The 57,671-nt window shown below is 54.2% G+C and carries 46 protein-coding genes and 1 riboswitch (1 of these 47 running past the window's edge); of the genes, 25 read left to right on the top strand and 21 right to left on the bottom strand.

Annotated features, from left to right (window positions below; translation table 11 throughout):
* The first annotated feature begins 54 nt into the window (after positions 1–54).
* Both clpS and clpA read left to right on the top strand, forming a co-directional pair.
* Complete coding sequence (gene clpS, locus WKJ04_RS01125; protein ID WP_337840252.1) at positions 55–375, top strand: ATP-dependent Clp protease adapter ClpS; 321 nt, start codon at positions 55–57, stop codon at positions 373–375.
* Between the two features lie 43 nt (positions 376–418).
* The gene (gene clpA, locus WKJ04_RS01130; RefSeq protein WP_337878736.1) at positions 419–2,686 is read left to right on the top strand and encodes an ATP-dependent Clp protease ATP-binding subunit ClpA; all 2,268 of its coding nucleotides are present in this window, start codon (positions 419–421) and stop codon (positions 2,684–2,686) included.
* A gap of 60 nt (positions 2,687–2,746) precedes the next feature.
* Here the strand turns inward: clpA and infA are convergent, their stop codons facing one another.
* The 4 genes from infA to trxB form a co-directional block, all read right to left on the bottom strand.
* Entirely contained in the window at positions 2,747–2,965 is a 219-nt protein-coding gene (gene infA, locus WKJ04_RS01135; RefSeq protein WP_008610216.1) for a translation initiation factor IF-1, read from the bottom strand.
* A gap of 97 nt (positions 2,966–3,062) precedes the next feature.
* Positions 3,063–3,764 (bottom strand): arginyltransferase, encoded by a 702-nt coding sequence (locus tag WKJ04_RS01140; protein WP_337878737.1) that lies wholly within the window; start codon positions 3,762–3,764, stop codon positions 3,063–3,065.
* Positions 3,757–4,479 (bottom strand): leucyl/phenylalanyl-tRNA--protein transferase, encoded by a 723-nt coding sequence (gene aat, locus WKJ04_RS01145; RefSeq protein ID WP_337878738.1) that lies wholly within the window; start codon positions 4,477–4,479, stop codon positions 3,757–3,759. The genes WKJ04_RS01140 and aat overlap by 8 nt, the downstream gene beginning before the upstream one ends.
* A 19-nt stretch (positions 4,480–4,498) precedes the next feature.
* On the bottom strand, positions 4,499–5,455 hold the full coding sequence (gene trxB, locus WKJ04_RS01150) for a thioredoxin-disulfide reductase (RefSeq protein WP_337878739.1): 957 nt from the start codon (positions 5,453–5,455) through the stop codon (positions 4,499–4,501).
* 173 nt (positions 5,456–5,628) lie between these two features.
* On the opposite strand from trxB, the gene WKJ04_RS01155 reads away from it, so the two are divergent.
* Entirely contained in the window at positions 5,629–8,883 is a 3,255-nt protein-coding gene (locus tag WKJ04_RS01155; RefSeq protein ID WP_337878740.1) for an ATP-binding protein, read from the top strand.
* Positions 8,884–8,890: 7 nt separating this feature from the next.
* Here the strand turns inward: WKJ04_RS01155 and WKJ04_RS01160 are convergent, their stop codons facing one another.
* Positions 8,891–9,520 carry a hemolysin III family protein gene (locus WKJ04_RS01160; RefSeq protein ID WP_337878741.1) on the bottom strand — a complete coding sequence of 210 codons (630 nt, stop codon included), beginning with the start codon at positions 9,518–9,520 and terminating at the stop codon, positions 8,891–8,893.
* Positions 9,521–9,654: 134 nt separating this feature from the next.
* Here WKJ04_RS01160 and WKJ04_RS01165 point away from each other — a divergent pair, with 134 nt between their 5' ends.
* From WKJ04_RS01165 to WKJ04_RS01175, 3 genes are read left to right on the top strand one after another with little or no spacing between them, the layout of a single operon-like run.
* On the top strand, positions 9,655–10,896 hold the full coding sequence (locus WKJ04_RS01165) for a glycosyltransferase (protein ID WP_337878742.1): 1,242 nt from the start codon (positions 9,655–9,657) through the stop codon (positions 10,894–10,896).
* A gap of 5 nt (positions 10,897–10,901) precedes the next feature.
* Positions 10,902–11,657: a Nif3-like dinuclear metal center hexameric protein gene (locus WKJ04_RS01170; RefSeq protein ID WP_337878866.1), complete on the top strand. Its 756-nt coding sequence runs from the start codon at positions 10,902–10,904 to the stop codon at positions 11,655–11,657.
* Complete coding sequence (locus tag WKJ04_RS01175; RefSeq protein ID WP_337878743.1) at positions 11,632–12,432, top strand: methyltransferase; 801 nt, start codon at positions 11,632–11,634, stop codon at positions 12,430–12,432. Before WKJ04_RS01170 ends, WKJ04_RS01175 begins: the two co-directional genes overlap by 26 nt.
* Before the next feature lie 327 nt (positions 12,433–12,759).
* On the opposite strand, the gene WKJ04_RS01180 is transcribed toward WKJ04_RS01175, so the two are convergent.
* The 3 genes from WKJ04_RS01180 to WKJ04_RS01190 all read right to left on the bottom strand — a co-directional run bounded on the left by WKJ04_RS01180 (position 12,760) and on the right by WKJ04_RS01190 (position 18,876).
* Complete coding sequence (locus tag WKJ04_RS01180) at positions 12,760–13,392, bottom strand: hypothetical protein (RefSeq protein WP_337878744.1); 633 nt, start codon at positions 13,390–13,392, stop codon at positions 12,760–12,762.
* Between the two features lie 94 nt (positions 13,393–13,486).
* Positions 13,487–17,170 carry a translocation/assembly module TamB domain-containing protein gene (locus tag WKJ04_RS01185; protein ID WP_337878745.1) on the bottom strand — a complete coding sequence of 1,228 codons (3,684 nt, stop codon included), beginning with the start codon at positions 17,168–17,170 and terminating at the stop codon, positions 13,487–13,489.
* A complete protein-coding gene (locus WKJ04_RS01190) occupies positions 17,167–18,876 on the bottom strand; it encodes an autotransporter assembly complex family protein (protein ID WP_337878746.1) in 1,710 nt (569 codons plus the stop codon). Before WKJ04_RS01190 ends, WKJ04_RS01185 begins: the two co-directional genes overlap by 4 nt.
* A 156-nt stretch (positions 18,877–19,032) precedes the next feature.
* Here WKJ04_RS01190 and WKJ04_RS01195 point away from each other — a divergent pair, with 156 nt between their 5' ends.
* The 3 genes from WKJ04_RS01195 (at position 19,033) to WKJ04_RS01205 (ending at position 22,356) form a co-directional block, all read left to right on the top strand.
* Positions 19,033–19,812, top strand: coding sequence for an alpha/beta hydrolase (locus WKJ04_RS01195; RefSeq protein ID WP_337878747.1), 780 nt, complete (start codon positions 19,033–19,035; stop codon positions 19,810–19,812).
* A 348-nt stretch (positions 19,813–20,160) separates the two neighbouring features.
* Complete coding sequence (locus tag WKJ04_RS01200; protein WP_337840238.1) at positions 20,161–20,592, top strand: hypothetical protein; 432 nt, start codon at positions 20,161–20,163, stop codon at positions 20,590–20,592.
* A gap of 72 nt (positions 20,593–20,664) precedes the next feature.
* A complete protein-coding gene (locus WKJ04_RS01205) occupies positions 20,665–22,356 on the top strand; it encodes a Zn-dependent hydrolase (RefSeq protein WP_337878748.1) in 1,692 nt (563 codons plus the stop codon).
* A 57-nt stretch (positions 22,357–22,413) separates the two neighbouring features.
* Here WKJ04_RS01205 and WKJ04_RS01210 read toward each other — a convergent pair whose 3' ends face one another.
* From WKJ04_RS01210 to WKJ04_RS01220, 3 genes are read right to left on the bottom strand one after another with little or no spacing between them, the layout of a single operon-like run.
* A complete protein-coding gene (locus tag WKJ04_RS01210; protein ID WP_337878749.1) occupies positions 22,414–25,260 on the bottom strand; it encodes an ATPase in 2,847 nt (948 codons plus the stop codon).
* The gene (locus WKJ04_RS01215; protein ID WP_337878750.1) at positions 25,253–25,804 is read right to left on the bottom strand and encodes a hypothetical protein; all 552 of its coding nucleotides are present in this window, start codon (positions 25,802–25,804) and stop codon (positions 25,253–25,255) included. The genes WKJ04_RS01210 and WKJ04_RS01215 overlap by 8 nt, the downstream gene beginning before the upstream one ends.
* A gap of 2 nt (positions 25,805–25,806) precedes the next feature.
* A complete protein-coding gene (locus tag WKJ04_RS01220) occupies positions 25,807–27,048 on the bottom strand; it encodes a hypothetical protein (protein WP_337878751.1) in 1,242 nt (413 codons plus the stop codon).
* A gap of 119 nt (positions 27,049–27,167) precedes the next feature.
* Between WKJ04_RS01220 and nhaD the strand changes: the two genes are divergently transcribed.
* Both nhaD and lysC read left to right on the top strand, forming a co-directional pair.
* Positions 27,168–28,415 (top strand): sodium:proton antiporter NhaD, encoded by a 1,248-nt coding sequence (gene nhaD / locus WKJ04_RS01225; protein WP_337878752.1) that lies wholly within the window; start codon positions 27,168–27,170, stop codon positions 28,413–28,415.
* 71 nt (positions 28,416–28,486) lie between these two features.
* A riboswitch (Lysine riboswitch) is annotated at positions 28,487–28,659 on the top strand.
* A 104-nt stretch (positions 28,660–28,763) separates the two neighbouring features.
* Complete coding sequence (lysC, locus tag WKJ04_RS01230; RefSeq protein WP_337878753.1) at positions 28,764–30,110, top strand: lysine-sensitive aspartokinase 3; 1,347 nt, start codon at positions 28,764–28,766, stop codon at positions 30,108–30,110.
* A 38-nt stretch (positions 30,111–30,148) separates the two neighbouring features.
* On the opposite strand, the gene WKJ04_RS01235 is transcribed toward lysC, so the two are convergent.
* From WKJ04_RS01235 to WKJ04_RS01260, 6 genes are all read right to left on the bottom strand, one after another.
* On the bottom strand, positions 30,149–30,988 hold the full coding sequence (locus WKJ04_RS01235; RefSeq protein ID WP_337878754.1) for an HDOD domain-containing protein: 840 nt from the start codon (positions 30,986–30,988) through the stop codon (positions 30,149–30,151).
* 126 nt (positions 30,989–31,114) lie between these two features.
* Entirely contained in the window at positions 31,115–32,872 is a 1,758-nt protein-coding gene (locus WKJ04_RS01240) for a DEAD/DEAH box helicase (protein WP_337878755.1), read from the bottom strand.
* Between the two features lie 46 nt (positions 32,873–32,918).
* Entirely contained in the window at positions 32,919–33,170 is a 252-nt protein-coding gene (locus WKJ04_RS01245) for a DUF3862 domain-containing protein (protein WP_337878756.1), read from the bottom strand.
* A gap of 23 nt (positions 33,171–33,193) precedes the next feature.
* Complete coding sequence (locus tag WKJ04_RS01250) at positions 33,194–34,258, bottom strand: CsiV family protein (protein WP_337878757.1); 1,065 nt, start codon at positions 34,256–34,258, stop codon at positions 33,194–33,196.
* A complete protein-coding gene (gene mfd, locus WKJ04_RS01255) occupies positions 34,255–37,752 on the bottom strand; it encodes a transcription-repair coupling factor (RefSeq protein ID WP_337878758.1) in 3,498 nt (1,165 codons plus the stop codon). The genes WKJ04_RS01250 and mfd overlap by 4 nt, the downstream gene beginning before the upstream one ends.
* Before the next feature lie 30 nt (positions 37,753–37,782).
* Complete coding sequence (locus WKJ04_RS01260) at positions 37,783–38,391, bottom strand: PilZ domain-containing protein (RefSeq protein WP_337878759.1); 609 nt, start codon at positions 38,389–38,391, stop codon at positions 37,783–37,785.
* A gap of 103 nt (positions 38,392–38,494) precedes the next feature.
* Between WKJ04_RS01260 and WKJ04_RS01265 the strand changes: the two genes are divergently transcribed.
* From WKJ04_RS01265 to tcdA, 10 genes are read left to right on the top strand one after another with little or no spacing between them, the layout of a single operon-like run.
* Positions 38,495–39,718 carry a lipoprotein-releasing ABC transporter permease subunit gene (locus WKJ04_RS01265; RefSeq protein WP_337878760.1) on the top strand — a complete coding sequence of 408 codons (1,224 nt, stop codon included), beginning with the start codon at positions 38,495–38,497 and terminating at the stop codon, positions 39,716–39,718.
* Complete coding sequence (lolD, locus tag WKJ04_RS01270) at positions 39,711–40,394, top strand: lipoprotein-releasing ABC transporter ATP-binding protein LolD (RefSeq protein WP_337878761.1); 684 nt, start codon at positions 39,711–39,713, stop codon at positions 40,392–40,394. The genes WKJ04_RS01265 and lolD overlap by 8 nt, the downstream gene beginning before the upstream one ends.
* Positions 40,387–41,625, top strand: a complete 1,239-nt coding sequence (locus tag WKJ04_RS01275; protein WP_337878762.1) for a lipoprotein-releasing ABC transporter permease subunit — start codon at positions 40,387–40,389, stop codon at positions 41,623–41,625. The genes lolD and WKJ04_RS01275 overlap by 8 nt, the downstream gene beginning before the upstream one ends.
* A gap of 38 nt (positions 41,626–41,663) precedes the next feature.
* Complete coding sequence (locus tag WKJ04_RS01280; protein WP_337878763.1) at positions 41,664–43,967, top strand: DNA internalization-related competence protein ComEC/Rec2; 2,304 nt, start codon at positions 41,664–41,666, stop codon at positions 43,965–43,967.
* A 42-nt stretch (positions 43,968–44,009) separates the two neighbouring features.
* Complete coding sequence (gene msbA, locus WKJ04_RS01285) at positions 44,010–45,761, top strand: lipid A export permease/ATP-binding protein MsbA (protein ID WP_337878764.1); 1,752 nt, start codon at positions 44,010–44,012, stop codon at positions 45,759–45,761.
* A complete protein-coding gene (gene lpxK / locus WKJ04_RS01290) occupies positions 45,758–46,756 on the top strand; it encodes a tetraacyldisaccharide 4'-kinase (protein ID WP_337878765.1) in 999 nt (332 codons plus the stop codon). Before msbA ends, lpxK begins: the two co-directional genes overlap by 4 nt.
* Before the next feature lies 1 nt (position 46,757).
* Complete coding sequence (locus tag WKJ04_RS01295) at positions 46,758–46,955, top strand: Trm112 family protein (RefSeq protein WP_337840219.1); 198 nt, start codon at positions 46,758–46,760, stop codon at positions 46,953–46,955.
* Entirely contained in the window at positions 46,943–47,701 is a 759-nt protein-coding gene (kdsB, locus tag WKJ04_RS01300; protein WP_337878766.1) for a 3-deoxy-manno-octulosonate cytidylyltransferase, read from the top strand. The genes WKJ04_RS01295 and kdsB overlap by 13 nt, the downstream gene beginning before the upstream one ends.
* Positions 47,698–48,411, top strand: coding sequence for a TIGR01621 family pseudouridine synthase (locus WKJ04_RS01305; protein ID WP_337878767.1), 714 nt, complete (start codon positions 47,698–47,700; stop codon positions 48,409–48,411). The genes kdsB and WKJ04_RS01305 overlap by 4 nt, the downstream gene beginning before the upstream one ends.
* On the top strand, positions 48,408–49,208 hold the full coding sequence (gene tcdA, locus WKJ04_RS01310) for a tRNA cyclic N6-threonylcarbamoyladenosine(37) synthase TcdA (RefSeq protein ID WP_337878867.1): 801 nt from the start codon (positions 48,408–48,410) through the stop codon (positions 49,206–49,208). The genes WKJ04_RS01305 and tcdA overlap by 4 nt, the downstream gene beginning before the upstream one ends.
* 31 nt (positions 49,209–49,239) lie before the next feature.
* Here tcdA and WKJ04_RS01315 read toward each other — a convergent pair whose 3' ends face one another.
* From WKJ04_RS01315 to metG, 3 genes are all read right to left on the bottom strand, one after another.
* Positions 49,240–49,875 carry an NAD(P)H-dependent oxidoreductase gene (locus tag WKJ04_RS01315; protein ID WP_337878768.1) on the bottom strand — a complete coding sequence of 212 codons (636 nt, stop codon included), beginning with the start codon at positions 49,873–49,875 and terminating at the stop codon, positions 49,240–49,242.
* Positions 49,876–49,928: 53 nt separating this feature from the next.
* Positions 49,929–51,374 (bottom strand): MFS transporter, encoded by a 1,446-nt coding sequence (locus WKJ04_RS01320; protein ID WP_337878769.1) that lies wholly within the window; start codon positions 51,372–51,374, stop codon positions 49,929–49,931.
* A 63-nt stretch (positions 51,375–51,437) separates the two neighbouring features.
* The gene (gene metG, locus WKJ04_RS01325) at positions 51,438–53,495 is read right to left on the bottom strand and encodes a methionine--tRNA ligase (protein ID WP_337878770.1); all 2,058 of its coding nucleotides are present in this window, start codon (positions 53,493–53,495) and stop codon (positions 51,438–51,440) included.
* 164 nt (positions 53,496–53,659) lie between these two features.
* Between metG and apbC the strand changes: the two genes are divergently transcribed.
* The 3 genes from apbC to WKJ04_RS01340 all read left to right on the top strand — a co-directional run bounded on the left by apbC (position 53,660) and on the right by WKJ04_RS01340 (position 56,420).
* Positions 53,660–54,727, top strand: a complete 1,068-nt coding sequence (apbC, locus tag WKJ04_RS01330) for an iron-sulfur cluster carrier protein ApbC (RefSeq protein ID WP_337878771.1) — start codon at positions 53,660–53,662, stop codon at positions 54,725–54,727.
* Between the two features lie 3 nt (positions 54,728–54,730).
* A complete protein-coding gene (gene dcd, locus WKJ04_RS01335) occupies positions 54,731–55,321 on the top strand; it encodes a dCTP deaminase (protein WP_337840212.1) in 591 nt (196 codons plus the stop codon).
* Positions 55,322–55,532: 211 nt separating this feature from the next.
* A complete protein-coding gene (locus tag WKJ04_RS01340) occupies positions 55,533–56,420 on the top strand; it encodes a DMT family transporter (protein ID WP_337878772.1) in 888 nt (295 codons plus the stop codon).
* A gap of 31 nt (positions 56,421–56,451) precedes the next feature.
* On the opposite strand, the gene WKJ04_RS01345 is transcribed toward WKJ04_RS01340, so the two are convergent.
* Positions 56,452–56,574 carry a hypothetical protein gene (locus WKJ04_RS01345; RefSeq protein WP_337878773.1) on the bottom strand — a complete coding sequence of 41 codons (123 nt, stop codon included), beginning with the start codon at positions 56,572–56,574 and terminating at the stop codon, positions 56,452–56,454.
* Between WKJ04_RS01345 and WKJ04_RS01350 the strand changes: the two genes are divergently transcribed.
* On the top strand, positions 56,573–57,671 hold the 5' portion of the coding sequence (locus tag WKJ04_RS01350; RefSeq protein ID WP_337878774.1) for a DUF3300 domain-containing protein. Its footprint extends 425 nt past the window's final position; the window shows 1,099 of its 1,524 coding nt (coding positions 1–1,099); it begins with the start codon at positions 56,573–56,575; its stop codon lies beyond the right edge, outside the window. The genes WKJ04_RS01345 and WKJ04_RS01350 overlap by 2 nt on opposite strands.

Here is a 57,671-nt window from a genome sequence, read left to right on the forward strand (position 1 = left end):
GCAGTATTTCTGCATCTTCCCTTGGAAGCTTGATACAGGCATAGCTATAGTTTTATGAGTGGTTCTAAAGAAAACAACGTTACAGACTACGGAGTGGTGGAAAAAACGCGGCAGCAGCTGCAACCACCCTCGATGTACAAAGTCATACTGCATAATGATGACTACACGCCGATGGACTTTGTCATCGACGTACTGACACGTTTTTTTAATATGCAGTATGAAAAAGCCAGTGAAATTATGCTGAAAGTGCATTACGAAGGGCTGGCGGTATGTGGTGTTTTTACTGCGGAGGTTGCAGAAACCAAAGTGCAGCAAGTGTCAGATTATGCAAAAGAGCATGAGCATCCATTGTTATGCACAATGGAGCGGGCCTGACGCCTTAAAGCAGTCGTAACTCAGGTGGATTTGGGGGTGATGTATGTTAAATAAAGATCTTGAGTTAACTTTAAATCTGGCGTTTCGGTTTGCCCGCGAGCGTCGTCATGAATTTATGACGGTAGAGCACTTGCTGTTGGCTCTGCTGGATAATCCTGCGGCCGGTGAAGCGTTGCGCTCCTGTGGTGCCAATATCGACAGGCTGCGCCAGGATTTGGCGCATTTTATCGATTCCACCACTCCTGTGTTACCTGAAGGTGATCTGGACAGGGACACTCAACCCACTCTTGGCTTTCAACGCGTGTTGCAACGCGCGGTTTTCCATGTGCAATCCTCTGGCAAGTCGGAAGTGAATGGTGCCAATGTGCTGGTGGCCATTTTCAGTGAGCAGGAATCACAGGCGGTTTACCTGCTGAAGAAAACGGACATTAGCCGGCTGGATATCGTGAATTACATCTCGCACGGTGTGATTAAAGCCGAGAAAATTGAACAGCAGGATGAGCAGCAGGAGGACAGCAGTGATGCCGGGATGGATGAACGCAGTTACCTGGAAAACTTCACGGCCAACTTAAATATTCAGGCGAAAAATGGTCAGATTGACCCGCTGGTGGGGCGTGATATGGAACTGGAGCGTGCAATCCAGGTGTTGTGCCGTCGCAAAAAGAATAACCCCTTACTGGTGGGCGAAGCCGGAGTTGGTAAAACGGCTATTGCCGAAGGCCTGGCATACCGTATTGTGAATCAGCAAGTGCCAGAGGTGATAGCCAATGCCACCATTTATTCGCTGGATATGGGCGCTTTGCTGGCAGGTACGAAATACCGGGGGGATTTTGAAAAACGGCTGAAGTCCTTGCTGAAAGAAATTGAGCGGGAAAAAGATGCAGTGCTGTTTATTGATGAAATTCATACAGTAATTGGTGCCGGAGCAGCCTCAGGAGGGGTGATGGATGCGTCGAACCTGATTAAACCTTTGCTTTCCAGCGGCCGCTTACGTTGCATTGGCTCAACCACTTACCAGGAATTCAAAAACATTTTTGAAAAAGACACTGCTTTGGTGCGGCGTTTTCAGAAAATTGATGTGGCGGAACCCAGCGTCGAAGACACCACCAAAATTTTACTGGGTTTAAAAGAGCGTTACGAAGCCCACCATAACGTGCGTTACACCCAAAAAGCGCTGCGGGCGGCGGCTGAGTTGTCGGCTAAATACATCAATGAACGGCATTTACCCGATAAAGCCATTGATGTGATTGATGAAGCTGGCGCCAGTCAACGTTTGTTACCGGAGTCCAAACGCAAAAAAGTGATTAATGTGCCTGAAATTGAGCACATTATTGCCAAAATGGCACGTATTCCTGAAAAGTCGGTGTCAGCCTCTGACCGGGATGTGCTGGCGAATCTGGACCGGAACCTGAAACTGGTGGTGTTTGGACAGGATGCACCCATTGATGTGCTGACGGCGGCGATTCGTCTGTCCCGCTCAGGCCTTGGTAGCGAAGAGAAACCTATAGGCAACTTCCTGTTCGCCGGGCCTACCGGTGTTGGCAAAACGGAAGTGACCAAGCAACTGGCGAAAATCATGGGGGTGGAACTACTGCGGTTTGATATGTCCGAGTATATGGAGCGCCACGCGGTCAGTCGCCTGATTGGCGCGCCGCCTGGCTATGTAGGTTTTGACCAGGGCGGTTTGCTGACCGATGCGGTATCCAAACACCCATACTCCGTGGTGCTGCTGGATGAAATTGAAAAAGCCCATAGCGATATTTATAACATTCTGCTGCAGGTGATGGACCACGGCACTCTGACCGACAACAGCGGGCGTAAAGTGGATTTTCGCAACGTAGTGTTGGTGATGACCACTAATGCCGGTGTGCAGGAAACTGTGCGCAAAACCATAGGTTTTAAACAGCAGGATCACAGCCATGATGCTTTAGCTGAAATTAACCGCACCTTTAGCCCGGAGTTCCGTAACCGCTTGGACGGCATTATCTGGTTCCAGCATTTATCCAAAGACATTATTCTGCAAATTGTCGATAAATTTATCTGCGAGTTGCAGGTGCAACTGGATAAAAAGCAGGTGTCGCTGGAGCTTAGCGGGGCCGCCCGCCAATGGTTGGCTGACAAAGGCTATGATCAGGCGATGGGTGCCAGGCCAATGGCCCGGGTGATTCAGGAGCAACTGAAAAAGCCGCTGGCCAATGAAATACTGTTTGGCCGTTTGTCGCAGGGGGGCGATGTCCGGGTTGACCTGAAAGGTGACAACCTGGAGTTTGACTACCTGGTCGAGAGTCATTTGCTGGAGGCAAAAGCCTGACAGCCAGGAAATGGCACGAAAAAAACCGGCTTAAAAGCCGGTTTTTTTCGTTAAACGCTGTTAGCGCTGACGGAAAACGATACGGCCTTTGGTCAGATCGTAAGGCGTCAGTTCCACAGTGACTTTGTCACCGGTCAGAATACGAATGTAGTTCTTGCGCATTTTGCCGGAAATATGGGCGATCACCACGTGACCGTTTTCCAGCTCTACTTTGAACATAGTGTTTGGCAGGGTATCCAGAATGGTCCCTTGCATTTCAATTACGTCTTCTTTCGCCATCTAAGCGCGCCAGCCTCTTATTTAAAATTCGTCAGGTCAAAAAACTGCCGCAGATTTTGCCGAAAACCACCGCATAAGTAAAGCAACAGAGACAGATTTAGCCAAAGTGGTGCCATTTTCCGGCAATAAAACGTTGTTGCGGGCGAAACTTGTCTTTGTAATTCATTTTTGCGCAGTCGGCGACGTAATAGCCCAAATAGAGATAACGGATGCCATGCGACAGACTGTGATCGGCCAGCGCCAGAATGGCCAGTTGACCCAGGCTGAGTTTATGTGGCCAACAGTAAAAGCTATAGACCGCAGAACACTGCTCACTCAACATATCCACCACGGTCACTCCCACCAGAGTCTGATGCTGGTATTGCTCCAGAAACATGACCTGCTGCCACTGGCTTTGCCACAGGTAGCGCATTTGCTCCGGGCTGGGTGGATACATACTGCCGTCGCGGTGTTTCAACTCAATATACCGCTGATACAACGGGTAATAGCGTTCTTCATCGGCAACAGAACTTACACGGTAACTCCAGCCTGCTGCTTTGGCTCGTTGCCATAAACGGCGCTGCGAGCGGCTGGGATTGAACTCCTGCAGATCCAGCCGCACGGACTGACAGGCCCGGCAGTTGTCGCAATAGGTGGTGTACAGCTGATCGCCGCTACGGCGGAAGTTGTAGCCGATCAGTTGCTGATACAGTGCCATGCTGATCGGCTGGTCGGGCAGGGTAAACAGCAAACGCTCTTCTTGCCCTTCAAGGTAGTGGCAGCGCTGCGGATAGCTGACACCCAGCTTTAAATCACTCATGCCACCACAGCTCCGGCAATTCTGTGCTTGCCCAGCAGCCCGGTTGCAATTGCAGCTGACCGAGTTCAGACAAACGCTGCAAATACGCCGTCCTGCTGATCGACGTGGCGCCCAGCTGCTGTAAAAACGGATTCATTAACTGGCAGTCTATCCAGCCACCACCATAACGCTGCAGTTGGTACTGCAGCGCGCAGACAGCAATTTTGGCGGCATTGGCTTCACGGTTAAACATGGATTCACCACAAAACAGCAACCCTGTCTGTACACCATAGCAGCCCCCCACCAGCTCGTCATCACGCCAGACTTCGACACAATGTGCCAGACCGGCCTGGTGCATAGCCAGATAGGCGTGTTGCATTTCAGGTAAAATCCAGGTGCCCTGCTGGGTTGGTCTGGGGTCGCTGCAGCCTTGGATCACTTTGGTAAAATGTTGGTTGAGCAGAATACGGTAACGATGTTTACCCAACTGCTTACGTAAGGTCCGGTTGGGGCTCAGGCTGCCGGGTTCAAAGGTGGCACGGCACGAAGGGCTCCACCATAACAAGGGGTCGCCTTCACTGAACCAGGGAAATATACCTTGTCGATAAGCCTGTTGTAAGCGGGGAACAGATAAATCGCCACCCATGGCAAGCAGGCCGTCTGGTTCAGTCATGGCCTGCTCAGGCGATGGAAATTGACTGGGGTCGGCGGACAATTCAGGAAGATAAATCACCATACAAGGTCCGCCGGAGTCTTTATTTACTTAATGCGTCCAGGTAACGTTCTGCATCCAGTGCGGCCATACAGCCACTGCCAGCCGACGTAATAGCCTGCCGGTAAATATGGTCAGCGACATCACCTGCAGCAAATACACCTGCGATGCTGGTTTGGGTGGCATTGCCTTCAGTGCCGCTTTGCACTTTCAGGTAACCATTGTTCATCTCCAGCTGGCCCGCAAAAATGTCGGTATTGGGCTTGTGACCAATGGCAATAAATACGCCTGCGACAGCCACATCGTCAGTTGGCTGACCATTGGTGGATTTTAACCGCATACCGGTCACGCCCATCTCATCACCTAACACTTCTTCCAGTTCACGGTGCAGGTGCAACTTGATATTGCCGGATTCCACTTTGGCCATCAGACGGTCAATCAGAATTTTCTCTGCTTTAAAGCTGTCACGGCGGTGCACCAGATGCACTTCGGCGGCAATATTGGACAGATACAAGGCTTCTTCGACGGCGGTATTACCACCACCAATGACGGCCACTTTTTGATTCCGGTAGAAAAAACCATCGCAGGTGGCACAGGCAGACACCCCGCGACCACTATAGGCCTGCTCAGAAGGCAGCCCCAGGTATTTGGCTGAAGCGCCTGTGGCGATGATCAGCGCATCACAGCTGTACTGACCATTGTCACCGGTCAACAGGAAAGGGCGTTGCAGCAGATTGACCGTATGAATGTGGTCGAAAACAATTTCGGTGTTAAAGGTTTCTGCGTGAGCTTTCATCCGCTCCATCAGGGCGGGACCCGTTAAACCATGTGGATCACCTGGCCAGTTTTCCACTTCGGTGGTGGTGGTCAGTTGTCCACCCGCCTGCATACCGGTCAGCAGCACAGGTTGCAGATTGGCGCGGGCGGCGTACACGGCCGCTGTGTAGCCCGCTGGGCCAGAACCCAAAATTAATAAACGGCTGTGTTTAATCTCTGACATGCTTTACTCCGCAATTCATTTGTCTGCCTGTTCTATGGGGCCGATTCTAGGGGATTGCAACAGGCAGATAAAGCCACAGTTTGCAATTTATCCCCCAAGACTGGGAAATCTGTGTTGCTATGGTATTGTTTCTTTACGAGTTCCACTTGTCACTTATAGGAACTGAGGTGCGGATGATAACCTCTTTAAGCAGTAAGGTACTGCGGGTTCTATGTTGGGTCATTGCACTGATGCTGGGCCCGGCGTTTAACGTCAGTGCAATGACTCGTCTGCGGGTGGATGACGGTTTGCCCAATGCCAGCATTTACCAAATTTTGCAGGATGATGCAGGGTACATTTGGCTGGGTTCGACCAATACAGGTCTGTTACGTTACGACGGCTACAGTTTTGAAACTTTTGAGTTGCATGCGACACAAGAGGGGAAAACCAGCACTGTGCCTGATATTGACGCTATGTTGCTTGCTGATGGCCAGCTTTGGCTTGGCACCTGGGGCATGGGGCTCAGTCGGCTGGATGTTTCCACTGGCGTGTTGTCGCATTATTCTACGGCGGCAGACTCCGCTTTGGCGCTTCACAGTAACTTTATTCAATCGTTGTTTCTGGATTCATCCAAACGTTTGTGGATTGGCTGCAGAGACGGTTTGCAGCGGCTGGATCCAGACGGCAGCCTGCATTCGATAGGACGCCCGGACCAGCCGCAAAGTCTGGTGTCGCAGCGGGTATGGGCTGTCCGTCAGAGCCTGGATGGCCGTATCTGGATTGCAACCAGTCAGGGCTTGCATTGGTACAGTGACACGGCCGGGCTGAGCGCTGCTGTGATGGTACCATACCTCAATCAGGCTGAAGTGCGGGCTCTGCATCTGCAGGATGGCATTCTTTGGGTGGTCGCAAGAAACCGTCTGGTGGCACTGAACACCCTGTCGATGCATGCTGCTGACATGGCGCTGCCAGATCAATTCCCATTGATCAATGCATTGTTAGCTGAGCCGGACGGTCAATTGCTGTTGGCCACCTTTGATGGCATTTACCGTTTCGATCCAAAAAGCGCCCGTCTGATCGGCTTTGACCAGTCGGACGTGTTGTTGCCCGGCGTCAATGTCCGCAGTCTGATGATTGACAAGACGGGGCTGTTATGGGCGGGCAGCCGGGAAAAAGGGCTGTTTTACGGCCGTTACAGCGGTTCTGCTTTTCGCAGTTTGGACAGTTGGGGTCCACAACTGTCCAAGGTCGCCCAACTGACGCCAACCTCTGTGTTGGCGGAGGACAAGGTGTTATGGCTGGGGACTTCGGATGCTGTGTATCGTATCAGCCGGCAACCGACGCAGGTGCAGGCTTTTTCGGTGCAAAGCCGGGTAAATGCGATCCGTCGCGATCCGTCGGGTCAGCTCTGGATTGGCACCGATGTTGGCCTCTTGCGTTATGACGAATCCAGTGCCCGGCTGCAGCAGTGGCAGGGGAATGAAGCACAGCGGGGTTCTGGGTTGTTGAATGTCCGGGATGTGCTGAGTTCGCAGGACGGTAGTCTGTGGCTGGGGTTGTGGCAGCGGGGGGTGTTACAACTAAAGCCTGACGGGCAGTGGCAGTATTATCTGGAGAAAGAGCTGCAACAACGACTGGGGGATGCGGTGCAGAGTATGGCACTGATAGAGCAACAGCTCTGGATTGGCACCCGCTACTCAGGCACCTTTGTGCTGGATCTGAAAACCGGTCAGGTGCATAACCTGGCCACTCTGTTGCAGAGTACTGAGCAGCAAAGAGCCGATATTCAGTGTATCGCCAGGGGCCCTGATCAGACCGTCCTGCTCTGTAGTTCAGAGCGGCTGCTGCAGGTGGACCTGAAACAGCGGCAGATCACTGAACTGACCATACAGAGAGACGGGCCCAGGCTGCCTTTATTGGGGGCTTATACCGACGCGCAGCAAAATATCTGGTTGATGACGGCCAAAGGCCTGAAATTCAAACCTTATCAGCAACCCCTTTGGGTGGGATTGGGTCAGTCGGACGGCCTGTTCAATGATGAGATGTTGTTTAACGTCTGGTCAGCCTCTGCAGAAGGAGAATTGTATCTGGGTACGGCTGCGGGCCTGGTTCTGGTGAGGCCGGCAACACTCTGGCTGAACCGGCAGCCGCCTCAGGTGCGGGTCAGTGCAGTGCGTATTGGTTCTACTCCGTTAAAACCAGCTATTTTGCAGCACGACTGGCCTGAACTTCAGGTGGAGCCAGGTCAGGAGGTGGAGCTGAGTCTGGCCAGTCTTGATTTTCATGAACCACAACGCAATCAGTTCAGGTATCGGCTGGAAGGTATTGACTCGGAATGGCAATACAGTCAGGGGCGAACCCAGGTGCTGTATCACCAGTTGCCCGCCGGTCACTACCAGTTTGTTTTTAACGGGTCAAATCAGCACGGCTTCTTCCATCCGGACAGCCGGCAACTGAAGATCCGGGTGTTGCCGCATTGGTGGCAACGCACCGAAGTGATGGCCATGGCGGCGCTGCTGTTGCTGGTGCTGATGGTCGCTGCACATGGCTACCGGCTGCGACATATCCGTCAAATCAACAAATTATTACAGCAGTCTGTACAGGATCGCGCTCATACGCAGATGGCACTGGAAACTATGGTGACGCAGCGCACCAAAGAGTTAGAGGATAGTTCCGTGACTTTATCATTGCGGTCGCGTCAACTGGAGCAGAGCCTGGCCAGACTGGCGGAAAATAACCATGAACTGACCCGACTGAACCGACTCAAGGATGAGTTTATCTCTACCGTCAGCCATGAACTGCGCACGCCACTGACGTCCATTCGGGGGGCGGTAGGCCTGGTGGCGTCTGGCGCTGTTGCTCCCACGTCAGAGCATTATCAGCAACTGCTGCAGACCGCCCTCGGGAATGCGGAGCGGTTGTCTACCCTGATCAATGATTTGCTTGATGTACAGAAGTTTGAATCAGGCCACTTTCAGTTGCATCCGATCCAGCTGGATTTGGCACAGCTGGTGACGGAGGCGGTGCATGCCTTCAATCCTTATGCGCAAGAGTATCAGGTGGCAGTGCAGATGAAGCTGCAACCCTGTGTGGTGCTTGCGGATGCAGGCCGGTTACGCCAGGTGCTGGATAACCTGTTGTCCAATGCCATTAAGTTTTCAGAATCAGGCCAGTCGGTTCAGTTGACGCTTTATACCAAAGATCAAAAAGCCCGTTTGGAGGTGCAGGATCAGGGCTGTGGCATCAGCGATGAATTTCGCAGCCGGGTCTTTGAAAAGTTCTCGCAGGCGGACAGTTCCAGCAGCCGCAAAACGGAAGGGACAGGGCTTGGCCTGACCATTTGCAAAAGTATTATTGAAGCTCACCAGGGGCAAATTGGCTTTTACAGCCAGACCGGCCAGGGCAGTACCTTTTGGTTTGAACTGCAGCTTGCCGACAGGCCGCACTGAGCCAGCTTCAAATCACATAGAGGTAAATGGCCAAAAAGTGACAGGCGCTGCCTGCCAGCACAAACAAATGCCAGATCAGATGGTGCATAAACATCGATTTGCGAACATAAAAAGCCACGCCCAGCGAATAACACAACCCCCCCGCCAGCAGCCACCATAAACCCTCACTGCTGACCTGGGCCAGCATGGTGTCCAGTTTGACCAGGATCAGCCAGCCCATCAGTAAATACATGGCCACAGACAACTTTTGCAGTTTGCCTGTGGTAAACAGCTTCAGGACCACACCAAGCAGCGCTAAAGTCCAGACCACCCCAAACAGCCACCAGCCACCGTATTCGCGCAGGCTGATCAGGGTAAAAGGGGTGTAGGTACCGGCAATCAGAATAAAAATGGCGCAGTGGTCCAGCTTACGCAGCCGGCGTTTCCATGCGGCCGCCTGACAGGCATGGTAACAGGTCGAGCTGGCATACAGCAGGCACAAACTCAAACCAAAGACCAGGGCGCTGGCCAGGCGCCAGCCGTCGCTGCCGCTCGCCTGCAGTAACAAGACCAAACCCGCCACACTGGCGGCAAAGCCCAGGCCATGACTGACACTGTGGCTGATTTCTTCCACTTTGCTGTAACTGGAGAGTTGCATCGGACGTCCTTAAAAAAAGCGTACCGGATCCTAACACCGGACTGGTCATGCCAGCCAGAGCTTTTCATCGCAGACGGCTGTCGTGCTTTTAGCCAGGACAAGGTAAACTGTCGGCTTTTTTACAGTGGTGACAGATGGATACTCTTCTGGTGTTGGGTTATGTCTGGCCTGAGCCAAATTCATCGGCGGCAGGCTGGCGTATGCTGGCTTTGCTGAAGCTGTTCCGGCAAAAAGGCTGGCGGGTAATTTTTGCCAGCCCGGCAGAGCAGGGGCTGCATCGGGTCAACTTGCCTGAACTGGGGATTGAAGAGCAACAGGTTCAGCTCAATGACAGCAGTTTTGATCAGCAACTGCAGCGCTGGCAGCCCCAGGTGGTAATGTTTGACCGTTTTATGCTGGAAGAACAGTTTGGCTGGCGGGTGGCCAAAGTATGCCCGGACGCACTGCGGCTGCTTGATACCGAAGACCTGCATTTTTTACGGCAGGCCAGGCAGCAGGCCTATAAAGCGCAGCGGCCTGTTACTCAAGCGGATTTGTCCGGTGAAACCGCCCAGCGTGAAGTGGCGGCTATCTACCGTTCGGATCTGAGCCTGATTATTTCAGAGGCCGAACTGCAGCTGCTACAGCAGCAGTTTGCGGTGCCACAGAGCCTGCTGCACTATTGCCCATTTTGGTTTGACCAGCCGCCAGCCGCTGCGCCGGCTTTTGACGAGCGGCGCAATCTGGTGTTTATCGGTAATTTCCGTCATGAACCCAATTGGCAGGCTGTGTTGTGGCTGAAAAAACTCTGGCCTGCGCTGCGTCAGCGTTTACCCGGGGTAGAGCTGCATATTTATGGGGCTTACCCACCACCCAAAGCCACGCAGTTGCATGCACCAAAACAAGGCTTCTTTATCAAAGGCTGGGCACAGGATGCGCAGCTGGTGTTGCAACAAGCCCGGCTGTTGCTGGCACCATTGCCCTTTGGTGCCGGGCTCAAAGGCAAATTGGTGGAAGCCATGCGCACCGGAACCCCCAGTGTCACCACCAGGGTGGGCGCTGAAGGTATTGCTGACAGCGCTGACTGGCCTGGTGCTGTGGCTGAAGACGAGGACAGCCTGATCAGCGCTGTGGTGGCTTTGTACCAGCAGAAGGCGTTGTGGCAGCACAAACAGCAACAAGGGTATGCGCTGGTGCAACACCGTTTTGGGGCAGGGCAGGCGGAGCTGTTCTGGCAGCGTCTGACGCAGCTGCTGCAGCACTTACCGGCACACAGGCTGAACAACTTTACTGGCGCTATGCTGAATTTGCATCATCAGCGCAGTACCCAATACATGGCGCAGTGGATTGAGGCCAAAACCGCTCTGGCTGCGCTTAAACAGGAGATTTCATCATGAGTCCTATTGAGCGCTCAGCACTGCTGGCCCTGATAGAACAGCAGCTGCAAAGCAGTCAAATCCGTGACTATTGCCCGAATGGGTTGCAGGTGGAAGGCAAGGCAGAGATCCGCTGCATTGTCGCGGGCGTTACAGCCTCTCAGGCCTTGCTGGACAAAGCGGTGGAACTGGGCGCCGATGCCGTGCTGGTGCACCATGGCTACTTCTGGAAAAACGAAGAGCCACAAATTACCGGTATGAAAAAACGCCGTCTGCAAACGCTGCTGCGTCATGACATCAACCTGCTGGCATACCATTTGCCGCTGGATGTGCATCCTGTTTTGGGCAATAACGCGCAACTGGCGCAAAAGCTCGGGCTAAGCCAGTTTTCGGCGGTGCCCGGCGTCAGCCCTCTGGGGGTGTTGATGCAGGGGCAGTTGGAGCAAGCCGTGCCGGCCGAGGTCATTGCCCGCCGGCTGGAACAGGAGTTAGGCCGCGCTGTGTTGCATAATTCGGTGCTGAACAAGCCTGTACGGACGCTGGCCTGGTGCACTGGAGGAGGTCAGTCCTATATTGATGCGGCTTATCAGGCAGGGGCTGAGCTCTTTATCAGCGGCGAAGTGTCAGAGCAGACGATCCACAGCTCCCGTGAGCTTGGCATTGATTTTATGGCGGCCGGCCATCATGCCACTGAACGTTATGGTATTGCCGCTTTGGCCGCTTTTATCGAAGCTCAGACCGGGGTGCGTTGTCATTTTGTCGATATTGATAATCCGGCCTGAGGTGTCTGTGGCGAAAAAAATGCAGGATCAGAGTTTTGATGGTATTGCCGGCAAATTTGCCAAAAATATCTACGACACCAGCAAAGGTAAATTACGTCAGGCCGTGTTGTTGCGGGATTTACTGGAACGGCCTGAGTTATCCCGGCCCTGCCGCATTCTGGATGTGGGAGCCGGGCAGGGCCAGCTGGCGCTGGAGCTGGCCAGCCGTGGTCATCAGCTGACCCTGACGGATTTGTCTGCTGAGATGTTGCAGCTGGCACAGCAACGTGCCGATGCACAGCAACTGCAGATCGAATGCCACCAGTTACCGCTGCAACAGCTGACGGCTCAGGGCTGGCCGGCTTTTCCTGTGGTGTTGTGCCATGCAGTGCTGGAATGGCTGGAGCAACCGGCCGAAGCCATAGCGCAATTGCGTCAGTTGGTGGCTCCGGGCGGTTTGGTTTCTTTGATGTTCTATAACAAGGATGCCAAACGGCTGAGCAATATCATTTACGGCAATTTTAACTATGTGCTGCGGGACCTGACCTTTAAAAAGAAAGTCAGGCTCAGCCCACAAAACCCGCTGCAGCCGGAGTTGGTCGCTTTGTGGTGTCAGCAGGCTGGTTTTGTCATTGAACAAAAAACAGGCGTGCGTTGTTTTCACGACTATTTGCGTGACCGCTCCGAACAAGAGACCGAGTATGAGCAGTTACTGCAAGTGGAACTGATGTTTAACCGTCAGGAGCCTTATGCTTCCTTGGGTCGTTATCAGCATTTAGTGCTGAAAGCGGTTTGAAGACGCTGCTGCAGGGATACTAAGCTTGCTATTAAAAAATAAATGAGAAAAATTCTCATTTGAGTGTTGCGCCAGTGCAAAAAACTGATATGATGATTCTCGTAATGCGAACGGTTATCATTTGCTGAGTTGGTGGGAGGTCTGCACTACTTCTCCAAACGGATTTGACCCATCCGGTTGGCTAACTCAACAGCTGATGCAGTCCCTCCGCGTATTACATGTTGTGACCCTGGGCAGCTGCAAGGTTCTGGTGCCGCTGCCAACAAAGTCTTTGCCCATCCAAAGACCACGTTCCTCGCCCGGCTGAACAGCCGGGCATTTTTTTATCTATTGATCCAGAGTTTCGGTGCTGCGATACAGCTCCTGGTAGTACTGGCGATGGTTCTGAAACAGGTATTGCCTTAAGCGTTCCCTGTTGGTTTTGTTGGCATGGATCCGGGTGGCCAGCAGGTGGTGTTCCTGCCGCACAAACTCAATGTTGAGATGTATGTCTTGCCCGTCAGGTAAACTCAGATGCAATTGTTTTTGTTGCATCAGCAGACTGGCGGTACTTTGCCTGTCGCACTCTAATGCCAGTCCTGTACTTGAAACGGACTGAATGCGGACCTTACCGGCCAGACTGCCATTATTAAGTTGTAAATCTTTCGGGTGCATCAACCGCCAGCTGCGCTGTTGTCCTGAATGGTCTTCCACTTCCGGAATACCGAGAACAGGCAAGGGGTCGCCTGCGTCATTCAGGCTGATATCCAGCGGAAACCAGAGCTTATAGGGGCCCACTTCTGCCAGCAAGGTAAAGCTGGCTTTGCCCAGCAGGGTGCTGATCAGTTGCGGCACTTCCGACGTGACAGACAGCATGTGACTGATATCCCGCGGCCCCGACACCTCTATTTTTTCGTCGTGACTGAAAATTTCGGCGAAATAATCGGACTCGTCACTGCTGAGCCCTCTTTCTTTGCTCATGCCCTTACCAGCTTTTGATTAAAAGTCAACCAGATTTCAATGTAACATGGGGTTAAAATTTAAACAATTGCTGGTATTGCCAGAAGCTCAGCCCCTAATCAAATTCAAATTTATACAGCAGGTCGACGGCATTGTCCAAACCTCGCACCGCTTCGAGGTAAAGGCTTTTCATCAGCTCGTAGCGCAAAGTAAATTCGCCCAGAGAGTTAAAAATACCGACCCCGTACTTTAGTTGCAGTTTGGGCGACAAATAACCGCTGACCGTGACCTGGGAATTGTCTCCTGCGCCTTTGGTATCGAGCGTCACTTGCTCAAAACCCAGCGCTTCACCGACTGAACTGACCAAGCCGTCGCTGTTGGCAATGCCTATGCCAATCAGACTGGTGGTTAAGGGGTTGCCACCGGCCGAGTCAGTATTTAAATCGCGGCCGGTCAGCAGATAAGCCAACGCATTGGCTTGAGGTTTACCTGGCTGTGAAAAGATAGTGGCACTGGCGGCATCCGCCGGGCCCGTGACCCGAATGCCGGCTATCACGCTGTCTTCGGTATTGTCCGGATTGCGGATGGCTTCAATGGTCAGGTAGGGCTGATCAACGGGGCCATTAAACATCAGTTTGCCTTTGCGGATCTGCAAATCCTGGCCATAAGAGCGGAAAGTGCCGTCCAGCAGATTCACTTCTCCTTTCAGCGCTTGGTTGGCGCCACGTTGAGAAAACAGCAACTGACCTTTGAGCCTGCTCTTTAAGCCAAAAGCCTGCAACTTGACATGCTCCCCTAATACCAGCCGGATCTCGCTGCTCAGTTTCAGACTGGACTGTTCAGCCGCACGGCGGATTTCCAAATCCTTATTCAGGATCAGCTCATCGTCTGAGACCTGCACTGCAGACGCAGGTAAATCGTCAATCGCCAGGTGGGCTTGCGGTACCTGCACTGTACCTTGCAGCGCCAGGCTGCTGTTTTGTGCCAGCACTGTCAACTCCGGACTGACCGTGACCTGGCCTTGTGGCAGGTTGATCGGTAACTGCTGGCCTGTCAGTGCCAGCCGGGCCTGGTAGTTGGTGAAATCAAACCAATCAGCGTAACCGGACAGTTGTGCCTGGCCCGACCCACTGAGCAACTGGCCGGATAACTGAGCGTTATGTTGACGCAGGTCTAACTGCAGCTGTGCCTGATCGATATCCATTGGGGCATGCACCCCATGCATGCGAATATCCGTCAGGCGGATCTGGCCGGCGAGTCTGGGGTGGCTGGCCACACCAGAAAGCTGGACTTCACCATTGAGCAAAGCCGCAAACTCAGTCTGATCCGGCAGCAGGCTTTTGAGCGTACTTAAATCCACTTGATGCAGGCTGAACCCGGCATCCAGCCTTTTGTCCTGTTCTGTGATATCGGGCAGTTGCAGCCGGGCTGTCACATAAGCCTGGTCAGTAAAACGAATGTCTGCGGTGCCGCTGAGCTGGTTGTGTCGGAGGCTGGCCTGAAGCTTCCAGCCTTGCCAGGCTAAGGTGATGGGGCTGACCTGACGTTGTTGCCAGCGCCCGTCACTGCCTGTCAGCTCAAGCCTGGCCTGCAATGGCTGACCTGGTTTCCACTGTGCACTTGCCGTCAAGGCCGCGGTCCCGCTAAGTTGTTGTTCGTCGGTTAACCAGCTCTGTAACTGCGCCAGTTCAAACTGCTGCAACTGCAGTTGCAGGGTTCCCTGACGGCTGGATAACCAGGGACTTTGTTGCAGGCAGAGTTCGGCCGGGCTGGACTGCCAGCATTGGCCGGATAACCGCAGTTGTTCAGCCGACAGGTCCAGCTCCGCTGTGGCTGAGTCGACCAGAGTCCAGGGGCCAACCGGGGTGATCAGTTGTGCCTGATTCAGTTGCACTTGCCACATATCAGGGTTTTGGGCTTTGGCCTGCAACTGCAGCTGGGCCTGCACCGCGTCAGTGTCCAGTTGCAGTATCGCCCCACTTTTTTTTTGGTTGCCTTGCAGCAGGAGCTGGGCAGAATTGAGTTTCTCCCCGAATAAACGCCCTGAGCCTGACTGAAGTTCGAGCTGGTGTTGCCAGTCCTGACTGTCCAGTGAACCGGTCAGCCGCAGCTGGTCCAGCCGGTAATCTCGCTGGTAACGCAATTGTTCGCCAGTCAGGTCGAGCTGCAAAGCCGGGTGCTGCTGTGGTCCTGTCACTGTGATTGAACCAGTCAGCTGGCCTTTGCTGCCAGCCAGGCTTTGGGCCAAATCCGGTGCGTTCAGGTGCAGCAGGACCTGCCATTGGTCTGTCAGCTGGCCGGATGCAGTCAATGCATTGCCACCATGGCGCAGTTCCAGGCCCGGGGTGTTGAACTTGTCAATGGAGTCTGTTGTACCTGCCAGGCTCAGTGCGCCCTGTAACTGCAAAGGCTGTTGGCGGATCAGGCCGGATGCCTCCAGCTGAGTCAGTTCCAATTGCCAGCCTTTGGCCTGATAGGACCCTTGCAACTGCAGTCTGGTATTCAGGCTACCCGGATAATCGGGCCACCAGGGCTCCAGCCGGATGTCTTGCGCAGCAAGTGACGTGCTCAGACTCTGCTCCTGCAGATTGAGCTGTCCCTCGCTTTGCACCGCCCCTTGGTCGGAGCTGAATTGCAACGAAGACCAGCTCAACACAGGTGCCTGGAAAGCGGCCTGCAATGACAGCCTGCTTTGACCTGTTTGATGGCTTTGGCCCTGGCTGTGCAGCTCCAGTGCGAATTTGGCCAAAGTGCCTTCGGCACTGAGGCGGGAGTCGCGCAGCTGCCAGTCGGCTTGGCCTTGTAATGGCCATTGCAAGGCCGTGGCCTGCAATTGGACTGACAGTGGCAGTTCATTCTGCAACAACCCAAGCCTGGCGGTCAGCTTTGCCTGTTGCACGCCGCTGGCGCTGGCCTGGAGTTCCAGTTGTTGCAACGAGCCTGTCACCTGGCCTTGAAGCTGTTGTTCAGGGCTTTGCAGACTGAACTGACCCTGCAGTGCAAAAGGGGCGCTGTTTTGCAGCTGTATCTCGCCTTGCAGTTGCCACTGCTGGTACTGGAAAGACAACTGATGCAGCGAGAGCGCTGCTGGCCCTGCATCCAGCTGCAGCTTCAACGCCTTCAGTTCAAGTTCGGTGTCGCCGCTCAGCTGCAACAGATCCAGCTCGAGCAGACCAAGCTCAAGGTGAAGTGGCAGTGGCAGGGGGCTCAGCTGGAGTGGCTGATATTGCCACCAGGGAGCCGTGCTGGTGTGGGATTGGGGGGCGCATTTGGGCAGTTTTATCTGCAACTGTTGCAGTTGAGTCGGCTGCACCCGAACTTCAGCACCGCGCAATGTGACAGCACTTTGCAACTGGTGCAGCCGGATTTCCATCTCACCCTGGCGCAGCACAAATCCATTCAGGCTCAGTGCATCCAGTCGCACGGCAGGCAGCTGCAGAGGGTGCGGGGAGTCCGCCTGTTCTGCGGTGCTGCTGCGCTCAGGCACGATCACGGACAGCCCGTCGATGCGCAATTCGGACACGCAAAGCTCAAAACGCCCCAAACAGCGCCAGTCGAACCGGCTGTTCAGGCGGTCAATCAGGACCTGGGCTTCAGGCCGATGTACCTGCACCCTCTGAAGTTGGATCCCTTCAGCCAGAGACCCCTTCAGTTCACCAATTTGAATACTCTGATCGTCAGGCAGCACGACAGAGACCATAACGCGCAACAGCACAGTGCTGTAGGACAGGCTCAGCAAGCAAAGCAGCAGTACTAACACCAGCAGTAATAAGGCTTTTTTCAAAGAGAGACGGCTCATAACTCTGGCCCCAGAGCAAAATGCAGTTGAAATTCACGGCCCGTTGGCAAATCCAGTCCCCAGGCAAAATCCAGCCGGACCGGGCCAACCGGCGAGGCCCAACGCACACCAAAGCCTAACCCCCGGTACAGTTCACTGTTGTCATTCCAGGCGCTGCCCGCGTCGACAAAGCTGGCGAGCCACCAGTTACCGGACAGCCGGTGCTGATACTCCAACGCGGCTGTTGCCAGGTAACGGGCACCTGTTAAGGTGCCATCATCTGCTGTTGGCGAAATACTCTCAAAGGAGTAACCGCGGATGCTGTTATCTCCGCCGGCAAAAAAACGCAGCGACGGGGGCAATGCCAACACCGACTTCATCAGTACGGCACCGGCATCCAATTTGATCAGCCAGCGCTGGTCGACCGAAAAAGAGCCAATCCAGCCAGCGCGGGCCCGCAGCCGGACAAAACGTTCGTCCGATCCCCAGGCTGGATCCGACACTTCGGCGTTGAGCAGATAACGGTACGCCTGTTCCGGCATGCTACCGCCGCTGTCGCCTGCACGGTTAAAGCCAAGACCAGGCATGATCAGGTTGGCGCTGCCGGAGTCAGTGCCTTGGGTATAGTCTTCATACAGCCAGCGCACGGACGCCACCCTGTACCAGCCCATGTCCAGTAACCAATGGCGTTCCAGCGCCAGATTGTATTCGGCACTGTTGGTGTCTTCCAGATTGGTTGTTTTGATACCTGCATTGACCAGATAAAAATCGTCGCTGACATTTTGCTGCGGCAATTTATAACCAGCCTCCAGGCTTTGCTCAGGGCCTGATAATGACATTTTGCTGCTCAGGCTGTGGCCTTTGTCATTCAGCCAGGGTTTGTTCCAGTTCAGTTTAAGCCGGGGGCCCAGGTCGGTGGAGTAGCCAACACCAGTCTCCACCGTATTACGGATCTGCGGGCTCAAGGTGACCCGGACCTGCAGCGGCTGATCGGGATCTTGGGGGTCATCCACTTCCACTTCAATGCTGGCGAACCAGCCACTTTCTGCAAGTTTCTGCTGCAGTTCACCTAAATGGCTGGCCAGATAGGGATCGCCGGCCTGAAAAGGCACTAACGAGAGCAGACGTTCATGGCGGATCTGGCTGCCACTGAACTTTACTTCTCCAAAGCTGAAGCGCCGGCCTGAGTTAAAGGTCAGCCGTAAAAAGCCCTGGCCCAGCGCAGGGGCCACGGCCAGTTCCTGTTGTGTCAGTTTTGCCTGAAAATAGCCTTTCCGGATGGCCAGCGAGGTTAACTGCTTTTTCAGGTTTTCGTAACGGCCATGATGCACCCTGTGGTTCACTTTAGGGGCATGTTGTTTAATTAATGCAGCAAAATCGGCATCGTTTTTGGCTTCGCCAAGCAGTGTGACCTGCACTTCCTTAAAACGGGCTGCATCGCCGGGTACCACCTTAATCAGTAAACGTGGCTTTTTTCCGCTCTCGTTCAGTTCAGTGCTAACATCGACCCGGTAATACCCTAAGGCCCGGGCCGCTGTTTTCACATCCCGGATCAGTTGGTTCTGAAAGCGACGGGAACCCAGATTGCTGGCGTCAGGCAGGCGGTCCAGGTACAACTGGATATTTTCCGCCAAGGGGCCTGACACACCTTTCAGCTGGAGTTGGGGATGAGCCGGCAGCAGGGCGCTGTAGCTGATAAGTAAGGCAACGACGAACTTAGACCACAAAATACAACTTTCCTTTGTTGAGCCGGATCAGAGGCATCCGGTGTTCCTCTGAGTATAACAAGTTGGCATGGTTCAGTAGTACTGCTGGATGCAGCATTATATTGTCAAACGGTTGTCACTTGTTGGCCGTACTCTTGGTGAAGAAAGGAGGTGTTTATGCGACTCGTGATTCTGCCGGGGCTCGATGGTTCAGGTTTGCTGTACCGCAAGTTTTGTGCGGCCTTGCCGTCTCATTGGCAAGTGCACTGTTTCAGTTACCCGACTGACTTACTGAGTTATTCACAGCTGGCGGATGTTCTGGAACCGCAATTGCCGGCACCACCTTTTTTACTGCTTGGCGAATCTTTTGGTGGCCCTTTGGCCGTTGAACTGGCCCGGCGTCGTCCAGGACAGGTGTTGGGGCTGGTGCTGTGTTGCACCTTTATTGAAAATCCAATGCCTTGGGCACCCATGCTGTGGCAGTGGTTACGCCGGCTGGAATTCAGTGCGGCCAGACGCAATATCTTGCTGCGTTATCTACTGTGGGGTCATGACAGCCCTGGGCTTCGATTGGAACTGGAGCAGGCCCTGAGTCAGTTGCCTCAGGCCAGTTTTGTTCACAGGGTGGAGCAGGTGCTGGCACTGCAGCGGCCAGAATCAGCCCTCGGTCTGGCGATGCCGGTACTTTACCTGCAGGCACAACAGGATAAACTGGTGTTCCCGCATTGTGCTGTGTCGTTACAGGCGTTGTTACCGCAATTGCAGCTGTGCCGTTTTCACTGCAGTCACTTCTTATTGCAGCAACACCCTGAAGACGCCGCGCAGTTGTTACTGCACTGGTGTGTAAACCATGAGATCAGGGACGCCGCTCCGCCTGGGCCGTCAGCAAAAACAGCATCTTATCCAGGTTCAGTTTTTGATAAGGCATCATCCGTTCAGGTTTCCCCTGCCGGTTGATGGTCAGATGGTCTGTTGCAAAGGTCAGTTCAGCGTTTTGAAGCAGCACTTTATTGCCCTGAAGCCGGTAGCTGCAGTGGGCTAAATCTAAAAAAGATAAAATACGGTTACGCACACTGGTCATTGTCATCACGAGCTCCTGATTAGCGCATTATTCTGTCCCTGCTGTACATCGTCACTCAGTCCGGGAGGAGTTCTCATTCGTTTGCTAAGAGTCTCTGGTTCAGCTTTGGTTCAGTAAAAAACAAAAAAATTCCACTGCGAAACCAGACCCTATTGTGGGCTGGGCTCCGCCGGCAGAACAGGGTATGCTAAGTGCAGACTGTTGCAAACAGAGGCAATTTATCAATGCGTTACTGGTTATTTGTTGTGTTGTTCCTGGTTGCCGGCTGCAGCTCCGGGCCAGAGTTACCCCGCAGCGCCGGTGTGTTTGAAAGTTGTGTCTGGCCTGACGGCAGCAAGCAGTTCAGCTACCGCAAAGGCCGGGTGAAAAACCTGACGCAACGCGAAATCGCCATTCGACTGGACAATGATCGCCGTGCCGCCATGATGGTGGAAAAGCAAATCATGACGCAGGGGGAGCGCAAAGCAGGAACCGGGCCTTTGTATGATGAACTGGCGTTGGTGCTGGAGAAAAACCAGTTCTGCAGTGACGGCTACTTTGAACTGGACAGCCAGTTTGAGGCTGGCTTTGCCCGTATTGTCGCCGAATGCAATGACAGCGCCACAGAAGCGCAGCGCAAGCGGTTGCAGCCTTGTGGTGCCGAACATTCACTTTAAGCCAGAACACCAGAGACTGGGCCGTCTCGGCGGTGCAGGGCTCTGGAACCTACTATTTCCAAGGATCAGACTATGCGTGTGCACCCCCTTTATCTTGGCCTGGTTGGCGCTGGCCTTTTAGGGTTAGCGGCCTGTAAACCCGCTCCTCAGACAGACAGCTCCATTCAGGCTCCGACTGACGCCAGTGTGGCGCAAGCCAAGCCTGAGCTCAACCCGGGTTTTGAATCCAGACTGGGTATTTACCAGCCCGTGCGACTGACCTCGGATTTGAGCACGTTGTCAGCGGCACATAAACAGATGCTGGCGCTGCTGATAGACGCGGCGGCGGTGATGGACGATTTATACTGGCGTCAGGCACTGGGTGAACCAAAGGCCGGCTTTCTGGCCGCCATTCAGGATCCGCAGGTACGGCGCTTTGCCGAAATTAACTACGGTCCCTGGGACAGATTGCAGGGGGATGAAGCCTTCTTAACTGGTTATGCGGCTAAACCCCTGGGGGCGGAGTTTTACCCTGCAGATATGAGTAAAGCTGAGTTTGAAGCTGCTGATTTTGCCGATAAAACCGGTTTGTATTCGCTGATCCGGCGCGATAAAGACGGCAAGCTGACGGCCGTGCCTTATTCTGTGGCCTACAAAGCAGAGCTGGAAAAAGCCGCCGATTTATTAGTGAAAGCCGCTGCGTTGTCAGAAGATGCCGGTTTTGCGGTGTATCTGAAACTGCGTGCTGAAGCTCTGCTGTCCGATCAGTACCAGAAATCTGATTTGGCCTGGATGGAGATGAAGACGAACCCTGTCGATCTGGTGATAGGCCCCATTGAAACTTATGAAGATCAACTGTTTGGTTACCGCGCCGCCTTTGAAGCTTATGTGTTGGTGAAAGATTTGGCCTGGAGTGAGCGTTTAAGCAAATACGCAGCGACTCTGCCTGCATTGCAACAGGGCTTGCCTGTGCCGGATCCGTATAAACAGGAAACACCGGGCTCCGACGCAGACCTCAATGCGTATGACGTGATTTATTACGCCGGTCATTCAAATTCCGGTGGCAAAACCATTGCCATCAACCTGCCCAACGACGAGCAGGTGCAGCTGGCAAAAGGCACCCGGCGTCTGCAGCTGAAAAATGCAATGAAAGCCAAGTTTGACCATATTATGGCGCCTGTAGCGGATTTGCTGATCACGCCGTCACAGCGCAACCTGGTGACTTTTGATGCATTTTTTAACAATGTGATGTTTCATGAAGTGGCGCATGGCCTTGGCATAAAAAATACCATCAATGGCAAAGGCACAGTGCGTCAGAGCCTGAAGGAACACGCTTCGGCTTTGGAGGAAGGCAAAGCCGATATTCTCGGGTTGTATATGATCACCCAACTGGTGGAGCAGGGCCTGCTGACCGATGCCAGACTCGAAGAGTTCTACACCACTTTTATGGCGGGTATTTTCCGCTCCGTGCGTTTTGGCGCCTCCAGTGCCCATGGCAAAGCCAATATGATCTGCTTTAACTACTTCGCTGAGCAGGGCGCTTTTGTCCGCAATGCCGATGGCACTTATCAGGTGGATTTTGCCAGCATGCGCCAGGCGATGACCTCGTTATCGACCTTGATCCTGACGCTGCAGGGCGACGGCAATTATGAAGGGGTCAGCGCCTTACTGAATGATAAAGGGGTGATCCGGCCTGAACTGGCGGCCGATTTACAACGCCTCAGTGGCGCCAGTATTCCGGTGGATCTGGTGTTTGAGCAAGGCAAACAAGTGCTGGGTTTGTGAGGTTATTGCTGTAAAAATGGCGGTCAGGGACCGCCATTTTTTTATGCTGCCGCCCGGTTAAACCGGCTCAGCGACTTCTGCGACGCCGGGGTCCGCAGCTACTGGGGTCGTGGCTATCTTTTCACATAAAATCCAGTCTTTTTCATCCACCCAGTTTTGCGCGCCACCAGCCACAGTGCGGATAGGCACAATGTAGCGGCAGGAGGTTTGGGGTTTGACCGATGCAAAAATAGGCACAAAACCAAAGTTCAGCGCCGTTTCAATCAGTGCCTGCTGGTTGTGTGGGTCGATGTCAGCCGCTTCGTCGATATAAATTGGAATGCGGTATTTGCCGCGTTCCCGTTCGGCCAGCAACTGGCGGATAAACAACATACCACACAGCAGTTTGATGGTGATGCGGGTGCCGTTCGACCCGGCCGAATCAATTTTGTCGAAAAATTCCACTTCGCCTGCGCGGTTAATCACTTTAAAGCGGATATCAAACAGGTCTGACAGTGTCAGGCCTCCTTTTTCGCTGGCGGCCTGGATCAGGTAATCCTTGGCTGACTGAATATCGCGCTCGGAGCTCGTTGCACCCGGTGCCAATAAATCCAGCGTATCGCCTTGCTGATAGGTCTCCGAGGTGGTCAGAATGGTATCGATATGACCGACCAGCACACTGCGGTCGACAATTTCAATTTTGAAATCCTGCAGGTTGGAGATCTGATGGCGCCAGATGCCGCGGTTAAAGCTGTTCATCTCACGGTGCAACCGGTTTAAGTCATCCCGCAAGCCTTTTAAGGTGGCCGCGACTTCGGTCAGGGCGACCCGGGCACGGCGTTCAATGGCTTCACGCTCTTTATCCAGATGGTGATACGCACTGATCAACCGCTGGTACTTCAGCTCTTCGTCGGTCTCGACTTCAAACTTGGTAATACCTGCATTAAAAATATACAGGTAAGTGTTTTTGATATTGACGTCAATCAGCTTCAGCTCATGGCACTGGCGGTTAAAGTCGCGCAGCACATCGGCCAGATTGTCAAAATCCAGCACCACTTCAATAGGGTAAGGTGTGATTTTGCCGGAGTAAAAGTCCAGCTGGAAATCAATCCGCTCTTTTTTCTCCTGTTCAATGCGTTCCAGCTGACGTTTCAGCTGCTCCTGTTTGTTCGACACCAGATTGCGCCGGTCAGACAGGGTGGACGCCTTGTGCTGCACTTCCGCCAGTTGGGTTTGCAGTAATTCTTCTTCCTGCTCCAATTGGTCCAGCATGGCCTGCTGCTCGTCGGCAATCTGCTGCATGTGCTGGTAACGGGCGAATTTCTTTAAGTCTTCTTCGGCTTGCAGCATGTCCTGGTACAAGCGGTCTTTTTCGCGGGTTTTGCCGGCTAAATCGCCGGCCACCGCCAGCTGTTGCTCCAGTGTCTGCAAGGTTTGTTGCAGCGCTTCAATCTGCTCTTTGAGCTGAATTTTATTTTCCAGGCTGTTTTGTTCGACCGGTTGCAGGTGCGACAGGTCAATCACAGCACCGGCCAGATGCAGTTTGCCTTGTTTGAAGCAATCGGCCAGCGCTTCGAGTTGCGACGAAAAGGCGTCTTCGTCGGTAATTTCAATATCACCACCGGCTGCCGTCGACAGTGACAGCAAGTCGGGGTTCAGCACCCGGCTCAGCTGTTGCACCTCGGGCAGGCTCAAATCTTCACGCAGCCTGGAATACAGGTTGTACTCCAGGTTTTTCAGCTGCAGTTTCAGGCTCTGCAATTGCTTTTGGCTCTGGCTTTTCTGGTGCGCCAGCGTGGTGGCATTGACCTGTGATGCGCCTTGCAGGCTGTGGCTCAATTGCTCATAACTCTGGCGGATATTTTTCAGGTTGCTGTCCAGCGTAGCCTGATTGGTCAAGCCAAAGCGTTGGTGCAGCTGATCGTAATCCTGGTACCACTGACTGAGCTGTAAACGGCGGCCAGACAAGTCTTTGATTTGGCTGACGTAAAGCCGCTGACGCTCTTCCAGCTGGGTCTTTTCGCCATGCAGCAACTGCAGCTGTTCATTCAGTTGCAGTTGTTGATCTTCGGCATAACCATGGAATTCAGTCAGAGCGACATCCAGCTTGGGAGCATAAGTGGCTAAACGGCCTTTGAGCACCGAGCGGTTATCCAGCAGGCTTTCCAGCGCGGTGACGGCTTCCTGCTGATTTTCCAGCGCCTTCAGTTCCCGCCTGTCTTTATTGATCTTTTCAAAGGCATTGTGCCAGACCTGGTAAAAATCGACCTTAGGGTCGCCCAGATGGCGGGCAAACACGGGCAACAACAAGCGTTTGACATCCTGGGCCGTTAAGCGGTGCAGGTTCAGAATACGGCGGAAAATGTCTTTATACACAGGTGCGTCACTGACATTGGCCAGCGGGATCATACGCAGGTTAATCCGGCTGTCGTATGGGGTGGCTCCGCCGGTCAGCATGGCGTTCAGTTCAGACTGTTTCAGTTCTATCGGGTCAAAACCCAAAGCGCGTAAATGGTGGTCCAGCTTGCTGTAGCGTACATAGCTTTTGCCGTCCAGGTAATGCGCCAGGTCCAGTTTGCCTTTGTAACAAAAGTACTGAAAAGCATAACCGGCAATTTTACCGCGGCCCGCTACACCAATGACCACAGGGCCATCGGGCAGGCTGGCTTCCAGCAGGATGTAACTCTGGTCGGTACCGAAATAGAATTTGCGGGTTTCATCCAGGTCGTGGCCGTCCCATTCAGTCAGGCGCAAGTCGTTAATCAGCGGGAACTGCAGTGCGTTTATCACCGAACTTTTACCCGTATTGTTCGGCGCGCAGATGGAGGATGAATCATCCAGCGGGATCACACATTTGGCGTAGCCTGCGGTATTCAGCAGCGCCAGTTTGGTTAAACCATACAGCTCTGGTTTGATGTCAGACATCAGCGCTCTCCTCAGTGGCCACAGCGCTGTGTTCCACATCCATTAAAGCATCTAAATAACGGTAAACAGGGGGCAACAGCTTGATATTGTCGCCACTGGTGCGGGCCAGCCCATAACGCAGCATCCGGTTGGCAATTTCACGTTTGATATCAGTCACCGAAAAAATTTCCAGCTGTTCGAATAAATGGTAATGCTGTTGCAGTAACTGGCCCCAGACTTCGGAGCTGACTTCCTGCTCGAACAGCCCACGCAGCGGGTCCTGGCCTTTGTCGGCGTAAAACTCCACCAGCGCATACAAGGCCAATGCAAACAGCCGGGAAATTTTGCCCATGCTGGCGGTAGCGTCATCCACTTCAAAATAGAAAAAGCCGCGGCCGTCACGTTTTAAGCTGTGGCCTAACGCAGAAAACAGCGCTGTGTACGCTTCTTCCTGCTGATCTAGCTCCTGCCACAGCGCAAAATCCTGCTCGCTGATATGGTAGCCGGAGCCTAATTTTTTATGCACCTCAGCCAGTTGGCTGAGCAATTCTAAATCCAGTTGCATCGTTAATGTCCTTCAGGGCTGCTGCGAAAGGGGTGCAGGGTCAGGCGGTAACCCTGCACCTCCAGTTGGCTGGCATCCTGCTGATGTTCCAGCTTCAGGCTGTCGGCACGGGACAGTTCCTGATACAAAAAGAGTAATTCGTCGACCGGCAATTGTGGGTAGCTGTCGGCCAGCCAACGGCTTAAATCCGGCAATTGCTGGATGCTCCTGGCTTTACGCAGCACCTCTTTCACTTCCGGTACCTGCATCAGGCCGGCAGGGGCCGAGTCAACGGCATCCGGCACTTCATACGCATCGTGCTGGTACTGGCACAGTTCAGCCATATAGCTGGTGATTTGATTGGCAGAACCCAAGGAGAATTTTTGTGCGTCCGAACGCAAGCCAGGCACCAAGGGATCCAGGGTGACGTCAATGCCTTTTTTACGCATCTGGCCCAATAAAAAGCTGGCGTTGCGTGAGAGCAGGGTATTGCGGCGCAGTTCATCCCGCAGTGGCATCAAAAGGTCCGCACAGCGGCTTAAGCTTTCCCGGCCCACCTGATTCATTTCCAGCAAGCGGGTACGCAGTTGCAACAGGCTTTCTTTGTCCTGCTGCATCACCCCGGTGATTTCAATCTGCTGGATTTGTTCAGTCAGTTGCAGTTCAATGGCACTGATACTTTGCTGGAACGGGCCGTTAATATCGACCAGCACCAACACAGGCTCAATGTAATCATCAAAAGCGTCCATCACCGCCGCATAACGGCGTGCCAGGCTGAGTTTGCTCTCGTCCGCTTTGGCCCGCTCGACCAACGACAAAATGGCCTGTTCATTCTGGGAAAACTGCTTCAGCACTTCCCGCACCCGATCATCCATAGCCCGGATAAAACGGCGTAATTCGCGGCTGTCGCGTTGACTGGCCGCTTGTGCCATCCGTGCCGATAAGCGGTTCAGTTCCAGCACCCGGCTTTCAATGTCAGTGGCCAGGCCCAATTGCTCTTCATGCAATAAATGCTGGGCAAACTCCAGTATGGTGCTGCTCAGCTCAAGTTGGCTGGATTTCGCCAGCGGGATCAGAATTTCCAGTTGCAACAAGCGTTGGGTTTCTTTAAACACTTGTTCGCTGCTGAAGTTGGGGTTGGCTTTTTGGATCAGATGTTGCACATCCTGCACACTGAAACTGCTGTGCTGACTGCGTTCGACCAGCCATTCAATCAGAGTCCAGTGCTCATCCAGACAGCGGATCAGTTTACGCGGCGCTATCATGGGTCCTTTCTTTCATAAAAAGTTCATTTTGCGACTTAAGTGGTAGTGACTTTGTAAGCGGGCTGTTAGAAAATGCGCGCGCAATTTCCTTCCCTTCAGAAACAAAGCTGGTACTTATCATGTTAAGCGCTGTAATTTTAGGTTTGGTGGCCATCGCCTTTATCCTGATCGTTATAGAGGATATTATCCACGTAAACAAGGCAAAAACGACACTTTTTTTCGGTACTCTGTGTTGGATCCTCGCCTTTATTTTTCCCATGCACGGCAGCACAAGTGCCGAAATATCTGAGCAGCTGAACCATAACTTATTAGAAATAGCCACCTTGTGGCTTTTTTTGATGTCAACTATGACTTTTGTCGCTTATCTGAACAGCAAGGGTTTTATTTCCCAGCTGGTTCAGCGCATTTTACCGGCTGAGCTGTCCGAACGCCGGCTGATGTTTCTGATCGCCATTTTTGCCTTCGTATTTTCTTCATTTGCCGACAACGTCACGGCGACCCTGGTGTCTATTGCGGTCATCAGTTCCATCAAACTGGAAATGAAAAAGCGTATTCAATACGCCACCCTGATTATTTTTGCCGTGAACAGTGGCGGCGTGTCGCTGATCACCGGTGACGTGACCACCCTGATGATTTTCCTCGCCGGTAAAGTCACGATCCCACATTTATTGTTGCTGGTGTTGCCGTCACTCTTTGCGGTCGCCGTGCTGGCGATACTGCTGTCACGCAAGATGAAAGGCCGCATCGTGCTGGAGAAGTCCCCGAAGAAGCTGGAAAAACCCGACATTGTGATTGCCTGCATTTTTGCCGCCACTATCGCATTTACGCTGGTGTTTAACATTCTGTTCCAGATCCCGCCTGTGCTGACCTTTCTGTTTGGCCTTGGCATTATGTTCCTGGCCGCCCAGTATCTGCTGCGCAAAAAGCCAGGAATCAGCATTCTGAATTACATTCGTGAAGTGGAGTTTGACACCCTGCTGTTTTTCCTGGGCGTGTTGCTGCTGGTCGGCATTTTAAAAGAAATTGGTGTGCTAAACGCCATTCCGCAGTTGTACCAGTACCTGGACCCAACCCAGGCCAATTACCTGATGGGCATGACGTCTGCCTTGATTGACAACGTCCCACTAACGGCGGCGTTGCTGAAATCCGGTGTCGAAATGTCACCAGCCCAGTGGCTGATGTTAACCTACGCCACAGGTGTAGGTGGCTCCATTCTGATTATCGGTTCGGCCGCAGGTATTATTGCGATGAGTAAGGTAAAAGAGCTGACTTTCCTGACCTATTTCCGCATGGCCGGTTATCTGCTGGCCTGTTACAGCCTGGGTTATGTTGGGGTCTACCTGGTCGGTACCACAGTGCTTGGTTAAAAAGACGGCTATACGGCTGTTGCTTTTTCCCAGTCAGTTGGGTTAAAGTCTCGGCCGTCCATCGAATCTGATAGACCAGAAGAGGAGCGTTAACCAGGTAGGTGATCTCAGGCTGCTACAAGCCGCAGGGTCACTGAGGGGGATTAACGCCGAGGGGGCACCGGGGTAGCACCAGTGTTTCCGGTTGTTAAGGCTGAATCCTTACGACTGTCACCTGTAGTTAGGGTGGAGAGCTTCTGGCCTTTGTTGGTGTATTCCGGCCGCCACAGCTTTCTGCCTGTTGCTGCGCGTTGTTCTCCATGCAAATGCCATTGCTCTGCCTTATGAATTTGAATAAGGAGAGACTCAATGTCCAATTCACTGATTGTTGCCAAATTTGGCGGAACTTCTGTGGCTGATTTTCCGGCTATGTCGCGTTGTGCCGATATTGTGCTGGCGAACCCGGCTATTCGTTTGGTTGTGGTCAGCGCCAGCTCAGGTGTGACCAACCTGCTGGTGGATATTACCCGCCAGACCGAAGTGGTGGCCCGTTTTGACGCTTATGCAGGCATCGAAAAAATTACCCTGGCTGTGCTGGAGAAACTGCAGCAGCCGCACGCCGTGGCGGCAGAAATTGAAACCTTGCTGGCAGACCTTCGCAACCTGATTGAAACCGGCGGTGCTGTGTACAGCGGCGCGCATAAAGATCTGATCCAGTCCTTTGGGGAGCGGTTAAGTTCGGTGTTATTCGCTCAGGTGCTGCGTGAACGCGGCACCAAAGCCTCTGCTTTTGATGTGCGCCGGGTACTGCGTACCGACAGCCGGTTTGGCAAAGGCGAACCACAAATCAAAGAAATTGCCGCTTTGGCAGAGGTGCATTTAAAACCGCTGCTGGCCGACCAGCTGATTGTAACCCAAGGTTTTATTGGCGCCGATGTGACGGGTCAAACCACGACGTTGGGGCGCGGCGGCTCGGATTACAGCGCGGCTTTGCTGGGCGAAGCGCTGCAGGCCGATATTGTGCAAATCTGGACAGACGTAGTAGGGATATTCACTACCGATCCACGCCTGACCAGCGAAGCCCGTTGTATTCCGGAAATCAGCTTTGATGAAGCGGCAGAAATGGCGACCTTTGGTGCCAAGGTGTTGCATCCGGCGACCTTAATTCCGGCAATGCGCCGCAATATCCGCGTCTTTGTCGGCTCCAGCCGGGAACCGGAAGCCGGTGGCACCTGGATTGCCAGGCAGGTTGAACACAAACCAGCTTACCGTGCCATTGCGCTGCGAAAGTCCCAGACGCTGATCACGGTAAAAAGTCCGGAAATGCTGCATGCGGCAGGTTTCCTGGCCCGGGTCTTTGATATTTTAAGCCGTCATCAGATCTCGGTGGATTTAGTGACGACCTCCGAAATCTCGGTGGCACTGACACTGGATGAAACGCCAGGCAGCGCTTTTAATCAGAATATGGAGCCTGCACTGACTGAACTGCGTAGTTTCTGTGAAGTCACGGTCGAGCAGGGCCTGAGTCTGGTGGCGGTGATTGGCAATCAGCTGCACAGCAGCAAAGGGGTCACTGGGGATTTATTCAGCGCGCTGGAAAAAATTAACATGCGGCTGATTTGCCATGGTGCGTCTCGTCATAACCTGTGTTTCTTAGTGCAGGAAGAGCAGGCCGCCAAAGTGGTGAAAGACTTGCACCAACGGCTGTTTAACTGACAAAGTCAGGGTCAGAGCCTTGGCTCTGACCCTTTCGCTCAGACAAACAGCTGCTTCATATCATGATAGGACGCGACAAACTCTGGAGAGCGGTGGAAGTCGACACCTGTGATCAGGCCACGTTCAACATAAGGTTTTAAGGCAATCCGCGGCTCGGTTTTGTCTTTGCAGTAGCCTTTCTGAATGGCAGCGATACGAATAAAGTCGATGTAACAGACTTTGTCACTGGGCTGCTGGTTATTCCATTTTTCAGCAACGGCCACCAGCTCTTCCGGAAATTCCCATTTGCGCAAAATGCTGCCGCCAATATTGCTGGCCAGATCTTCAATGCAGTGCTCAATAAAAGCTTTGTCACCAAACTGATCCAGGTGTTTTTCGGCTTCGGTCAGAATAGGCAAAGCGCCAATATTGTGAATTAAACCCGCCAGTGTCATGGTATCGAAATTCACCGGGCTGCTTTTCAGGTTGCTGTTGTACAGCTGCATGGCCGCCAAAGCGGTAGCCGCCACTTCCAGTGTGTCATGCCAGACTTTACCCATCAGTCCCTTGATCAGACTGGAATGCGACACAAACAGCTGTTCAACCGCCATGGCGGTGACAATGTTTTTGATGTACCGCAGGCCAATGCGGGTCACGGCCTGATGCAAGGAATTCACATGCACAGAGCGGCCTAAAAAGGCACTGTTGGCGATTTTCATCATACGGGCTGACATGGCCGGGTCATGCGAAATAATATCGGCCATCTGGTTCAGATTCACCTGAGGATCTTCGGCCATTTTGCGAATACGTAAAGCAATTTCCGGCAGGCTGGGCAAAACCAGCGTGTCATTTTGTATTTTTTCAATGAGTAAACTGAGTAAGGCGTTTTCGTTTGACATAACCTGCAACCCTATAAGCAAAAACTGGTGTGATTTGAATATCTTGCAATAGCTTTATTTTTTGGTGTACTGGCTGATTATGGGCGAAATCCGGGGGCTTTGCCCAGAGGGCAGGTTAAATTTTTTTCAGTTTCTATCAATTTCAGGTGCTGGTTGGGTCAGTTGGAATAGTTTGTCGCGAATACGCCAGAAACGGCCTTCTTTGCGCGCAATCAGTGCCGCAGGCGGTGCCAGCCGGTGTTGCTCTTTCAGTACTGCGGTCACTGTGCTGGCGTTAAAGGGCCTGTGTCTGTCGGTCAGATGAGCGGGGACGAACTGTTGCAGAAATTTTTGTTTTTGTGTTTTTGTCTGCAAGGGCCAGAACTCAGTCAGTTCAGTGCCATCAGCGGACAAGTAGCTGACTTTCAGGCTGATTTTGTTATCTTTTTGATGACTGCTGAGTTGCATCCGAGCCACATAGAGTACCAATGCGTCTTTTAACGCCAGGGCTTCTTTCAGTTTTTTGTCCGGGTCCACCAGTACCAGGCCACAGTCAGCGCACTGGCGGGCAGCACTATCATTTTCGCCACCACAGTCCGGACAAAATTTGCATTTAAAGCGATACCCACAGACTTCTGGTTCACCCTGTTCACCGGGCTGATAACCCTGACAGCGACGGCCATAATGTTCAAGGACAATGCCGCGTTCATCGGTTTTTCCCCAGAAGCTGTTAAAAAAGCCACAAAGCGGGCAGGGTACGGTCACCAGCTCTGCTGCAGGATCGGGTCTGAGTTCGCCTATATCCGGTTGCTCCAGATCAAAACGGTTGCCAGCGTAATCCAGCACCAGACAGTCTTGTTTCCCCGGGCTTAGCCTCAGACCCCTGCCAACGATTTGTTGATACAAGGTGACGGATTCTGTCGGGCGTAAAATTGCGATCAGGTCAACATGGGGGGCATCAAAACCTGTGGTCAGCACCGCCACATTGACCAGGTACTTCAGCTGTTGTTGTTTAAATTGCTGCAGCAGCAGATCGCGCTCAGCCTGTGGAGTAGACCCCAGAATGAGTGCACTTTGCCCGGCCGGCAAATAGGACTGAATTTCCTGTGCATGACGGGTGGTGGCCGCAAACACCATCACACCGCGGCGTTTTTGTGCCTGTTGCATGACCTGAGCAATAATTTGTGGTGTCGCACGCTGTTGTTGCGAAATGCGCAAATCCAGATCCTGCTCTTTAAAATAACCTGAGCTGCCCGGGGTCAGTCCCTGAAAGTCGTAACAAAGCACTGGAGCATCCAGCAGCACCGCCGGAGTCAGGTACCCTTCTGTCAGCAAGTGGCGAATAGGCAAATCAAAAATGCAGTATTTAAAAAAACGTGGGTCCGTGGTGCGCACCATGCCTCTGGTGTGGTACTGATAAATCCAGCCACTGCCAAGCCGGTATGGGGTCGCAGTTAAACCCAGCACCCGCAGCTGTGGGTTTTGTTGCTGCAAAGCACGGATCACTTTCAGGTAGCTGCTGTTGTCATCGTCACTGACGCGGTGGCACTCATCGATGACCACTAAACTGTACTGCTCTGTGAAGTCCTGCAAATTGCGGCTGACCGACTGAATGGATGCAAACACCACTTTGCTGGCTGTTTCTTTGCGGTTCAGGCTGGCGGAATAAATCGCGGCCTCCAGCCCATAATGACAGAATTTGGCATGGTTTTGCTCGACCAATTCTTTGACATGGGCAAGCACCAGCACACGGCCCTTCGCAAGCCGGGCCAGCTCGGCAATCACCAGACTTTTACCGGCCCCAGTGGGCAAAACCAACAGGGCCGGCTCTGCGTTACGGCGAAAATGCACCAAGACGGCCTGCACCGCCTGTTGCTGGTAATCTCTCAGTAGTGGGGGACTCATGAACTACACACAGTGGCTCTGGCGGGACTGGCCCGCCTGCACGCTGTTATTGGATACCTTCGTTCGCGAAGATGGTGGCGCGGTCAGCAATAAAGGCGATTTTGATGTTTTTCTTCTCGTCACCCCAACGGCAGTTTTTGGTGCCAATGGCTTCTTCACAATGGTCAGCTTTACCCAGAATGGCCGACACTTCGTCGTAACTCATACCGGCTTTGACTTTGTTGTAATTGTCCTGAGTTAACTTACTGCAGGCTGTGGCTGCCAACACAACAGCCAGCGCCAGAAGTAGATTTTTCATAACAGATTCCTTGTGTTATTGCGTCAGTTTGTTGCCACTGCAGTGGCTGGATCATAACGTTTCACCTGAATAATTACCCCCAAACGTGGGTGATCCAGGTAATTCAGCTGACCTAAGGTTAACCGCGCCTGTTGTTTAATTTCGACCTGAGCCGGCAGTGCGTCACTAGCTTGGCGCAAGTAAAAGCTGCCGTCAAACAGAATAAAACGGCCAGCCCTGAAACTGATCAGACTGTCCAGCTGCCAGGGGCTATGCCATTGCTGCATTGCGCTTTGGCCCTGCTCCAGCGCCTGTAACTGCTGTTGCACCTGCTGCATCAGTTGTGGCGCTTCAGTGGCGCTGGTTTCTGCAGAGGCCGGGGCGTAAAACTGACCGGCATACCAGTGGCTGCGTTGACGGCTGCTGCTCAGAGGCTGGCGCCAGGCGGTATGCAGCAGCAGTTGTTTGCTGGCGTCCTGTTTCAGCTGCCAGGCCAGATCCTTTAAGCTGAATTGCTCCTGGCTCAGCAGGTAAGGGCTGTCCTGATGGCTGCCTGTGCCCGCAATCTCCGCCGGGATTTGCGCAGGGGCTGGCAATTGCAAGCCAAGCTCGCTGCTGTTCAGTGGCCGGCTCAGTAACTGACCTTCGTTTGTCCATTGCTCCATCTGGCAATTTTGTGGGTTAAACTGCTCAGCCGACACAGCGGCTTCAGCCACCGGCATCTGCGGTGCCGGGTTATCCACTGCAGGTTCTGGCACAGCAGGCTGTGCTGGCGCTGGTGATAACAACTGTTGCAGAGCCTGCAGCTGTTCGGCTGAAATGGGCGGCAGGCTGGCCTGAGCCCCTTCGGTGCTGATGGCATTGCCTGATGTTGCCGCGACACAGGCCGGGATAGCCCGGATCAGATCCGCCACTCTGGGCTGGTACAAAGGGGCAATTAAGTCCAGCGCCTTGCCCGGCACCAAAGGCCGCTCTGGCGCTTTAAACTGTTCTTTCAGGCCTGCGTCCGGCTGGCGGCTGAACACCAGCATCTCAATTTCATACCAGTTGGCCAGGGCTGAGGGTGCACTGACCAGGCTGGCCAGAACCAGCAATAACCGACGTTTCATGACACTCCTGTTTGATGCGCATGCAGCTCGGACAGCAGCTGACTGACAAAAGAAAATCTGCTGTCGGCGTTAGTTAATTCTTTGATAAATTTCAGCTTATTACCGCCTTCCAGCTTAAAGACTTTGGATTGAGTCTGAATAAGCTGAATAATAAAAGACGGGTTCACACTGGTGCGTTCGCCGAATTCTAGCACACCCCCTTTGGGGTTGGCTTCCAGTCGTTTGACGCCAATAGCCGCAGCCTGCAGTTTTAACTCAGTGATTTTCACCAGATTTTTTGCTGCGTCCGGCAATAAGCCAAAACGGTCAATCAGTTCGACCTGCACATCATCCAGCTCCAGGCTGTCTTTGCAGCTGGCCAGACGTTTGTAAAAGGACAGGCGCAGATTCACATCCGGAATATAGTCGTTGGGCAACAGCGCCGGCAGTTTCAGGTCCAGTTCGGTCTGTTGTTGCAGCAGTGCGTCCAGACTGGGTTCTTTACCTTGTTTTAACGCGTCCACCGCCTGTTCCAGCATTTCCATATAGAGGCTGAACCCGACAGATTCAATCTGACCACTTTGTTCATCGCCCAGCAGCTCACCGGCGCCACGAATTTCCAGATCATGGGTGGCCAGGGCAAAACCTGCCCCTAAGTCTTCCAGTGCCGAAATGGCGTCCAACCGTTTTTCCGCATCTTTGCTCAGACGTTTCGGGGGCGGCGTCAGCAAATAGGCATAAGCCTGGTGGTGCGAACGACCCACACGGCCACGCAACTGGTGCAGCTGCGCCAGGCCAAAATTGTCGGCCCTGTTGATAATAATGGTGTTGGCGGTCGGCACGTCGATACCGGTTTCGATAATGGTGGAGCAGAGCAGCAGGTTAAAACGCTGATGGTAAAAATCGGCCATCACCTGTTCCAGTTCCCGTTCGCGCATCTGGCCGTGCGCAATGCCAATCAGCGCCTCTGGCAACAGTTCGGTTAAATCGGCCGCCATTTTTTCAATGCTGGCCACGTCATTGTGCAGGAAATACACCTGACCACCGCGGCTGATTTCCCGCAGCACGGCTTCGCGCACCAGGCCGGTTTCAAACTCGCGGACAAAGGTTTTCACCGCCAGCCGTTTGGCCGGTGGGGTGGCGATAATGGACAAATCACGCATACCGGACAGCGACATATTCAGCGTGCGCGGAATAGGGGTGGCCGTCAGCGTCAGAATGTCGATATTGGCGCGCAGCGCTTTGATTTTGTCTTTTTGCCGCACCCCAAAGCGGTGTTCTTCGTCGACAATCAACAGGCCCAAATCGCTGAAACGGATATCGTCCTGCAACAATTTATGGGTGCCAATCAGAATATCCACTTTGCCAGCCGCCAAATCGGCCAGAATGGCGTTTTGCTCTTTGGTACTGACAAAACGTGACAGCACTTCCACCCGCACCGGCCAGTTGGCAAAACGGTCGCGGAAATTTTCATAGTGCTGCTGCGCCAGCAGGGTGGTGGGCACTAAAACCGCCACTTGTTTATTGTCGTTGACGGCGACAAAAGCGGCGCGCATCGCCACTTCGGTTTTACCAAAACCCACATCGCCGCAGACCAGCCGGTCCATGGCGCGTGCGGCTTGCATATCGGCCAGCACATGGCTGATGGCGTCCAGCTGATCGACAGTTTCTTCATAAGGGAAACCGTCGGCAAACACCTCGTATTGGCTGGCATCAAGCCGGAAACCATAACCTGTCTGGGCGGCACGTTTGGCGTACACATCCAACAATTCGGCCGCCACGTCCCGTACTTTTTCGGCCGCTTTTCGGCGGGCTTTTTCCCACTGATCCGTCCCGAGTTTATTCAGCGGTGCCTGCTCCTGATCGGCGCCGGTGTAGCGGCTGATCAGGTGCAAAGACGACACTGGCACATACAACTTGCTGCCACCGGCGTATTCGATGGTGACAAATTCGGCACTGATACCGCCAGCGTCCAGCACCTGCAGGCCCTGGTAACGGCCCACCCCATGTTGCAGATGCACCACGGGCTGACCCACAGACAGTTCGGCCAGGTTCCGGATAATGGTGTCGCTGGAGATCTGCTGGCTGCGTTTGCGGCGGCGTTTTTGTGCCACTTTCTGGCCAAAGAGTTCGTTTTCACTGATCAGCGCCAAAGGGGCTTTGCCACTGAACAGGCAGCCTTGCTCCAAAGCACCGACCACAATGGCGAGATCGCTGTCTCCGGTTAAAAAGTCGGTCAGACTCTGGCATGGCTGTAACCGAATTTGTTGTTTGCTGAACAGCTGCAACAGGCTTTCGCGGCGGCCGTCGGATTCCACCAAAAACAAGGCGCGGCCTTGTTGCTGTTTGAGCTTCAGCACAAACTGCTGCAGTTTTTCCAATGGGTTTTTCAGCTGATGGTCAACCGCCAGATCCGGCAGCGTCAGCACGGCCGCATTGGCCTGACCTGGACGCTGAGGCAGTTCAGCGCGCGACAGGCGCAGGCGGGGGTAGTGTTTCATCCGGCCAAAAAATTCATCTCTGGCCAGATACAGTTCCAGCGGTTTGAGCAGAGGTTTCAGCAGGTCAATGGCTTTGTCCTCGTAACGGCGCTGCAAATCCTGGCTGAAACGTTCAGTGGCGGCGTCCAGATCGCCGACCTGCACCAGCTCAGTATGGGCCGGCAGGTAGTCGAACAGGCTGCTGCACTGCTCGGCAAAGAGCGGCAGGTAATACTCAATACCGGCCGTCATCAGGCCCTGGCTGACCTGCATATAAAGCGATTCTTTTTCGCTACGGGCCGGAAAACGCTCGCGGTACCGGATGCGAAACCGCTCAATGGCGGCTTTATCCTGCGGGAATTCGTGGGCCGGCAACAAGGCCACTTTGTCGACTTGCTGCACTGTGCGCTGATTGTCCGGGTCGAATAAGCGGATGCCGTCAATTTCATCGTCAAAAAAGTCGATGCGGTAAGGCTGCGAACTGCCCATCGGAAATAAATCCAGCAAGGAGCCACGCACGGAAAATTCGCCATGCTCCATCACCTGGTCCACAGCACGGTAGCCGACGGCGGCCAGTTGGGCGCGCAAGGAGGTTAAATCCAGCCGCTGGCCTTTTTCCAGCCACAGGCTGTGCTGCTGCAGCCAGTCCGGCTGGTTCAGCCGCAACATGGCGGTGCTGACCGGCACCAGCACCAGACCGGTTTTCAGTTGTGGCAAACGGTACAGGGTTTGAATACGCTGCGAAATAATGTCCTGATGCGGCGAAAACACATCGTAAGGCAAGGTTTCCCAGTCCGGAAATACCTGCAACAAGGCTGGGTTTTGCAGCAGTTCGTCCTGCAAAAACACCTGCAGTTCCTGTTCCAGCCGCAGTGCGGTCGGCGTATCGGGCACCAGCACCAGGTACAACCCCGGCTGGCGTTGCACTAAATCGGCCAGCGCAAAAGGCAAAGCGGCGCCTTGCAGCTGGCCCCATTGTTTCAGATCCTTGGCACCGGCAGGCAAAGGCAGAGAGTGAAAATAAGTCATGGTCATTCAGGTTCGTTAACAACACAAAAGGGTGGATCAGCTGTCCGGCTGAGACTGCTGTGCCTGACGCGCTTCGGCTTTACGTTTGAGCTGCCGGCTTTGTTCGTGCAGGCTGGCCCGCACCACCAGGTCGCGGTCATCCTCACGGATCCGGCGGAATAACAGACGGGCTAAATACCCATGCTCAGCGGCTTCGCAGTCAATCAGTTCGGCCAGGGCAAACACGGCCCCCTCGTTATGATCGAGAAAAAGTTTCAGTTCATACAACTGACCGACCTCAGCGGGTTGATCCAGGTGCACCCGCACGCCAGAACCGCCAAAACTGAAGGTGCGAAAACGCAGACTGGCGTCGTCCTGATTGCGCAGCACATAGTGCATCAGTGCGTCAATTTTGCGGGTTTGCAGTTGCAGGTAACTGAGCAGTTCGGGTTGCAGGTCTTTGATCGCCGTTAAGGCTCTGCTGCTGGAACTGTTCAGCGCCGACAATTCGCTGGTCATTTTAAAGGCGTCTGGCAGCAACTGATAAAAGCCGTCCTCATCCGGCAAGTCGGCATGAAAAGGCTGTAAATTGACCGAAACGGTCTGCTCGACCTGGAAATAATCGTTAAATTCTTCAAGACGTTGAGTAGAACTTGGCTGCAGCATAGGGATCCTCAAGTTGCAAGCTTGTAACCTTAACGGATTCTCACTATTATCGCAGCAATTTCTTGCCCGGCCCACCGCAGCTTCTGTCAGAACCTGGGGCTCAGTGAAAAAGTGGGGTGCTGTGAAAAACCTGTTGTTACCGCTGTTTGCCCGCATCGGCCTGCGTTACAGCCAAAGCCGGCGTGGCCGGGGCTTCTTATCTTTTATCACCTTATTTTCTGTGACCGGTATTTTTCTCGGCGTATTGGCGCTGACTGTGGTCAGTTCGGTGATGAATGGCTTTGAAGCCGACCTGAAAAAACGAATTCTCGGCGTGATCCCGCATTTGTTGGTCAGCACTGAGCAGCCGGATCTGGCCGCCAGACTGCCTGAACAATTTCACCAGATTACGCAAGTAACCCCGCATTTGCAGCTGGAAGCCTTAGCGCAGAGCCCGGGTGAGCTGACGCCGCTGCTGCTGCAAGGCATTGAACCTGCCGCCATTCCGGATTTTTTAGCCGGCTCTTTGCTTACCGGTGACTGGCAACAGCTGGCGGACCGGCCTTATTCGGTGATGCTGGGGGTAGGGCTGGCCGACCAGCTGAACGTGGGGCCTGGCCAGCAAATCCGGCTGATCCTGGCGCAGGGCGGCAGTTTTACCCCTATGGGCTGGATGCCACGCCAGCGTTTGTTTACTGTGGTTGGCCTGCTCAGTACAGGCTCAGAGCTGGATAACAGTCTGGCCCTGGTGCATTTGCCTGATTTAAAGAAACTCAGTGCAGGACAGATCCAAAGCAGCCAGTGGCGGCTCAGTTTGCAGGAGCCTTTTGACGCTCCGGCGCTGGAGCCCAGAATAGCGGCGTTGCCGGGCGTCAGTGCCGTGACCGACTGGCGCGACAGCCACGGCAAACTCTTTGCCGCAGTGGCGATGGAAAAATCCATGATGTGGCTGATGTTGCTGCTGATCGTTGCCGTGGCGGCTTTTAATATTGTGTCGGCGCTGGTGATGATGGTGACCGAAAAACAACGCGAAGTGGCGATCCTCAAAACTCAGGGCATGACAGACCGGCAGTTGTTTTTAGTCTTTGCGGTGCAGGGCCTGAACAATGGTGTGCTTGGCACCTTGGCCGGGGCTGTGGCCGGTGTGCTGTTGACCTGGCAACTGAACCCGATATTGTCAATGCTCGGAGTGCAGGTGATAGCCGGCGTGGTGTTACCTACAGATATTCAGCCACTGCAAATTTTGACCATAGTACTGGCGGCTTTGGGCTTAACAGCGCTGGCGGTGATTTACCCGGCCTGGCGTGCGGTACGGGTGCAACCTGCGGAAGTATTACGAGATGAATAAAGTGTTAGTGGCCCGTGGCCTCAGTAAAAGTTACCGGGACGGCCAGCAGGAAACCCAAGTGCTGCATGGCATTGATTTGACGGTGTCTGCCGGTGAAATGCTGGCGATAGTCGGCAGCTCCGGGTCGGGCAAAAGTACCTTGTTGCATATTCTGGGCACGCTGGATTTGCCGGATCAGGGCGAACTGAGTTTGCTTGGCAAGTCTGTCGCCAGCCTGAGCGCAGACGCCAAGGCCCGGCTGCGTAACCAGCATCTGGGCTTTATTTACCAGTTCCACCACCTGCTGATGGACTTTACCGCACTGGAAAACGTGATGATGCCGTTGCTGATTGGCAAAGTGGCTGAGTCTGAAGCCCGCCGACGCGCCCTGCGTTTGCTGGAGAAAGTGGGGTTGTCGCACCGGGTGGAGCACAGGCCGGCTGAACTCAGTGGCGGTGAACGTCAGCGGGTGGCCATTGCCCGGGCCTTAGTTGGTGAGCCGGCCCTGGTGCTGGCCGATGAGCCGACAGGCAACCTGGATCATCAGACTGCGGAGCAGATTTATCAGCTGCTGCGCCAGTTAAACCAGGAACTGTCCACCAGTTTTATTGTGGTGACCCATGACCGCAGCCTGGCCGCCCGGCTGGATAAACAGTACTGGATGCAGGATGGCCGTTTAGGGGCGAGCCATGGCTAGTTTGTCCTGGCAACTGGCGCAGCGTTACCGCAAAAGCCGTAACAGCAATGCTTTTATCCGTTTTATTGCCGCCTCGTCCACCTTAGGTATTGGCCTGGGGGTGGCGATTCTGATCCTGGCCTTGTCGGTAATGAATGGCTTTGAGCAGGCGCTGCGTACTCAACTGCTGGCCGTGATCCCCCATATCGAACTGCATGCGGTGGATCAACCAATCCAGCGCTGGCAGGACAAATTACCGCTGTTGGCCGCACAACCTGGTGTAGAAGCGGGGGCCCCATATATTAAAACGAATACCTTGTTGCGCAGCGGTGCCAAGGTCAAAGCGGCCAGTCTGCGGGGCATTGAACTGGAGCAGGAACAAAGGGTCAGCGAACTGAAGCGCTTTGTCAAAGCCGGCTCGTTGCAGACTTTGGATGCGCATCACATCCTGTTGGGGCAAGGCGTGGCGGCAGAGCTGGGGGTGGTGGTCGGGGATGAAGTGCAGCTGATGTTGCCGCAGTTAAGCCGTGACGGACAGCTTGCCAGCCATAAACATGTCAGCCTGACTGTGTCTGCCATTATCGGCATGGGGGGGCAGATGGACTACCAGCAAAGCTGGGTACAGCTGGACGCGCTGGCCGGCTGGCTGAACTACCCTCAGGGCACAGTGCAGGGCCTGGCCTTTAAAGTGCAGGACGTGTTTGCTGCGCCCCGGCTGGCCCGGCAGCTCGGCAGTCAGCTGAAAGATTACGTCTATATCCGCGATTGGGTGATCAGCCAGGGGCATTTGTACAACGACATCCAGATGGTGCGCAGTATTTTGTACCTGGTGCTGGTGCTGGTGCTGGCGGTGGCCTGTTTTAATATTGTTGCCACCCTGGTGATGGCGGTGCGGGAAAAACAAAGTGATATTGCCATTCTGCTGACCATGGGCATGCCACGCCGGGCTGTGGTGAAAGCCTTTATGTGGTTGGGCTGGCTGAATGGCCTGGTTGGTACTCTGGTGGGCGCTGCCATAGGTTTGCTGCTGGCCTGGCAAATTGAAGCCTTGTTCCGTGCTGTCACTGCCCTGACGGGGTTTCAGCTGCTCGACCCGAGCATTTATTTTGTCGATTATGTGCCCTCACAAATTGAACCGGCGCAGGTGCTGCTGACGGTGGGCGTGGCTTTAGTGCTGAGCCTGCTGGCCACTTTATATCCGGCTTTTCAGGCCAGCAAAGTGCAGCCTGCCGTGGTGCTTGGCCGCAGTTAACCATTTTGTGTTGCTGTCGCTGAGCGGCTTGATGCCGGTTGCAAAACCGGCTTCAGACGCCATACTCTGGATCTGTCCGTTTACCTTTTATTCACATGAATGCCTTTTGCTGCGGCCTGATCGCAGGCTGCCTCAGCCTGTTGTTCTGGCCGCAGATCCCGCCGTTCAACGGGGTCTGGTTATTGCTGTGCCTGCCGTTGTTGTGTTGCCTGCGTTACTGGTTTTTCGCCGGATTGTTGCTCAGTACAGTGTGTGCCCTCGGTGCTGTGCAACAGCATCAAGACCTCAGCCGGCACCTGCTGCAGGCAGCGCCTGTGTGGCTGAGCGGTCATATCAGCAGTATGGTGCAACCGGGCCGGGACTACAGCCGGCTGCAGTTTCAGCTGGAAACACCGCCTTATCAGGGCTATTCAGTACGCCTTGGCTGGAGCCAGGCACCAGAACTGTTAGGGCAGGGGCAGCGCTGGCAGCTGCAGCTGCGCTGCAAAAGGGTACGGCCGCCGGCCAATCCCGGGTCGGCTCCGGTAGAAGCCAATGCCTATGTGCTGGGTATTCTGGCCAGTTGTCAGGTCAGGCAGGCGTTGTTGCTCGAATCCGGCATGGCTCAGCGCCAGTTGCTGTACAACAGCTGGCAACAGCGTTTTGGTGACTGGCCGGGTTTTGCGCTGATCACGGCGTTGACGCTGGGCGAACGGCCCTTCAGCTCTGAGCTCTGGCTGGGGCTGCAGGCCAGTGCACTGGGCCATCTGATTTCCATCTCTGGTTTTCATATCGGCTTGTTATTTGGCTGGCTGGTGTTGCTGAGTAACTGGCTTGCACTGGTTCCGGGGGGGCAGGGCCTGCGCCGCTTTGGCCCCTGGCTGGCTTTGGCTGCGGCCTGCTATTACAGCGTGCTGGCGGGCCTGGCGATTCCCACCTTAAGGGCGGTGCTCGCTCTGGCGCTGGGGGTGTTGCTGTGGGCCCTGCGTCGACGGCTCAGCCCCAGCCAGGCCTGGCTGCGACTTTGTGGCTTGTTATTGCTGCTGCAACCCTTGTGGGTGCTGAGTCTGAGTTTTTGGCTGACGCTGACCGCAGTCGCGTTATTACTGCTGCTGGTCTGGCGTTATCCGCTGCCTCGCGGCAACTTAGCGGCCAAACTCGGGTGGGCGGTGCGTTTTCAATGCTGGATGACATTATTGATGGCGGTGCCCACCCTGCTGTTTTTTCATGGGGTGGCCCCTTTGGCTTTGGTGTCAAATCTGCTCTTTGTGCCCTGGTGCTCGTTGCTGCTGATCCCCTGGTTATTTCTGGCGGTGCTGATTGACCTGCTGGGGCCAGCGCACTGGTTATGGCACTGGCAGCTGGCCGACCTGCTGACGCAGCCGTTATTGCACTGGTTACTTTTTACCGCCAGTACCGAACATTGGTGGTTGTTACCGGCGCAGACCGTTAGTTCTGTGTTGGCGCTGCTGGTTCTGATGGTGCTGTTGTGTTTCGGCTGGCAGCGTCGCCGGGCTCTGGCGTTTGCTCTGGTGCTGCTGATGCCCGCTTTGTCGGCCGGGCGATTTGCTCAGCCCCAGACCGCGCTGCATCTGCTGGATGTGGGGCAAGGCACTGCATTGTTAGTGCAACAGGGAAGACGTGGCCTGCTGTATGACGTCGGCCCCCGTTATGGGGACTTCAGTGCCACCGAAGCTTATGTACTGCCTTACCTGCATTACCAGGGGATCCAGCAGCTGGACTATCTGGTGCTGAGCCATGCGGATGCCGACCATACAGGGAATTATCAGCAAGTGCTGCAGGCGTACCCGGACGCCGCGTTGATGGCCGATTTTCCGGCCGGTCCAGCGCAAGAGTCCTGCCTTGGGCTGCCTGCCCGCTGGGGCGAAGCCAGGCTGAACAGTTTCAGGGCAGAGCGTGACCCGGCCAGCAATGACGGGTCCTGCTGGTTGCGGCTGGACTGGTATGGCTGGAGTTTCCTGGCTACAGGCGACAGCGGCCAGGCCGTGGAGCTGCAGTACCTGGCGCAGCAGCCAGGCCGAGTCCATGTGCTGCTGCTCGGGCACCACGGCAGTAACAGTTCGTCTGGCCTTGAGTTTTTAACACAGCTGTCGCCGTTGCTGGCGCTGAACAGTGCCGGTGCTTTGAATCATTACGTCCATCCGCACCCGGCGGTTCGCGCTCGCCTCGCGTTGCTGCAAATTCCTTTAGTGGATACCGGACAGCTGGGGGCTATTGAGCTCAGATACAGTGCAGGCCAGATCGACATCTGGCCGTACCGGCAGCGCCTCTGGCCGCTGTGGCTGCGCAATTCTCCAGCAACAAATGCCTCAATGGGGATAACTGCTGAAACTGCTGAATGAACCATGTAGAATGGCCGCAGAACTCTGTGCAAGGAACGTATTTTGTCAGAAAATCAAATTGATGTGCGTGCGACCGCCCGACGTTTATTCAGTTACCTGAAGCCCTACCGTCCGGCTTTTGCGGTGGCTATTGTGGGCATGGCCGGTTATGCCGGTGTGGATATTTTGTTTATGTCGCAGTTTGGTGATTTTATTGACCGCGGCATTACCCAGAAAGACGTAAATTATCTGGCCTGGGCACCGGTATTTGTGGTGTTGATGTTTTTGCTTCGGGGCCTGTTTAACTTTGTTTCCAGCTATTGCCTGACCTGGGCTGGTACTCACATAGTCAAAGACTTGCGCCAGCAGTTGTTTGGCAAAATGATGACCTTGCCGGTTAGCTACCATGACAAACACAGCACAGGCGAGCTGATCTCCAAAATTACCTACGATGCTGAGCAAATCAAACAAACCTCCAGCAAAGCGCTGGTGGTGCTGATCCACGAAGGGGTTTTTGTACTGGGCTGTCTGGGGCTGATGTTCTGGAACAGCTGGCAGTTGTCGCTGATTTTTCTGATCATTGCCCCGCTGATCGCCGTGGTGGTGTCGCAGGTGTCTAAGCGATTCCGGCTGATCAGCTCCCGTATTCAGAACTCAATGGGCGATGTCACCAGTGCGTCAGAGCAAATGCTCAACGGCCATAAAGTGATTCGCTCCTTTGGTGCTGTAGCGCTGGAGAATCAGAAGTTTGCTCAAGTGAATAACCGCAACCGCCAGCTGGACGTGAAAATGGAAGCGGCGCGTTCGATCAGTGTGTCGCTGATCCAGCTGATTGCATCCTTTGCTCTGGCCTTTGTGATTTACCTCGCCAGTTTTCCGCAGATGCTGGATAGCCTGACGCCTGGTATTTTTGCCGAAATTCTGGCAGCCATGATGTTATTGCTCAAACCGCTGAAGCAACTGACCACAGTCAACAGCGAGTTTCAGCGTGGTATGGCGGCAGCGGCCAATGTGTTTTTGGTGCTCGATCAGCCTTCTGAACAGGACAACGGCACGGTCGAGCTGCAGCAGGCCAAAGGCTTATTGCAGGTCAACAACGTCAGCTTCAGCTACCCGGGCCACAACCGTCAGGTGCTGAGCAACATCAGTTTTACCGCTGAGCCGGGCCAGACCATTGCTTTGGTTGGCCGCTCTGGCAGTGGCAAAACCACCATTTCCAGTTTGCTGCCGCGCTTCTATGAAATTGAACAGGGCGAAATTCTGCTCGACGGGGTCAATATTCAGCACTGCACACTGAATTCGTTACGTTTACAGATGGCGACTGTGTCGCAACAGGTGGTGCTGTTTAATGACAGCATTGCCAATAATATTGCTTACGCCTACCAGGGGAACCTCAGCCGGGAAAAGCTGGAGCAGGTGGCGGAAAAAGCCCATGTGCTGGAATTTGCCAGCCAGTTGCCGGATGGCCTGGACACCATCATTGGCGAAAATGGCGTGACCTTATCTGGCGGCCAGCGTCAGCGTATTGCGATAGCGCGCGCGCTGCTGCGCGAAGCACCGCTGCTGATTTTGGATGAAGCGACCTCTGCACTGGACACGGAGTCGGAGCGCAAAATTCAGGCGGCGCTGGATGAGCTGCTCAAAGGGCGCACCAGTCTGGTGATAGCCCACCGTTTATCCACTATCGAACAGGCTGATTTAATTCTGGTGATGGACCAGGGCAAAATTGTCGAACGTGGCAGTCATCAGCAATTGCTGGCACAAAATGGCTATTACGCCCAGCTGTATAAAATGCAGTTCAGTGAGGCCGGATGAACTGGTTTGAGCGCGGCTGGTATGGTGAACATAGAGGTACTGTGTGGTTGTGGCCACTCAGCCTGTTATACCGCCTGATCAGCTGTCTGCGCCGTGTCGCCTATCAGCAGGGCTGGCTGAAAAGCCATCAGGTGGCCGTGCCTGTACTGGTGGTGGGCAATATCAGTGTGGGTGGCACAGGTAAAACGCCGATGACTTTGTATTTATGCCAGCAGTTGCAACAGGCCGGCCTGAAGGTCGGCATTGTCAGCCGCGGTTATGGGGCAAAAATCAGCTCGCCTGTGCGGGTTCTGCCAGAGCATTCACCTGCCGATGTGGGCGATGAACCTTATTTGCTGGCAAGGCGCAGCGGCTGCCCTGTGGTGGTCTGCCCGGACCGGGTGGCTGCTGCCGAGTTTTTGTTGGCGCAACAGCCGCTTGACCTGATTATTTCCGATGATGGCCTGCAGCATTACCGGCTGCAGCGCGACATCGAGCTGGTGCTGGTGGATGGCCAGCGCGGCGTGGGCAATGGCCTGCTGCTGCCAGCCGGGCCTTTGCGTGAAGCTGCAGCACGGCTGAAGACTGTTGATGCCGTGGTGATCAATAGCGCCACCGGGCCATCTCAGCTCTGCCTGCCAGCTGACTTGCCTTGTTATGCGATGCGCCTGCAGCCGGCCACCCCTGTGCCTTTGACCGCGTCAGGCGTCTGGACGGAACAGGCGGTGACTTTAGTGGCCGCTATCGGCAACCCAGAACGCTTTGCCATGACAGTGCAGGCCATGGGCATTGCGGTTAAAGCCAAAACTTTTTTCCCCGATCATTTTGCCTTTACCCCCGACAGTCTGGCTGCTGTCAGCGGCCCTGTGCTGATGACCGAAAAAGATGCGGTAAAATGCCGCACTTTTGCCAAAGCCGACTGGTTTTACCTGCCGGTGCAGGCGGAACTTGAACCTCAGAGCGGCAGCCCGGCGTTCATGCCTTGGTTGCTGCAACACCTTCAACCAAGGAGCTGATATGGCGTTAAATGTAGCGCTGCTCGACATCATTGCCTGCCCGTTGTGCAAAGGCAAACTGAAGCTGGATAAAGACAAACAGGAGCTGATCTGTGTCGCAGACCGGCTGGCGTACCCCATTCGTCAGCATATTCCGGTCTTGCTGGTCAACGAAGCCCGGCCATTGACGCTGGATGAGGCGGATGCATGGCGTTCGTAGTGGTGATCCCGGCGCGTTTTGCCTCCAGCCGGCTGCCGGGCAAACCTCTGGCCGACATTGCGGGCAAAAGCATGATTGAGCGGGTCTGGTGTCAGGCGGTACAAAGTGGGGCCGCTCAGGTGGTGATAGCGACAGACCATGAGCAAGTGGCCAGCCATTGCCGGGCTTTTGGGGCTCAGGTCTGTATGACCAAAGCGGAGCACAATTCGGGTACTGAACGGCTGGCCGAAGTGGTGCAACAGCTGGGCCTGGCGGATGGCACTGTCGTGGTCAATGTGCAGGGCGATGAGCCCTTTATTCCACCCGCTATTATTCGTCAGGTGGCGGACAATCTGGCGGGTCAGCAAAAAGCACGGATGGCCACACTGGCGGTCGCGCTGGCAGACGCCGACGAAATTGCCAATCCCAATGTGGTGAAAGTGCAGACCGACAAACACGGTTATGCACTGTATTTCAGTCGCTCTGTGATCCCTTTTGATCGTGATCAGGCCTTTGCATCGCAGCTGGCCGCGATTTATCGCCGCCATATTGGCATTTATGCTTACCGCGCTGGTTTTATTCAGCAGTATGTCAACTGGCCAGCGTCGCAGCTGGAGCAGATTGAATGCCTGGAACAGTTACGGGTGTTATGGCAGGGCGAAGCCATTCATGTGGCGACCGCAGTGGAACCACCGGCCATGGGGGTCGATACCCCAGCCGATTTGGAAAAGGCCCGTGCTTTTGCTGTGGAATTTGACCGCGCATGAGCCTTGAACTGGTGCACCACCATGCCGACTTTGTGGTGTTGAATAAACCGGCCGGCCTCAGTTTTCACAGCGAATTCGAACCAGGCCTGGTGGCGCTGGCTGAAGCGCAGCTTGGCGAGAAACTCTATGCGGTGCACCGGCTGGACAAAGGCACCAGTGGCTTGATTTTGCTGGCCCGCAGCAGCGAAGCGGCGGCGCAGTTGTCAGCTCTGTTTGCCAATGGGGCTATCGATAAATGGTACCTGGCACTGTCGGGCGGTAAACCAAAGAAAAAACAAGGTTGGGTGAAAGGCGATATGGTGCAGGCGCGTCGCTCCGCCTGGATGCTGACCACAGCGCAGTCCAACCCGGCCATCAGTTATTTTATTTCAGCCGGTTTAGCAGACGCTGGCCGCCGGGCTTATCTGGTTAAACCTTACACGGGCAAAACCCATCAGGTGCGGGTGGCGCTCAAAAGTGTTGGTGCCGCTTTGCTGGGGGATGAGCTGTACAAAGGCGGGCAGGCCGATCGCTTGTATTTACATGCCTATGCGCTGGGTTTTGACTGGCAGGGTCAACGCATGGAGCTGCTCCTCAAGCCTGACCAAGGCGATTTTTTTACCAGCCCGGCCCTGCAGCAACTGCTGGACCAGGCCTGGGCAAAACCCTGGGACCTGGGGTTTCCGTTTTTTCATCGACAGGCTGCCGCTGATGCAGCACAGACGGACTGACTATGTCTGATTATGTATTACGTTTTGCCGGTATAGGCCGGTTGTACGGCGTGAAAGCGCTGGAAAAGTTTCAGCACAGCCATGTCTGTGTGGTAGGTATTGGTGGGGTCGGCAGCTGGGCCGCTGAGGCGTTGGCGCGTTCCGGCATTGGCCAGATCACCCTGATTGATCTCGACGATATCTGCATCAGCAATACCAACCGCCAGTTGCATGCGCTGAGCGGCACTATAGGCCAGGACAAAGTAGCGGTGATGGCCGAACGTATCCGGGCTATTAACCCGGAGTGTCAGGTGCACTGTGTGGAGGATTTTGTCGCCACCGACAATATCGCCAGCCTGATGGCCGCTGGTTTTGATTATGTGGTGGATTGCATTGATTCCATTAAAGCCAAGGTAGCGCTGATAGCCCACTGCAAACGCAATAAAATCCCGTTGGTGACAGTGGGAGGCGCGGGCGGGCAGACCGATCCGACCCAAATTCAGCTGGCTGATTTAAGCCAGACCACCTACGACCCGCTGCTGGCTAAAGTACGCAATACGCTGCGGCGCGACTACAACTACAGCCGCAACCCGAAACGCCGTTTTGGCATTGATGCGGTGTATTCCACCGAGCAATTGGTGTATCCGGCCGGGGATGGCACTGTGTGTCAGACCAAACCTGAACTGGACGGCGCTCAGTCAGGTAGCATGCGGCTGGACTGCTCGGGTGGTTTTGGTGCTGTTACTGTGGTGACCGGCAGTTTTGCTTTTGTGGCTGTGTCCCGGGTGTTGCGTAAACTGGCGGACAAAGCGCAGTGACAGGGGAGGAGTGGACTCCTCCCCACGCGGATCAATCGCGGCGGATCACAAAGTCTTCCGTCGCGCGCCGTACTTTCTTCAAATTCACCAGCCAGTCGCCTTCGGCTTCGCGGTAGCCGAGCGGCAGCAACAACACGGATTTAAGACCTAATTCTGCCAGGTTCAGAATTTCATCCACTTTCTCAGGTTCAAAACCTTCCATTGGTGTGGCATCCACTTGCTGCTCGGCCGCGGCAATTAAGGCAGAGCCCAGGCCTATATAAGCCTGACGGGCCGCATGTTCAAAGTTCTGCTGTGCCGGGCGCTGCGGGTAGAAGTTCAGCAGTTTTTGCCGGTACGCTTCCCAGCCTTCGTTTTTAAAGCCGCGTTGTTCATTCACCAAATCGAACATCATATTGATACGTTCAGCGGTGTAATTGTCCCAGGCAGCAAACACCAGCAGGTGGGAGCTGTCGGTGACCTGCGATTGATCCCAGGCGACAGCGCGGATTTTTGCTTTTATTTCAGGATTCGTCACCACCAGCACCTGATAAGGTTGTAAACCGCTGGAGCTGGCGCTCAGGCGGATGGCTTCAAGAATATAATCCAGACGTTCGGCAGGTACGGCGTTGCTGGCCTGCATCTTTTTGGTGGCGTAACGCCAGTTCAATAAATCAAGGGTCGACATTGCGGATACTCCTTTGCAAGACTCCCCCCGATATAAGGCTCACGCCCTGTATTTCAAGGGCTTTTCGAATGAGGGGGCGACGACAGGTCTGTTTGTTGCGTTGTGTCGCTATCGCGCCTGTCGTCTGCTGGCTGGGTACTTAACTGTTCTGTGCAGGCTGTGCTTAGGACTGAAACCTCCTCTGCGGGCTGACTGGACAGCTCCTGATCGGCATTTGGCAAAGGCGCATCCACAGGTGCAGGGTTCAACATTTGTTGTTGTACCGTTTCTTCGTCGACCCGGGGGTCCAGCGCTGCCGCCAGTGGCGAAGACACCAAATCACCTGAGGCCATTACATAATCCTGGGTTTTTTGTTTGTCCTGCTGCTTTTGCTGGTAGTTCACCTGGGATAAGCGCAAAAACAGCAGCAAAGTGCAAAGGGCAATAAAACCATAGAGCATGCGGTAGCCCAGCAACTGCACCAGACCAGAGGCCAGCAGAGGCCCGATACTGGCACCTAAACCGAAGGTCAGCAAAATAGTGGCCGACAACGCAACCCGCTGGTCCTGCTCCACATTCTGATTCGCCAGTGCGGTGCCGAGCGGGTACAAGGTGAAGGCGAAAATGCCATAGGCAAACGTAAATACCAGCTGCAACCAGCCGGATAAAGGCAGCAGCGCGATACAAAGTGCAATGGAGCCGAGGATCACGGTGTTGGTGCGGATCAGGCGGCTGCGGCGCACCCGGTCAGACAGTTTCCCCATAGGCCACTGCGCCAGCAAACCCGCCACTATGGTGCAGCTCATATAAAGCGCAACCTGATGGGTGTCGCCGCCCTGACTGGCCACGTAAGCCGGCGCCAGACCATAAAAACTGCCGGCAATCACCCCGGCCATGGCGACAGTGGTCAGGCTTTGTGGTACCTGTTGCCAGAACACCCGGATTTTCAGCGGCGCCGGTTGCAGTGGCGCCGGGTGAATACGGCGGGTCAGTGCCAATGGCACCAGACAGAGTGCAAAGCACATACCGACGATCAGCAGGGGTTTTAAATCCAGTTCCGGGCTGATACTGATGGCTGCCTGACCGAGCATCAAACCCAGGTAGGACACAATCATATAGCTGGCAAACACTGTGCCCCGGTTTTTACTGTCGGCCTGTTCATTCAGCCAGCTTTCCAGCACCATATACATACACATCATGCCGGTGCCCACCACTAAACGCAGCACCAGCCAGACGGCTAAATCATCAATCAGTGCATGACCTAAGGCCGATGCGCTGGTCACCCCGGCGCTGGCCACAAAGGTACGGATATGGCCCACCTGGGCAATTAAGCGGTGACCGACTTTGGAGCCGCCCACCAGGCCCAGATAATAAGCTGACATCATGCCACCTATCCAGATTTGAGCCACCTGATCGGCCGCCAGCCGCAGACCGAGGTAGGTCGTCAGCACACCGCTGGCCAGCAGAGCCAGTAACGTAGCGGAATAAAGGGATGAAAATGACCGTAACGATGTCGACATAACAAGTCCTGTTGCAACGACCTGAAAAAAGGGGCGGTAAACCGCCCATTTCTTTAATTAGCGCTATTTTACCCGCATGCCTGGTGTCGCGCCTGAATCCGGCGTCAGCAGGAAAATCTCTGAACCACCTGGGCCTGCCGCCATCACCATGCCTTCGGACAAGCCAAACCGCATTTTACGGGGGGCCAGATTTGCCACCATCACCGTCAGACGACCAACCAATTGCTCAGGCTGATAGGCCGATTTAATACCGGCAAATACCTGGCGTTGCTCATTGCCTAAATCCAGTTGCAGTTTCACCAGTTTATCGGCACCTTCGACATGTTCCGCACTGACAATACGGGCGACACGTAAATCCAGTTTAGCGAAGTCATCAATGCTGATGGTGTCGCCAATAGGCTCAATGTCGCCGCCCGCTGCCGCCATGGGAGCCGCAGCTGTTTCCGCTTTGGCCGCTGGCGCCGGCGTGGTAACAGGCTGCAGGTTTTCTTTGCTGGCGTCCACCATAGCTTCCACTTTGCTCATGTCCACCCGCTGCATCAGTGCTTTGAAAGGATTCACCGCATGTGCTGTCAGTGGCTGCTGGTAACTGTCCCAGCTGAGTGGGCTGTTTAAGAAGGCTTCCACTTCGGCGGCCATAGCCGGCAACACAGGTTTTAAGTAATGCATCAGTACACGGAACAGGTTAATGCCCATGGAGCAGACCAAATGAGCTTCCTGCAGTGTGGCTTCGTTTTTTGCCAGTACCCAAGGCGCCTTGGCGTCTATGTACTGATTGGCCTTGTCGGCCAGCGCCATAATGTCGCGGATGGCGCGGGCAAATTCGCGTTTTTCAAAGCTGTCGGCAATGCTGTCACCGGCGGCGGCAAACTCAGCATACAATGCTGGCTCAGCGACAACGGCACTTAACTGGCCATCAAACTTTTTGCTGATAAAGCTGGCGCAGCGGCTGGCAATATTGACCACTTTACCGACCAGATCCGAGTTTACTTTCTGGGCGAAATCGTCCAGGTTCAGGTCCAGGTCGGTAATGCCACTGGTCAGTTTGGACGCAAAGTAATAGCGCAGGTATTCCGGGTTTAAATGCTCCAGGTAAGTGCGGGCCTTGATAAAGGTGCCACGTGACTTGGACATTTTGGCGCCGTTGACGGTGACAAAACCGTGGGCAAATACGCTGGTTGGTTTGCGGTAACCGGCACCGTGCAGCATGGCGGGCCAGAACAGGCTGTGGAAATAGATAATGTCTTTGCCAATAAAGTGGTACACCTCAGCCTCAGAGTCTTTGGCCCAGAACTGGTTGAAGTCGACACCGGTCTTGTCGCAGTAATTCTTAAAGCTGGCCAGATAGCCAATAGGGGCGTCCAGCCAGACATAAAAAAACTTGCCCGGTGCGCCCGGAATTTCAAAGCCAAAATAAGGGGCGTCGCGGCTGATGTCCCACTGCTGCAGGCCTTCCTTAAACCACTCCTGCAGTTTATTGGCCATTTCGTCCTGCAAGGAACCGCTGCGGGTCCAGTCTTGCAGTAGTTGCTCAAAAGCCGGCAGGTCGAAGAAGTAATGCTCTGAATCTTTCAGCACCGGCGTGGCGCCTGACACCACAGAGCGGGCGTTTTTCAGCTCAGTCGGGCTGTAAGTGGCGCCACACACATCACAGCTGTCACCATTCTGATCCACAGCACCACATTTAGGGCAGTCGCCTTTGACAAAACGGTCCGGCAGGAACATCTGTTTCTCCGGGTCGAACAGCTGGCTGATGGTATGGCGTTTGATATAACCGCCTGCGTCCAGTTTCTGATAAATTTCGCTGGCAAAAGCGCGGTTTTCGTCGCTGTGGGTGCTGTGGTAGTTATCAAAACCAATTAAAAACTCTGCAAAATCCGCTTTGTGCTCAATGGCGGTCTGCGCAATCATCTGTTCTGGCGTCATGCCCAGTTGCTGAGCTTTCAGCATAATGGGGGTGCCGTGGGCATCGTCGGCACAGACGTAATAACAGTGGTGACCACGGGCTTTCTGAAAACGGGACCAGATGTCGGTCTGAATGTATTCCAGCATATGGCCTAAGTGAATTGGACCGTTGGCATAAGGAAGAGCGCTGGTGATCAGAATTTTGCGTGCTGTCATCGATAACCCTTAGAGCGTGTTGACGTTTCGAGATTAAAATGGTTCGCCATGGCGGCGCTTTGAGCGCGAAACGAAGACATAGAGAGACCAGAAAAAATTGTTGCGCTAATGATACAATAGCGCGCATGAAAGCGCATCCGTTTCCCCCGTATCAAGGACAGTCTATGTGGTTTGACTGGTTATCCCGCAGCAAGAACCAGGTTCCCGCTGCCATTGCACAAGGTCTCGCCGGTTTTCAGCCCTCCGAAATGCCATTGCCGCTGGACCAGCTGGTGCAGCAACTGCACTGGCATGAAAAACAGCAACGGCTGACTCTGACCTTGCCTTTCGCCTGGCAAAGCCTGGCGGCTGAGTTATTGCCTGAACTGCAAAAACATCAGCCAGAGCTGCAATTAGAACTCAAGTACCAGAACCCGCTGCCTCCGCTGTTTAAAGGCATTAAACAGGTAATTCTGGTGGCGTCCGGCAAAGGCGGGGTGGGCAAATCCACCACAGCTGTCAATGTCGCTGTGGCCATGGCACAGGAGGGGGCCAAAGTCGGTTTGCTCGATGCGGATATTTACGGCCCCTCCATTCCGTTGATGCTGGGGTTGCAAGGGCAAAAAGCCGAATCAGCCGATGAAAAACAGCTGTTGCCGAAACAGGCGGCCGGAATCACGGTGCAGTCCATTGGTTTTCTGGTGGAGCCGGATTCTGCCACCGTGTGGCGGGGCCCAATGGCCAGTCAGGCACTGTTGCAGCTACTGAATGAAACTGACTGGGGCGAGCTGGATTACCTGGTGGTCGATATGCCGCCGGGTACGGGCGATATTCAGCTGACGCTGTCACAAAAAATGCCACTGTCGGGTGCTGTGATTGTGACCACACCTCAGGATGTGGCGCTGGCCGATGCACAAAAAGCAGTGGCGATGTTTAATTCAGTGCGGGTGCCTGTGCTGGGGCTGGTGGAAAATATGAGTTACTACCAGTGCAAAAGCTGCGGTGCTGTCGATGATATTTTTGGCAGTCAGGGCGGGCTTGAACTGGCGCAGCGGTATCAGCTGCCTGTGCTTGGCCAGCTGCCGCTCGATACCCAAATCCGCCAGTCTGGCGACGCCGGTGTTCCGTTGGTGCATCAGGCAGGTTCCGGCACTGAACATTACAAGCAGATAGCGAGACAACTGATTTTTGCTTTATATTGGCGCTCGCTGCAACAAGGTGCTGCGCCCGAGATTATTTTTACGGATGATTAACTGATGAGACTTTGTGACCGCGATATTGAAGCCTATTTAAACGAAGGCAAAATTCAGATTACGCCAAAACCGACACCCGACATGATTAGCGGCGTCAGCGTGGATATCCGTCTGGGCCATTCGTTCCGGACTTTCCGGCCTTACGCAGCTCCTTTTATTGATTTAAGTGGCCCACGGGAAGAAGTGGAGCAGGCACTGAATTCGGTAATGAGTGATGAAATTCTGCTGTCGGACGACGAGGCTTTTTTTCTGCATCCAGGGGAGCTGGCGCTGGCGGTGACGCTGGAATCTGTGACTTTGCCTGCCAATATAGTCGGCTGGCTGGATGGCCGTTCTTCACTGGCGCGGTTGGGGCTAATGGTGCACGTGACCGCGCACCGCATCGATCCGGGCTGGTCCGGCAATATAGTGCTGGAGTTTTACAACAGCGGCCGTTTGCCGCTGGCGCTGCGGCCTAACATGAAAATTGGGGCGCTGAATTTTGAGCTGATGACAGGCGAAGCCGCACGGCCCTATAACAAACGTGTGGACGCCAAATACCAGCAACAGACCAATGCCGTCGCGAGCCGCATAGGCCAGGACGAAAAAGGCTGAGTGTAGTCCGCGCTTAAAATGAAAAAGCCCGAACCAAAGTGGTCCGGGCTGAAGCAATAAAGCAAAAATGAAGCGGGGTAATTATGCAACAGGGCTGCATAGAACATCAAGCCGGCTTCTGTAAATTTTTCAGTTTTTTTGCATAGTTATTTAAAGGTAACCAAAGCAGAACCAGGTCTGTGCACTGGTTTTGGCAAAGCGCAGGAAGTTTATGCAACTCAGTAGTTTGCTCCGTTTATTCAGTCTGGCCGCCATTTGGGGCTCTTCTTTTTTATTTATGCGTATCGCAGTGGAGTCGCTGGGGCCCGCGGCTTTAATGACGGGACGGGTGCTGTTTGCCGCACTCTTTCTGGCACTGATGGGGGTACTGCTGAAACAGGCTTTGCATTGGCGGGAGCACTGGAAACATTATTTTGTGTTGGGGTTCTTTAATTCCGCCTTACCGTTTTTGCTCTTTGCAATCGCCGCGCAAACCCTGACGGCCTCGGTGCTGTCGGTGCTCAATGCCACAGCGCCGATTTGGGGTGCTTTGATTGGCATCCTCTGGTTCCGACAAAAAGTCAGCTGGACTGTGTTGCTGGGGTTGGTGCTTGGGATCAGTGGTGTGGCCATTCTGGTCGGTTTTGACCCTGTATTGTTAAAACCTGGTGCACTGCTGGCGGTTGTGGCCGCGGCCGCGGCGGCTTTTTGTTACGGTATTGCTACCCATTACACCAAAAATGCGAAAAAAGTACCGGCTTTTGCCAATGCCCATGGGTCCATGTGGGCATCCAGTCTGATGCTGGCCCCGGTGATTTGGGCCTATCCCGTTCAGGGCGAGCTGAGTCTGGGGGTCGCCGCTGCCGTATTAGCGCTTGGGGTGCTGTGCAGCGGGGTGGCCTATCTGCTGTTTTTCCGGCTGGTCGAAGAGGAAGGCGCTACATCCGCGCTGACAGTAACTTTTTTAATACCGGTCTTTGGTGTGTTTTGGGGTCATCTGTTTCTGGCGGAACAGGTGGGCTGGCACACCATTTTGGGTGTACTGACGGTGATTTTCGGCACCGCCTTAGTGACAGGTTTTAAACCTTCAGTGTTTCAAAGAGTCAAAATGCTCAACTAAGGGTGTATGCAGACTTTTGTTCAGAAACCGTTCACACGGGGTTTGCTATACCTGAATCAAACTGGTCATTGATGTAAAAACTGAACAGTGTGGCCCGGCAGACCACTGTATTTGCCGATTGATGCTGCAGTCGCAGCAGGAGTACAAACGCCATGAAACCCCTGATCCCTTACCTTTCTGTTGGTGTGCTGTTATGTAGTCCGGTGGTACTGATAAGCCCGGCGCTGGCGCAACAGACGGCGAGTGCCGGCAGCATAGTACAGCAATTTAATCAGGGGCAACTGGATGCGATGCTGGCGCCCATTGCATTGTACCCCGACACCGTGTTGTCCCATGTGTTGATTGCCTCCACCTATCCGCTGGAAGTGATCAAAGCCCATCGCTGGGCGCAAGAGCATCCCAATCTGACTGGCGAAGATGCTGTGAATGCCGTAGAGGCGCAAGACTGGGATCCCAGCGTGAAGGCGCTGGTCGCTTTTCCTGAACTGCTGGCACGGATGAGCGATGACATTGACTGGACCCAGCGCCTCGGTGACGCCTTTCTGACCCAGGAAGCGCAGGTCATGGCAAGCATTCAGACGTTGCGCAGCAAAGCCTATGAGTCAGGCCACCTGGCCAGACAAGAACAGGTCAAAGTGATCCGCGAAGAGAAGACCATAATTATTGAGCCGGCGTCTCCCAAGGTTGTTTATGTGCCGTATTATGACCCTTTAATCGTTTATGGCCCCTGGTGGTGGCGTAGTTACGATCCCTTCTGTTTTGAACGGCCACGAGGTTACGTTGTCAGCAGCGGTTTTTATTGGGGGGTGGGCATCCGCCTGGCGCCACGTTTTTATTTCAGCACCTTTCACTGGCCGCGCCGGCAGATAGTGGTGATCGATCACCATTACCATTGGAACAGCCCGCGTTATTACGCCAGCCACCAGATAGTGCACCACAAAAAATCACAGCATTGGCGCCACGACCCGCACCATCGCAGGGGCGTCAGTTACCAGGCTGGCTACCAGCCGACCCGTGAGTTCAGCGCCAATCGCAGTTACCGTGATCAGCAGCAACAACGGGACTGGGCAAACCGCACCCGGGAAGAGCGGGGCATAGAACAGAAACATCACTCTGTGCAGCAGAAAGAGCAGCGTTTTGCGGAGAAAGAACGTCAGTTTGAACGGAACAAAACCGGGGATGCGCTGGTGCAGCGCAGCAAAACTGAACCTGATCGGCAGCGGGTTGAACCCATGGGACGACGCATCGATA

This window comes from Rheinheimera sp. (genome assembly GCF_037442345.1).
In the GTDB taxonomy this organism is placed as follows: domain Bacteria; phylum Pseudomonadota; class Gammaproteobacteria; order Enterobacterales; family Alteromonadaceae; genus Pararheinheimera.

Coding starts and splice junctions, on each gene's coding strand:
- clpS (WP_337840252.1), top strand. CDS start 55: ATGAGTGGTTCTAAAGAAAACAACGTTACAGACTACGGAGTGGTGGAA.
- clpA (WP_337878736.1), top strand. CDS start 419: ATGTTAAATAAAGATCTTGAGTTAACTTTAAATCTGGCGTTTCGGTTT.
- infA (WP_008610216.1), bottom strand. CDS start 2,965: ATGGCGAAAGAAGACGTAATTGAAATGCAAGGGACCATTCTGGATACC.
- WKJ04_RS01140 (WP_337878737.1), bottom strand. CDS start 3,764: ATGAGTGATTTAAAGCTGGGTGTCAGCTATCCGCAGCGCTGCCACTAC.
- aat (WP_337878738.1), bottom strand. CDS start 4,479: ATGGTGATTTATCTTCCTGAATTGTCCGCCGACCCCAGTCAATTTCCA.
- trxB (WP_337878739.1), bottom strand. CDS start 5,455: ATGTCAGAGATTAAACACAGCCGTTTATTAATTTTGGGTTCTGGCCCA.
- WKJ04_RS01155 (WP_337878740.1), top strand. CDS start 5,629: ATGATAACCTCTTTAAGCAGTAAGGTACTGCGGGTTCTATGTTGGGTC.
- WKJ04_RS01160 (WP_337878741.1), bottom strand. CDS start 9,520: ATGCAACTCTCCAGTTACAGCAAAGTGGAAGAAATCAGCCACAGTGTC.
- WKJ04_RS01165 (WP_337878742.1), top strand. CDS start 9,655: ATGGATACTCTTCTGGTGTTGGGTTATGTCTGGCCTGAGCCAAATTCA.
- WKJ04_RS01180 (WP_337878744.1), bottom strand. CDS start 13,392: ATGAGCAAAGAAAGAGGGCTCAGCAGTGACGAGTCCGATTATTTCGCC.
- WKJ04_RS01185 (WP_337878745.1), bottom strand. CDS start 17,170: ATGAGCCGTCTCTCTTTGAAAAAAGCCTTATTACTGCTGGTGTTAGTA.
- WKJ04_RS01195 (WP_337878747.1), top strand. CDS start 19,033: ATGCGACTCGTGATTCTGCCGGGGCTCGATGGTTCAGGTTTGCTGTAC.
- WKJ04_RS01200 (WP_337840238.1), top strand. CDS start 20,161: ATGCGTTACTGGTTATTTGTTGTGTTGTTCCTGGTTGCCGGCTGCAGC.
- WKJ04_RS01205 (WP_337878748.1), top strand. CDS start 20,665: ATGCGTGTGCACCCCCTTTATCTTGGCCTGGTTGGCGCTGGCCTTTTA.
- WKJ04_RS01210 (WP_337878749.1), bottom strand. CDS start 25,260: ATGTCTGACATCAAACCAGAGCTGTATGGTTTAACCAAACTGGCGCTG.
- WKJ04_RS01215 (WP_337878750.1), bottom strand. CDS start 25,804: ATGCAACTGGATTTAGAATTGCTCAGCCAACTGGCTGAGGTGCATAAA.
- WKJ04_RS01220 (WP_337878751.1), bottom strand. CDS start 27,048: ATGATAGCGCCGCGTAAACTGATCCGCTGTCTGGATGAGCACTGGACT.
- nhaD (WP_337878752.1), top strand. CDS start 27,168: ATGTTAAGCGCTGTAATTTTAGGTTTGGTGGCCATCGCCTTTATCCTG.
- lysC (WP_337878753.1), top strand. CDS start 28,764: ATGTCCAATTCACTGATTGTTGCCAAATTTGGCGGAACTTCTGTGGCT.
- WKJ04_RS01235 (WP_337878754.1), bottom strand. CDS start 30,988: ATGTCAAACGAAAACGCCTTACTCAGTTTACTCATTGAAAAAATACAA.
- WKJ04_RS01240 (WP_337878755.1), bottom strand. CDS start 32,872: ATGAGTCCCCCACTACTGAGAGATTACCAGCAACAGGCGGTGCAGGCC.
- WKJ04_RS01245 (WP_337878756.1), bottom strand. CDS start 33,170: ATGAAAAATCTACTTCTGGCGCTGGCTGTTGTGTTGGCAGCCACAGCC.
- WKJ04_RS01250 (WP_337878757.1), bottom strand. CDS start 34,258: ATGAAACGTCGGTTATTGCTGGTTCTGGCCAGCCTGGTCAGTGCACCC.
- mfd (WP_337878758.1), bottom strand. CDS start 37,752: ATGACCATGACTTATTTTCACTCTCTGCCTTTGCCTGCCGGTGCCAAG.
- WKJ04_RS01260 (WP_337878759.1), bottom strand. CDS start 38,391: ATGCTGCAGCCAAGTTCTACTCAACGTCTTGAAGAATTTAACGATTAT.
- lolD (WP_337878761.1), top strand. CDS start 39,711: ATGAATAAAGTGTTAGTGGCCCGTGGCCTCAGTAAAAGTTACCGGGAC.
- WKJ04_RS01275 (WP_337878762.1), top strand. CDS start 40,387: ATGGCTAGTTTGTCCTGGCAACTGGCGCAGCGTTACCGCAAAAGCCGT.
- lpxK (WP_337878765.1), top strand. CDS start 45,758: ATGAACTGGTTTGAGCGCGGCTGGTATGGTGAACATAGAGGTACTGTG.
- WKJ04_RS01295 (WP_337840219.1), top strand. CDS start 46,758: ATGGCGTTAAATGTAGCGCTGCTCGACATCATTGCCTGCCCGTTGTGC.
- kdsB (WP_337878766.1), top strand. CDS start 46,943: ATGGCGTTCGTAGTGGTGATCCCGGCGCGTTTTGCCTCCAGCCGGCTG.
- WKJ04_RS01305 (WP_337878767.1), top strand. CDS start 47,698: ATGAGCCTTGAACTGGTGCACCACCATGCCGACTTTGTGGTGTTGAAT.
- WKJ04_RS01315 (WP_337878768.1), bottom strand. CDS start 49,875: ATGTCGACCCTTGATTTATTGAACTGGCGTTACGCCACCAAAAAGATG.
- WKJ04_RS01320 (WP_337878769.1), bottom strand. CDS start 51,374: ATGTCGACATCGTTACGGTCATTTTCATCCCTTTATTCCGCTACGTTA.
- metG (WP_337878770.1), bottom strand. CDS start 53,495: ATGACAGCACGCAAAATTCTGATCACCAGCGCTCTTCCTTATGCCAAC.
- apbC (WP_337878771.1), top strand. CDS start 53,660: ATGTGGTTTGACTGGTTATCCCGCAGCAAGAACCAGGTTCCCGCTGCC.
- dcd (WP_337840212.1), top strand. CDS start 54,731: ATGAGACTTTGTGACCGCGATATTGAAGCCTATTTAAACGAAGGCAAA.
- WKJ04_RS01340 (WP_337878772.1), top strand. CDS start 55,533: ATGCAACTCAGTAGTTTGCTCCGTTTATTCAGTCTGGCCGCCATTTGG.
- WKJ04_RS01345 (WP_337878773.1), bottom strand. CDS start 56,574: ATGGCGTTTGTACTCCTGCTGCGACTGCAGCATCAATCGGCAAATACA.